At 70.0% G+C, this 57351-nt stretch carries 51 protein-coding genes, 1 tRNA gene, 1 pseudogene and 1 riboswitch (2 of these 54 cut by a window edge); of the genes and pseudogenes, 35 read left to right on the forward strand and 18 right to left on the reverse strand.

All coding sequences use genetic code 11. From position 1 onward, the window contains the following. Positions 1-370 carry the beginning of an ABC transporter ATP-binding protein gene (locus WI697_RS00560; protein WP_062770594.1) on the reverse strand. Its footprint begins 611 nt before the window's first position, so only the first 370 of its 981 coding nucleotides appear in the window; the start codon lies at positions 368-370; its stop codon lies off the left edge, out of view. Between the two features lie 228 nt (positions 371-598). On the opposite strand from WI697_RS00560, the gene WI697_RS00565 reads away from it, so the two are divergent. From WI697_RS00565 to WI697_RS00585, 5 genes are all read left to right on the forward strand, one after another. Further along, a complete protein-coding gene (locus tag WI697_RS00565) occupies positions 599-778 on the forward strand; it encodes a zinc-finger domain-containing protein (protein WP_014746725.1) in 180 nt (59 codons plus the stop codon). A gap of 219 nt (positions 779-997) precedes the next feature. Further along, a complete protein-coding gene (polA, locus tag WI697_RS00570; protein ID WP_345957047.1) occupies positions 998-3817 on the forward strand; it encodes a DNA polymerase I in 2820 nt (939 codons plus the stop codon). Positions 3818-3822: 5 nt separating this feature from the next. After that, on the forward strand, positions 3823-4806 hold the full coding sequence (locus WI697_RS00575) for a DNA-3-methyladenine glycosylase family protein (protein WP_345957048.1): 984 nt from the start codon (positions 3823-3825) through the stop codon (positions 4804-4806). Next, positions 4803-5279, forward strand: coding sequence for an OsmC family protein (locus tag WI697_RS00580; RefSeq protein ID WP_345957049.1), 477 nt, complete (start codon positions 4803-4805; stop codon positions 5277-5279). Before WI697_RS00575 ends, WI697_RS00580 begins: the two co-directional genes overlap by 4 nt. A gap of 31 nt (positions 5280-5310) precedes the next feature. Beyond that, the gene (locus WI697_RS00585; protein ID WP_345957050.1) at positions 5311-6726 is read left to right on the forward strand and encodes an SWIM zinc finger family protein; all 1416 of its coding nucleotides are present in this window, start codon (positions 5311-5313) and stop codon (positions 6724-6726) included. A gap of 6 nt (positions 6727-6732) precedes the next feature. Here WI697_RS00585 and WI697_RS00590 read toward each other — a convergent pair whose 3' ends face one another. The 5 genes from WI697_RS00590 to WI697_RS00610 all read right to left on the reverse strand — a co-directional run bounded on the left by WI697_RS00590 (position 6733) and on the right by WI697_RS00610 (position 9053). Beyond that, entirely contained in the window at positions 6733-7020 is a 288-nt protein-coding gene (locus WI697_RS00590) for a hypothetical protein (protein ID WP_062770579.1), read from the reverse strand. A gap of 200 nt (positions 7021-7220) precedes the next feature. Next, positions 7221-7487 (reverse strand): DUF1150 family protein, encoded by a 267-nt coding sequence (locus WI697_RS00595; RefSeq protein ID WP_014746731.1) that lies wholly within the window; start codon positions 7485-7487, stop codon positions 7221-7223. A 91-nt stretch (positions 7488-7578) separates the two neighbouring features. Further along, a complete protein-coding gene (locus WI697_RS00600; protein ID WP_014746732.1) occupies positions 7579-8037 on the reverse strand; it encodes an Hsp20 family protein in 459 nt (152 codons plus the stop codon). Between the two features lie 328 nt (positions 8038-8365). Then, positions 8366-8441 (reverse strand) — tRNA-Ala (locus tag WI697_RS00605). A 258-nt stretch (positions 8442-8699) separates the two neighbouring features. Next, positions 8700-9053 carry a TIGR02300 family protein gene (locus WI697_RS00610; protein ID WP_062770576.1) on the reverse strand — a complete coding sequence of 118 codons (354 nt, stop codon included), beginning with the start codon at positions 9051-9053 and terminating at the stop codon, positions 8700-8702. Positions 9054-9344: 291 nt separating this feature from the next. On the opposite strand from WI697_RS00610, the gene aroA reads away from it, so the two are divergent. The 5 genes from aroA (at position 9345) to WI697_RS00635 (ending at position 15832) form a co-directional block, all read left to right on the forward strand. After that, positions 9345-10712, forward strand: coding sequence for a 3-phosphoshikimate 1-carboxyvinyltransferase (aroA, locus tag WI697_RS00615; protein WP_345957051.1), 1368 nt, complete (start codon positions 9345-9347; stop codon positions 10710-10712). 24 nt (positions 10713-10736) lie between these two features. After that, entirely contained in the window at positions 10737-11381 is a 645-nt protein-coding gene (cmk, locus tag WI697_RS00620) for a (d)CMP kinase (protein WP_062770570.1), read from the forward strand. 395 nt (positions 11382-11776) lie between these two features. Further along, the gene (rpsA, locus tag WI697_RS00625; RefSeq protein WP_014746736.1) at positions 11777-13501 is read left to right on the forward strand and encodes a 30S ribosomal protein S1; all 1725 of its coding nucleotides are present in this window, start codon (positions 11777-11779) and stop codon (positions 13499-13501) included. 194 nt (positions 13502-13695) lie between these two features. After that, positions 13696-14271 (forward strand): phosphonate degradation HD-domain oxygenase, encoded by a 576-nt coding sequence (locus WI697_RS00630; RefSeq protein WP_062770567.1) that lies wholly within the window; start codon positions 13696-13698, stop codon positions 14269-14271. Between the two features lie 55 nt (positions 14272-14326). Further along, positions 14327-15832 carry an alkaline phosphatase family protein gene (locus tag WI697_RS00635; RefSeq protein ID WP_345957052.1) on the forward strand — a complete coding sequence of 502 codons (1506 nt, stop codon included), beginning with the start codon at positions 14327-14329 and terminating at the stop codon, positions 15830-15832. Positions 15833-15835: 3 nt separating this feature from the next. On the opposite strand, the gene WI697_RS00640 is transcribed toward WI697_RS00635, so the two are convergent. Then, complete coding sequence (locus tag WI697_RS00640) at positions 15836-16747, reverse strand: LysR substrate-binding domain-containing protein (protein ID WP_345957053.1); 912 nt, start codon at positions 16745-16747, stop codon at positions 15836-15838. A 150-nt stretch (positions 16748-16897) separates the two neighbouring features. Between WI697_RS00640 and WI697_RS00645 the strand changes: the two genes are divergently transcribed. From WI697_RS00645 to WI697_RS00705, 13 genes are all read left to right on the forward strand, one after another. Beyond that, entirely contained in the window at positions 16898-18220 is a 1323-nt protein-coding gene (locus WI697_RS00645; protein WP_345957054.1) for an extracellular solute-binding protein, read from the forward strand. A 77-nt stretch (positions 18221-18297) separates the two neighbouring features. Beyond that, entirely contained in the window at positions 18298-19203 is a 906-nt protein-coding gene (gene ugpA, locus WI697_RS00650; protein ID WP_345957055.1) for a sn-glycerol-3-phosphate ABC transporter permease UgpA, read from the forward strand. A gap of 25 nt (positions 19204-19228) precedes the next feature. Next, complete coding sequence (locus tag WI697_RS00655; RefSeq protein WP_345957056.1) at positions 19229-20107, forward strand: ABC transporter permease subunit; 879 nt, start codon at positions 19229-19231, stop codon at positions 20105-20107. Positions 20108-20215: 108 nt separating this feature from the next. Then, the gene (gene sppA, locus WI697_RS00660; RefSeq protein WP_062770551.1) at positions 20216-21172 is read left to right on the forward strand and encodes a signal peptide peptidase SppA; all 957 of its coding nucleotides are present in this window, start codon (positions 20216-20218) and stop codon (positions 21170-21172) included. A gap of 150 nt (positions 21173-21322) precedes the next feature. Next, complete coding sequence (gene ihfB / locus WI697_RS00665) at positions 21323-21604, forward strand: integration host factor subunit beta (RefSeq protein WP_014746745.1); 282 nt, start codon at positions 21323-21325, stop codon at positions 21602-21604. 141 nt (positions 21605-21745) lie between these two features. After that, entirely contained in the window at positions 21746-22120 is a 375-nt protein-coding gene (locus WI697_RS00670) for a lipopolysaccharide assembly protein LapA domain-containing protein (RefSeq protein WP_345957057.1), read from the forward strand. 205 nt (positions 22121-22325) lie between these two features. Continuing rightward, positions 22326-23087 (forward strand): orotidine-5'-phosphate decarboxylase, encoded by a 762-nt coding sequence (gene pyrF, locus WI697_RS00675; protein WP_062770548.1) that lies wholly within the window; start codon positions 22326-22328, stop codon positions 23085-23087. 3 nt (positions 23088-23090) lie between these two features. After that, positions 23091-23795 carry a phosphoribosylanthranilate isomerase gene (locus WI697_RS00680; protein ID WP_345957058.1) on the forward strand — a complete coding sequence of 235 codons (705 nt, stop codon included), beginning with the start codon at positions 23091-23093 and terminating at the stop codon, positions 23793-23795. A gap of 20 nt (positions 23796-23815) precedes the next feature. After that, on the forward strand, positions 23816-25030 hold the full coding sequence (gene trpB, locus WI697_RS00685) for a tryptophan synthase subunit beta (protein ID WP_062770542.1): 1215 nt from the start codon (positions 23816-23818) through the stop codon (positions 25028-25030). 5 nt (positions 25031-25035) lie between these two features. Further along, positions 25036-25899, forward strand: coding sequence for a tryptophan synthase subunit alpha (gene trpA, locus WI697_RS00690; RefSeq protein WP_062770539.1), 864 nt, complete (start codon positions 25036-25038; stop codon positions 25897-25899). Positions 25900-25954: 55 nt separating this feature from the next. Continuing rightward, positions 25955-26974: an acetyl-CoA carboxylase, carboxyltransferase subunit beta gene (accD, locus tag WI697_RS00695; RefSeq protein WP_345957059.1), complete on the forward strand. Its 1020-nt coding sequence runs from the start codon at positions 25955-25957 to the stop codon at positions 26972-26974. A 60-nt stretch (positions 26975-27034) separates the two neighbouring features. After that, positions 27035-28372, forward strand: coding sequence for a bifunctional folylpolyglutamate synthase/dihydrofolate synthase (locus tag WI697_RS00700; RefSeq protein WP_345957060.1), 1338 nt, complete (start codon positions 27035-27037; stop codon positions 28370-28372). A 33-nt stretch (positions 28373-28405) separates the two neighbouring features. Continuing rightward, positions 28406-29296 carry an alpha/beta fold hydrolase gene (locus WI697_RS00705; RefSeq protein ID WP_345957061.1) on the forward strand — a complete coding sequence of 297 codons (891 nt, stop codon included), beginning with the start codon at positions 28406-28408 and terminating at the stop codon, positions 29294-29296. On the opposite strand, the gene WI697_RS00710 is transcribed toward WI697_RS00705, so the two are convergent. The 8 genes from WI697_RS00710 to tsaE all read right to left on the reverse strand — a co-directional run bounded on the left by WI697_RS00710 (position 29297) and on the right by tsaE (position 42502). Beyond that, positions 29297-31642, reverse strand: coding sequence for an adenylate/guanylate cyclase domain-containing protein (locus WI697_RS00710; RefSeq protein ID WP_345957062.1), 2346 nt, complete (start codon positions 31640-31642; stop codon positions 29297-29299). Next, positions 31620-32942, reverse strand: a complete 1323-nt coding sequence (locus WI697_RS00715; RefSeq protein WP_345957063.1) for a folylpolyglutamate synthase/dihydrofolate synthase family protein — start codon at positions 32940-32942, stop codon at positions 31620-31622. The genes WI697_RS00710 and WI697_RS00715 overlap by 23 nt, the downstream gene beginning before the upstream one ends. A 71-nt stretch (positions 32943-33013) precedes the next feature. After that, on the reverse strand, positions 33014-33337 hold the full coding sequence (gene trxA / locus WI697_RS00720; RefSeq protein WP_014746756.1) for a thioredoxin TrxA: 324 nt from the start codon (positions 33335-33337) through the stop codon (positions 33014-33016). 164 nt (positions 33338-33501) lie between these two features. Continuing rightward, positions 33502-36993: a double-strand break repair helicase AddA gene (gene addA / locus WI697_RS00725; protein WP_345957064.1), complete on the reverse strand. Its 3492-nt coding sequence runs from the start codon at positions 36991-36993 to the stop codon at positions 33502-33504. Further along, entirely contained in the window at positions 36990-40085 is a 3096-nt protein-coding gene (addB, locus tag WI697_RS00730; RefSeq protein ID WP_345957065.1) for a double-strand break repair protein AddB, read from the reverse strand. The genes addA and addB overlap by 4 nt, the downstream gene beginning before the upstream one ends. Before the next feature lie 4 nt (positions 40086-40089). Next, positions 40090-40857, reverse strand: a complete 768-nt coding sequence (locus WI697_RS00735) for a nucleotidyltransferase family protein (protein WP_296712950.1) — start codon at positions 40855-40857, stop codon at positions 40090-40092. Continuing rightward, positions 40854-41933: an aminoglycoside phosphotransferase family protein gene (locus WI697_RS00740; protein WP_345957066.1), complete on the reverse strand. Its 1080-nt coding sequence runs from the start codon at positions 41931-41933 to the stop codon at positions 40854-40856. Before WI697_RS00740 ends, WI697_RS00735 begins: the two co-directional genes overlap by 4 nt. After that, entirely contained in the window at positions 41930-42502 is a 573-nt protein-coding gene (gene tsaE / locus WI697_RS00745) for a tRNA (adenosine(37)-N6)-threonylcarbamoyltransferase complex ATPase subunit type 1 TsaE (RefSeq protein WP_296712947.1), read from the reverse strand. The genes WI697_RS00740 and tsaE overlap by 4 nt, the downstream gene beginning before the upstream one ends. A 350-nt stretch (positions 42503-42852) precedes the next feature. Between tsaE and ffh the strand changes: the two genes are divergently transcribed. From ffh to thiC, 11 genes and pseudogenes are all read left to right on the forward strand, one after another. Continuing rightward, positions 42853-44208: a signal recognition particle protein gene (gene ffh, locus WI697_RS00750; protein WP_345957067.1), complete on the forward strand. Its 1356-nt coding sequence runs from the start codon at positions 42853-42855 to the stop codon at positions 44206-44208. A gap of 99 nt (positions 44209-44307) precedes the next feature. Continuing rightward, positions 44308-44673, forward strand: coding sequence for a 30S ribosomal protein S16 (gene rpsP / locus WI697_RS00755; protein ID WP_014746763.1), 366 nt, complete (start codon positions 44308-44310; stop codon positions 44671-44673). Positions 44674-44722: 49 nt separating this feature from the next. Next, the gene (gene rimM / locus WI697_RS00760; RefSeq protein ID WP_082828914.1) at positions 44723-45304 is read left to right on the forward strand and encodes a ribosome maturation factor RimM; all 582 of its coding nucleotides are present in this window, start codon (positions 44723-44725) and stop codon (positions 45302-45304) included. Further along, on the forward strand, positions 45301-46053 hold the full coding sequence (gene trmD / locus WI697_RS00765) for a tRNA (guanosine(37)-N1)-methyltransferase TrmD (protein ID WP_062770508.1): 753 nt from the start codon (positions 45301-45303) through the stop codon (positions 46051-46053). Before rimM ends, trmD begins: the two co-directional genes overlap by 4 nt. A 221-nt stretch (positions 46054-46274) precedes the next feature. After that, entirely contained in the window at positions 46275-46655 is a 381-nt protein-coding gene (gene rplS / locus WI697_RS00770; RefSeq protein ID WP_014746766.1) for a 50S ribosomal protein L19, read from the forward strand. A 338-nt stretch (positions 46656-46993) separates the two neighbouring features. Continuing rightward, complete coding sequence (leuC, locus tag WI697_RS00775; protein WP_345957068.1) at positions 46994-48397, forward strand: 3-isopropylmalate dehydratase large subunit; 1404 nt, start codon at positions 46994-46996, stop codon at positions 48395-48397. 38 nt (positions 48398-48435) lie between these two features. Then, complete coding sequence (gene leuD / locus WI697_RS00780; protein ID WP_345957069.1) at positions 48436-49053, forward strand: 3-isopropylmalate dehydratase small subunit; 618 nt, start codon at positions 48436-48438, stop codon at positions 49051-49053. A gap of 126 nt (positions 49054-49179) precedes the next feature. Beyond that, positions 49180-50289, forward strand: a complete 1110-nt coding sequence (gene leuB / locus WI697_RS00785) for a 3-isopropylmalate dehydrogenase (RefSeq protein WP_062770502.1) — start codon at positions 49180-49182, stop codon at positions 50287-50289. Between the two features lie 248 nt (positions 50290-50537). Continuing rightward, a complete protein-coding gene (locus tag WI697_RS00790) occupies positions 50538-51596 on the forward strand; it encodes an aspartate-semialdehyde dehydrogenase (RefSeq protein WP_062770500.1) in 1059 nt (352 codons plus the stop codon). A 13-nt stretch (positions 51597-51609) separates the two neighbouring features. Beyond that, the gene (locus tag WI697_RS00795; RefSeq protein WP_345957070.1) at positions 51610-52269 is read left to right on the forward strand and encodes a 2OG-Fe(II) oxygenase; all 660 of its coding nucleotides are present in this window, start codon (positions 51610-51612) and stop codon (positions 52267-52269) included. A gap of 51 nt (positions 52270-52320) precedes the next feature. After that, positions 52321-52451, forward strand: a riboswitch (TPP riboswitch). Positions 52452-52580: 129 nt separating this feature from the next. Continuing rightward, a pseudogene (thiC, locus tag WI697_RS00800) lies at positions 52581-54293 on the forward strand (phosphomethylpyrimidine synthase ThiC); the annotation flags it as partial. Here thiC and WI697_RS00805 read toward each other — a convergent pair. From WI697_RS00805 to WI697_RS00815, 3 genes are read right to left on the reverse strand one after another with little or no spacing between them, the layout of a single operon-like run. After that, entirely contained in the window at positions 54293-55543 is a 1251-nt protein-coding gene (locus WI697_RS00805) for an APC family permease (RefSeq protein WP_345957071.1), read from the reverse strand. The pseudogene thiC and the gene WI697_RS00805 sit on opposite strands and share 1 nt — an antisense overlap. Continuing rightward, positions 55540-55878 carry a cupin domain-containing protein gene (locus WI697_RS00810; protein WP_082828912.1) on the reverse strand — a complete coding sequence of 113 codons (339 nt, stop codon included), beginning with the start codon at positions 55876-55878 and terminating at the stop codon, positions 55540-55542. Before WI697_RS00810 ends, WI697_RS00805 begins: the two co-directional genes overlap by 4 nt. Before the next feature lie 3 nt (positions 55879-55881). After that, complete coding sequence (locus tag WI697_RS00815; protein WP_082828911.1) at positions 55882-56664, reverse strand: YqcI/YcgG family protein; 783 nt, start codon at positions 56662-56664, stop codon at positions 55882-55884. 218 nt (positions 56665-56882) lie between these two features. Here WI697_RS00815 and WI697_RS00820 point away from each other — a divergent pair, with 218 nt between their 5' ends. Beyond that, on the forward strand, positions 56883-57351 hold the 5' portion of the coding sequence (locus WI697_RS00820; protein WP_345957072.1) for an Lrp/AsnC family transcriptional regulator. Its footprint extends 23 nt past the window's final position; only the first 469 of its 492 coding nucleotides appear in the window; it begins with the start codon at positions 56883-56885; its stop codon lies off the right edge, out of view.

Below are 57351 nucleotides of genomic sequence, written 5' to 3' on the forward strand. Positions count from 1 at the left end.
GTTCGGATTTGGGAACGCCGTAAAACCCGGCCTGCAGCTCCAGCGCCTCGCGCGGGGTGAAGAAGGGGTCGAGCACCAGTTCCTGGGGCACGATGCCGATGGCCAGCCGGGCATCGCGCTGGCGGCGATCGAGATCGCGGCCCCAGATTTCCACCGTACCCGAGGTCTTGTGGACCATGCCCGCCAGAATGTTGATGAAGGTCGACTTGCCGGCGCCATTGGGGCCGAGCAGGGCGAACATCGATCCGCGCGGCACCTCGAGCGTCACCCCGTGCAGCGCGGTCTTGCCGCCGGCATAGGTCTTGCGCAGCTCGCGGGCCGAGATGGCGAGGTCGGGAGCGGTGGCAGAGGCGGTACGGGTCGGGGACATCGGCGGGGCTTTCCTGGCGGCGGTCACCGGCAGCCGGGCTTCAGGCCCGGCCGGAGGCCGCGGGACGCACTTGCGCATGGGCCGACCTTGGGTATCATCGGGCCACCGTCCGGTCAACGCCGGCCGGCCGGGCGGCGTCATCCGGGCGATGCGCGCGCCGGGCCAGGGCCCTGATCAGACCGGTCCCAAAACAGATATCGTGTTCAGGCGACATCCGAGGCGAGAAACATGGAACCCGTTGAGACCATCATCGTCGAGCAGACCCAGCTCGCATGCGACGGCGGCGTCGGCGCCCTCGGCCATCCGCGGGTCTTTCTGAACATGGAAGGCAAGGGCTATGTCGACTGCCCCTATTGCGGGCGTCACTATGTGCTGAAGCCCGGCGCCAAGGCCTCGCACGGCCACTGAGCCGGCACGGGCCCCGATTATCCGGGGCCCCCAGAGACATCCGGAACCCGGGTCGCCGCCGCGGCCCGGGTTCTTCGTGCTGGCGGCCATGGCCGGCAGGCCGGGGCCTTGTTCCGTGTCCGTTCGCGGATGGGTTCCGCGCGACTTTCGTGCCATACTGCCCGCCGCGATGACCGCGGCCTTCCTGTACCCAGACTTCCCGGAGCCGAGACGGTAGAGATGAGCGACCAGACCCCGAGCCCCCAGAGCCCCCTCTACCTCGTCGACGGATCGGGCTACATCTTCCGGGCCTTCCACGCCCTGCCGCCGCTGAACCGCCCCGACGGCACGCCGGTCAACGCGGTCTACGGCTTCTGTTCGATGCTGCTGAAGCTGATCGAGGATCTGAAGGCCGAACGGCTGGCGGTGATTTTCGATGCCGGCCGGCTGAGCTTCCGCAACGAGATCTACCCCGATTACAAGGCCCATCGCCCCGAGCCGCCGGAAGAGCTGGTCCCCCAGTTCCCGCTGATCCGCGACGCCACCCGCGCCTTCGCCCTGCCCTGCATCGAGCTGCCCGGCTTTGAGGCCGACGACCTGATCGCGAGCTATGCGAAAGCGGCGCGCGAGGCCGGCCAGGAGGTGGTGATCGTCTCGGCCGACAAGGACCTCATGCAGCTGATCCAGGACGGCGTGTCGCTGATGGATCCGATGAAGGCCAAGAAGATCGGCCTTGAAGAGGTGATGGCCAAATTCGGCGTCGCCCCCGACAAGGTGGTCGACGTTCAGGCGCTGGCGGGTGATTCCACCGACAACGTGCCGGGCGTGCCCGGCATCGGGGTCAAGACCGCCGCCCAGCTGATCGGCGAATATGGCGATCTGGACACGCTGCTCGCCCGCGCGGGTGAGATCAAGCAGCCCAAGCGTCGCCAGACCCTGATCGAAAATGCCGACAAGGCGCGGGTCTCTCGTGAGCTGGTCCGGCTGCGCGACGATGTCGACCTGCCCGATCCGCTGGACAGCCTGCATGTCGGCCAGATGAGCGCCGAGGTCGTGCTTTCCTTCCTGGAGCAGCAGGGCTTCACCTCGCTGGTGGCCAAGCTGCGGCCGCATCTGGGCGCCTCGAAACCCGCCCATGGCGGCAGCGCCGGCTCGGCTGCCGCGGCGGCGGCCGAGGATGTGCGTGCGGCGGTGCGCGATTACGAGCTGATCCAGGATGAACCCGCCCTCACCCGCTGGATCGAGATGGCGACCGAGGCGGGCATCGTCGGTTTCGACACCGAGACCACCAGCCTCGACGCCCATCGCGCCGTGCTGGTCGGCTTTTCGCTGGCGGTGGCGCCGGGCCGGGCCTGCTATGTGCCGCTTCGCCATGTGGCGCCCCGCAAGGCCCGGCAGGGTGCGCTCGATCTGGGGGCGGCCGGCGGCGAGGCCGGGGCGGATGAGGGGGCACCCGAGCAGATCCCGGTCGACCGGGCGATCACCCTGCTCCGCCCGCTGCTGGAAGCGCCGGGCGTGCTGAAGGTCGGCCAGAACATCAAATACGACATGATCGTCATGGCGCGCGAAGGCATCGAGATCGCGCCGATCGACGACACCATGGTCATGTCCTACGCGCTCGACGGCACCCGCCACGGCCATGGCATGGACGAACTGGCCCAGATCCATCTGGGGGTGACGCCGATTTCCTATGACGAGGTCACCGGCAAGGGCCGCGACCGGATCGGCTTCGACGAGGTGCCGCTGGACCGCGCCCGCGACTATGCCGCCGAGGACGCCGACGTCACGCTGAACCTGCACCGGCTGCTGAAACCCCGCCTCGGCCCCGAAGGCGTGCGGGCGCTGTACGAGCGCACCGACCGGGCGCTGGTGCCGGTGCTGGCGCGGATGGAACGGCGCGGCATCCGCATCGACCGCGACATGCTGGGCAAGGCCTCGCGGGAATTCGCCGACGGCATGGCGGCACTGGAAACGCGCATCCACGAACTGGCCGGCGAGAGTTTCAACGTCGGCAGCCCCAAGCAGCTGGGCGAGATTCTGTTCGACAAGCTGAGCCTGCCCGGGGGCAAGAAGGGCAAGACCGGCGCCTATGCCACCGGCGCCGACATCCTGCAGAAGCTGGCCGCCGACGGCCATGAACTGCCGGCAAAGGTGCTGGACTGGCGTCAGCTCGCCAAGCTCAAGAACACCTATGCCGATGCGCTGGCCGAGGCGGTGAACCCGGAAACCGGCCGCATCCACACCAGCTTCGCACTGACCGTCACCACCACCGGCCGGCTGTCGTCGAACGACCCCAATCTTCAGAACATTCCCGTGCGCACCGAGGAAGGCCGGCGGATCCGCCGCGCCTTCGTGCCCGAGGCGGGCCATGTGCTGATGTCGGCCGACTACAGCCAGATCGAGCTGCGCCTGCTGGCCGACATCGCCAACATCCAGGCCCTGCGCCAGGCCTTCCGCGAGGGCATCGACATCCATGCGCTGACCGCCTCTCAGGTCTTCGGCGTGCCGGTGCAGGGGATGGATCCGATCACCCGCCGGCGGGCCAAGGCGATCAATTTCGGCATCATCTACGGCATCAGCGCCTTCGGTCTGGCCCAGCAGCTGGACATCCCGCAATCCGAGGCCAAGCGCTATATCGAGGCCTATTTCGAGCGCTATCCCGGCATCCGCGACTATATGGAACGGGCCAAGGCCGATGCCCGCGCCCATGGCTTCGTGACCACGATCTTCGGCCGCAAATGCTGGACGCCCGACATCGCCGCCAAGAACCCGGCGCTCAGGGCCTTTGCCGAACGCGCCGCGATCAACGCGCCGCTTCAGGGGTCGGCCGCCGATATCGTCCGGCTCGCCATGGTGGCGCTGGATGAGGCGCTGGAGGCAAGCCCGCTCGGCGCGCGCATGCTGCTCCAGGTCCATGACGAAATCCTGCTGGAGGTGCCCGAGGCCGAGGTCGAAGAGACCGCCGCCCTGGTCAAGCGGGTGATGGAAGATGTGGTGTCGCGGCCGGTGCCCTATGTCGTCGAGGTCGGCACCGGGCTCGACTGGGATGCCGCACATTGACGGCGATGCCTGCAGACAGCGGAGCCGTCGAGGCGGTCGCCCCCGGCCGGATCCGGCTGCCGGCCGGCATCGATCTGGTCACCGCCTTCGCGGGCCTCGCAGCCCATGGCGATGACGGGCTGGTGCGGCTCGACGGTGACCGGCTCTATACGATCGAGCGGATCGAACGCGCGCCGGTGGCGGTGGAAACCATCCTCACCGCCGATGCCCGGGGCGATTTGCAGGTGACGGTGGAAACCGGCGCCGTCGACCTGCTGGAGATCGCGACCCGCGCCATGGCCGCCCGTCTGCATCTGCCGGGTGCGGCCTTCGCGGCGCTCGCCACCGAGGATCCGGTGATCGGCCGGATCGCCGCCGCCCAGGGGGTGCGCCCCACCCTGCTCTACCCCGAGCCGATGGTGGTGATGCTGCGCACGATCAGCGCCCAGCTGGTCAACCTCGCCTGGGCCGCGACCACCCGCCGTCGCCTGGCCGAGGCCTTCGGCATCCGCCGGCCGGTGGGCAGCGGCTGGGTGATCGATATCGATCCGGCCCGGATCGCGGCGATCGACCCCGACGACATCAAGGCCCTGCAGTTCACCGGCGCCAAGGCCCGGGCGATCGTGAGCGTGGCCCGGGCGATCGTCGACGGCCGGCTGGATGCAGCCGCCATGGCCGCGGCCGACACGCCGGAAATCCGCCGCCGGCTGACCGCCATCCCGGGCATCGGCGACTGGACCGCAGACTGGGTTCTGGCCCGCGGCCTGGGCCGGCCGGTGGTGGCGACCGGCGATCTGGGCGTGCGCAAGGCGGTGGCCCGCGCCTATCACGATGCCGAAATCATTTCCGCCGCCGAGGTCGCCCGCACCACCGCCCATTGGGGGGAAGCCGCCCTCGACGCCCAGACGCTGCTGCTCTCCACCCTGGGTGCCGCCGGGGCCGAGGGCGCCACCCCGCGGCTTGCCCGCAAGCGGGCCGCCGCCACCCCGCCGGAGGAGAAACGCCCATGAGCGGCCGCATCCACCGCTACACCGCCGAAACCGTCTGGACCGGCGATACCGGCCAGGGCACCGCCGGCTATCGCAGCTATTCCCGCGATCACGACCTCAAGATCGCGGGCAAGCCGGTCATCGCCGGCTCTTCGGACCCGGCCTTCCGCGGCGACACGACGCGCCACAACCCGGAAGACCTGCTGGTCGCCTCGGCCTCTGCCTGCCACATGCTCTGGTATCTGCATCTGGCCAGCACCCGGGGCATCGTCGTGCGCAGCTATACCGATACCGCCGAGGGCGAGATGACCGAACGCGCCGATGGCGGCGGCGCCTTCACCCGCATCCGGCTCAGGCCGCGGGTGACCATTTCCGCCGGCGATCCGGCCGTGGCGCAGTCCCTGCATGGCGAAGCGCATCATCTCTGCTTCATCGCCAACAGCCTCAACTGCCCGATCGAGATCGAGGATACGGTCGAGGTCGTCAGCGCCTGAGCACGAGCCGAGCCCTCTTGCGGAGCACGTCTTGAAGATCCGGATCGATATCGACAGTCTGCTCGACGAGATCGCCCCTTCGATCGTCAGCCGGGGTGAGCGCTACCACCACGATGGCCGCGTGACCATCCTCGACGCCGATCCGCACCGGGTGCTGGCCAGGGTGGAGGGCACGGAGCCCTACATCACCCGCCTGTTCATCGACCGGGATGGCCATGTCGATGGCGACTGCAGCTGCCCGGCCTATGAAAATTACGGGCCGTGCAAGCATATGGTCGCGGTGGGGCTGACCATCCTGAAGACGGGGCTTCAGCCCGATCCCGAGATCGCCCGGACCCGGGCGCGGATCCGCACCCATCTGAAAAGCCTGGACGTCGACACCCTGGTGGGAATCGTGCTCGACTGCGCGCTTACCGATCCGGAGCTTTATCGCAGGCTCGATCTGACCGCCTTGCCTGGCGATGAGAGTGACGACGACGCCTTCACGCGCCTCGCCAGGGCGATCGACGCTGCGCTGCCCGACGTGGAGGATGATGGCTGGCTCGATGCGGATATGGCCGAGGGCTGGACACTCTCGATCGACCCGATCCTGACCGCCCTGCTGACAATGATCGAGACCGGCCGCGCTGAGCTGGCCCGACGCCTGATCGATCATATCCGGGCCGCCGCCTGCCGGCTGATTATCGGCATGGATGGCGACAACACGCCGGTCATCGAGCTGTTCTCCAGGTTGGACCAGCTGCATCTGGCCGCCTGCCGGGCAGCACCGCCACCGCCCCTCACGCTGGCGGAGCGGCTTTTCGCACGCGATATCATCGCACCGGAAGAGATCGGCAGCCGTACGATCGCGGATTACACAGATCTCCTCGGACCCGAAGGCCTTGCGAGCTGGCGCCGGCTGGTCTTCGATGCCTGGGCTGCCGAACCGGTGATTGCACCCAGGCCTGATAGTGGCACGTTCCCGGAGGTATCGGCGCGGCGCCTCGCGCTGGCGCGGATCATGGACCAGATCGCGGAGGCTGATGGCGATGTCGAGGCCCGGATTGCCATCCGGGCCAGAACCCTGACCTCACCCGCCGACTATCGGAAACTGGTGGAGTTCTGCCTGGAAGCCGACCGGCCCGATGCTGCCCGGCACTGGCTGGACGAGGGGATCTGGCTGTTTGAGGGCAGGAAGCAACTGGTCCGGGATCTGATCATTCTCAAGACCAGGCTGGAGACGCCGGCCAAGGCGCCGTCCCCCCCTGCGGATACGGAGATCCGGGCACGTACGGATCGGATCGAAGCGCTGATCGCGACCGGGGGCAGGCCGGCCTATGAACAGGCCTGCCAGCTGCTGAAGCAGCTGGCAGCGCTGAGGAGTCCCGCCGCGCATGCAACGCATCTGGACGAGATCAGACGGCGCTATCGCAGCCGTCGGGTACTGATGAGCCTGCTCGACGCCTGAACCGCCTCAGCCGCCGTAGATCTGCCCCTGCGCGACAGAGATCCAGTCGATGCCGGCACCGCCGGTCACGCGCTCCAGTGCCGTGTCGTCGATCGCGCCGTCGGGGCCGACCGCATCCCGCGCCGCCTCGATCCGCGCCAGCACCTCGGGGGCCAGGGCAAAGCCGTGGGCATCGGCCGCCGCGGTCAGCAGGGCGTCGCGGGCGGCCGGCGTCGCCGCATCGGCCAGGGCCGCCGCAAGCCCCGGATCAGCGGCAAGCAGATCGACGAGAAGACGGGCGCTGTCATCGGACATGGGGGCGTTCCTGCAAGCTGGGTTGCGACCCGACGGGGCTGCCCGGCGGGGGCCGCCGGGGCATGGGCGTCGGCTGATGGCATCCTAGCATCATGCATGGCGCCCGGCCGCCAGACGCGACCGGCCGGTCGACATTCGTCAACCGGCCGGGAAAGCTCGTGGGGCAAAAGCTCGTGGGGCAGGATCGCAGGCGACGGCGATCAATGGATCGTCGCCGGCACCATCTCGTGCTGCAGGATGGCGCCGATCGCAGAGGCGCTGTCGGCCATCACGGCGACGCGTTCACCGCTTGCTGAAAATACGCCGAACATCACGCCGCCGGCAGTGGTCACCGGGCGAACATAGGCCACCTGCTCAAGCCCCAGCGCCGCGAAGGCTTCGGGGGTCATCCGGCGGATGGCGGCGCGGGCCGCCTCGGCCACATCGGCAGGGGAACGGGTCGTCTCTTCCAGGTTGAAGCGGGGCATGGGATCAGCCTCCTTCGTCCGCGGCCGTGCCGGGCACCGGATCGGTCGCCCTGTCGCCCGCGATGGGTCCACGTCTCTTGGGGATAAGCGGTCAGCGCTCGTCGAGCAGGCTGCCCGACTGGCGTCCGTCCGGCTGGGTCTTGCGGATCGAGATCGTCCGCACCGAGGATTGCGGCAGCGGTTGCTCCAGATCTATATGAAGCAGGCCGTTGTCCAGCGAGGCGTCCATCACCTGGATGCCGTCGGCGAGCAGGAAGGTGCGCTGGAACTGCCGGGCCGCGATGCCGCGATGGATGAACTCCCGGCCGTCATTGGCGTCGTCGTGCTGCCGCCCGCGGATCACCAGCTGGTTGTCTTCCAGCGTGACCGTCAGGTCGTCCATGGTGAAACCCGCAACCGCAAGCGTGATGCGCAGCCGCCGCTCGCCGAGTTTCTCGATGTTGTAGGGCGGGTATCCGTCGGAGCCGGTCTTGGCCAGACGGTCCAGCATGCGCTCCATGTGGTCGAAGCCCAGCATCATCGGGTGATTGAAAGCGGTGAACCGCGACATCCCTGACATCTCCTCCGCGACAGACGAGCGAGATCCGGATCCGGCTGCCGTGGCGGCGACCTCCTTGGGGAGCATCCACCGCGCCCGGCCGGCGCGCCGGCAGGTCCGTCCGACGGGTGGTCTCCGGTCGCTTTCTCCGCCCGCATTCCGGGCCGGAGACGGCGTTCACCGGCCGTTCCATCGGTTATCTGGAGATAGGGAAGCCGAGAGGTCCGTTCAAGACCGGGCAGGCCCGGCCCGGGGCAGGCGACACGCGCCCCCTGGGCAACAACCACCCCAGGGCAACAACGAAAAAGCCCGGTACCGAAGCACCGGGCTTTTTCGAAGATGGTGGAGCCAAGGGGAGTCGAACCCCTGACCTCTTGAATGCCATTCAAGCGCTCTCCCAACTGAGCTATGGCCCCGAAACCTGTCTGATGCCGTTGGCTGCGTGCGACCGGGATCCCGATTTCCGCTGCCCTGCGCCGTTTGGGGCGGCGCGCCGTGCGTCAGCGGAGCGGAACATAGTGGCCGCGGCCGGGCTTGGCAAGCGGTTTTTTTCACGCCACCGTCATCTTCGACGACGGCGGCAGGAACTGCGACGCAAGCCCCTGTTTTTATTCAAGAACTGTCGTCTGAAACCGAAACCGGCGCCCCTGGGTCGAGGGGCGCCGGTCGCGGGATCAGTTCTCGTCGTCCTCGTCGCCGAGACGGACGTCACCGACGTCGTCGTCTCCCAGCTCCGAGGCATCTTCGATGCCGACATCATCCTCGTCGTCATCGTCGAAGGCTTCGTCGAAGCCTTCCTCGTCGACATCCTCCACCTCTGCCGGCACGGCCTTGGCCTTGCGGGCCTGGGCCGCACGCTCACGGGCCAGCTCGTCGGCCTCCCGTGCAGCGCGGCGGGAACGGGTCTCTTCGATCTGCGGCTGCTCGGCACCGCATTTGGGGCATGTCACCGGCGTGCGGCGCATATCGTAGAAGCGCGCACCGCAGCTGCGGCAGGTGTGCTTCTGCCCCCACTCCTCCTTCGCCACGCGACCACCCTTGATAGCTGTTGGACGTGTACAGGAACGAATTCACGGGAACGGGTCGCCGGCACAAGGGGCCGGCCATGGTGATGACGCAATCCGGTGCGCCACCCCGTCGGCTGCGTTTGCCACGAAGCGCCGGGGCTGTCAAACCGCTAAATGCGTCCGGGCAGGGTTGCATCGCCGACATCGCCATTCCGTGGGGGGCCTGCGATGATGCACAGGGGCCCATGCTGTGATAGACCAGCCCCGAACCTTTCCCGCTTCCGCCCCGCCTTTCCGGACAAGGGCCCCGTCATGACCCATGCCGCGCCACATCCCGCCACCGCCCGCCTCTCCCGCGGGCTTTCGGGCGACGTCACCGTCCCCGGCGACAAGTCGATCTCGCATCGGGCGCTGATGCTGTCGGCGCTGGCGGTGGGGCGCTCCACCGTCGACGGCCTGCTGGAAGGCGAAGACGTGCTCGCGACCGCGGCCGCGATGCGCGCGCTCGGCGCCGGCATCACCCGCGAAGAGACCGCCGGTCCCGACGGCGCGCCGGCCATCCGCTGGGTGATCGACGGCGTGGGTGTCGGCGGCCTGGCCGAACCGGCCGATGTGCTCGACATGGGCAATTCGGGCACGGCGGCGCGGCTGCTGATGGGCCTGCTCGCCACCCATCCGCTGGTGGCGGTGATGACCGGCGATGCCAGTCTGCGCAAGCGGCCCATGGCCCGGGTCGCCACCCCGCTCGAAAAAATGGGCGCGAAGATCGTCACCCGCGCCGGCGGCCGTCTGCCGGCCACCGTCATCGGCACCCGCAGCCCGGTGCCGATCCGCTACCGCCTGCCGGTGCCCTCGGCCCAGGTGAAGTCGGCCATCCTGCTGGCCGGGCTCAACACCCCCGGCCGGACCGTGGTGGTGGAACCGGAAGCGACGCGCGACCACACCGAACGCATGCTGGGGGCCATGGGCGCCCGGATCACGGTCGAAACCGAAGCCGACGGCGCCCGGGTCATCACCCTCGACGGCCAGCCGGAGCTCAGCGCCCGCGACATGACGGTGCCGGGCGATCCGTCCTCGGCCGCCTTCCCGCTGGTCGCGGGGCTGATCACCGAAGGCTCGGCCGTCACCGTGCGCAATGTCTGCCTCAACCCCGGCCGGGACGGGCTGATCCGCACCCTGGCCGAGATGGGCGCCGATCTGACGGTCACCGATCCGCGTGATGTGGGCGGCGAGCCGGTGGGCGATCTGGTGGCGCGCTCTTCCGCGCTCAGGGCCGTGACCGTGCCGGCGGATCGCGCGCCGTCGATGATCGACGAATTCCCGGTGCTCGCCGCCGCCGCCGCCACTGCCCACGGCACCAGCCGTTTCGAGGGGCTGGCGGAACTCAGGGTGAAGGAAAGCGACCGGCTGCAGGCGGTGGCAGACGGCCTGGCCCGTGCCGGCGTCACCGTGCGCACCGGCGAGGACTGGCTGGAAGTAGACGGCTGCGGCGGCCCGGTTCCGGGCGGCACCGACGCGGTCGTCACGCATCTGGACCATCGCATCGCCATGGCCTTCCTGGTGCTGGGCCTGGCTGCACGCAACGGCATGGTGGTCGACGACGATCGGATGATCGCCACCAGCTTCCCCGGCTTCCGCGCCCTGATGACCGGGCTCGGTTGCGACATCACCGATCTCTGAGCCTGCCGGAGCCCGCCGCGCATCATGACCCAGACCCTCATCCATCCGCCGGTGATCGCCATCGACGGCCCGGCCGCAGCCGGCAAGGGCACGCTCGCCCGCAGGCTCGCCGCCGAACTGGGGCTGCGCCATCTCGACACCGGCATGATCTATCGGGCGGCGGCAAGCCGGCTGCTCGCCGGCGGCGGCGATCCGGACGACCCGGCCGCGGCCGCCCTGGCGGCACAGACCCTTGGTGCCGACGATCTCGTCCGCACCGATCTGCGGGCCGAGCGCACCGGCGAAACCGCGTCGAAAATCGCGGCACTCGGCCCCGTCCGTGCCGCCCTGCTCGACTTCCAGCGCAGCTTCGGCCGCACCGCTCCGGGCGCCGTGCTCGACGGCCGCGACATCGGCACCGTGGTCTTTCCCGACGCGCGCGCGAAGATCTTCGTGACCGCCTCGCCCGAAGCGCGTGCACTCAGGCGACACGAAGAGTTGCGGGGCAAGGGGGTTGCCAGTATATTCGCCGACGTTCTGGAAGAGATGCGGCTGCGAGACCGTCGCGACCGGGAACGAGCGGTGGCCCCGCTGCGTCCCGCGGACGACGCGGTCATCCTCGACACCACCGACATGTCGGCGGACGAGGTTTTCGCGGCAGCGCTCGCGCATGTCACCAGCCGGCTCTGACCGGCCGGGGCAGGGCACGGGCCGGATCGTCACCGGATCGAGGTTTCGCCGGTCGTCGCCCACCCCCACCCGGGGGAGGAGCGGCGTTTCGGCGCATTGACGACTGAAGCCCGCGGCGGCCGGACGGCCGGGCGTCGCGATCCTGTAAACCAGCAACCGGCGGGGATGCCCGCCGTATCCGAACCCCCGTCGGTCGGAACCCGCCCCACCCGGCAGCGCCGGTCAAGGAACCGCGGCGTTCAGACGTCCACGACGGCCCCGACCCGAAGCGGCAGGATCCGCAACGGCCGGAGCCTCGGCGGGTGCCGGAGCCTCTCCCCAGGCCAGCCACCGACGCCCGGATGGCCCTGGAGCCGAGGTTCCCCGGCAGGACGGGTGGAGAGGTAGGAGAACCCATGATCAACACCAGCCCCGCGCCCGAGAAGGACGTCATGTCGGACGAGAATTTCGAAGCCCTGCTGGCCGACAGCTTCATTGCCCAGGATGGCCTGGAGGGAAGCGTCGTTAAGGGTCGGATCACCGCCATCGAGGGCGACCAGGTCCTCATCGACGTCGGCCTGAAGTCCGACGGGCGCATCGCGCTCAAGGAATTCGCCCAGCCCGGTCAGGAGACCGAGCTTGCGGTCGGCGACGAGGTCGAGGTCTATATCGACCGGATGGAGAACGCCCAGGGCGAGGTCGTCATCAGCCGCGAGCGTGCGCGCCGCGAAGAGGCCTGGACCCAGCTCGAGCAGGCGTTCAAGAACGCCGAGCGCGTCAACGGCGTGATCTTCGGGCGCGTGAAGGGCGGCTGCACCGTCGACCTTCAGGGTGCCGTGGCCTTCCTGCCGGGCAGCCAGATCGACATCCGTCCGGTGCGTGACATCACGCCCCTGATCGGCACGACCCAGCCCTTCCAGATCCTCAAGATGGACAAGCGCCGCGGCAATATCGTCGTCTCGCGCCGTGCCGTCCTCGAGGAGAGCCGCGCCGAAGCCCGCAAGGAACTGATCGAGAACCTCAAGGAAGGTCAGATCCTGGAAGGCGTGGTCAAGAACATCACCGATTACGGTGCGTTCGTGGACCTGGGTGGCGTCGACGGCCTGCTGCACGTCACCGACATCTCCTGGCGCCGCATCAACCACCCGACCGAAGCCCTGACCATCGGTCAGTCGGTCCGCGTGGTGGTGACCCGCTTCAACCGCGAGACCCAGCGTATCAGCCTCGGCATGAAGCAGCTCGAGGCGGATCCGTGGGAAGGCGTCGAGGTGAAGTACCCGGTGGGCGTGAAGTTCGCCGGTCGCGTCACCAACATCACCGACTACGGTGCCTTCGTGGAGCTGGAGCCGGGCGTCGAGGGTCTGGTCCATGTCTCCGAGATGAGCTGGACCAAGAAGAACGTGCACCCGGGCAAGATCGTTTCGACCTCGCAGGAGATCGAAGTGATGGTGCTCGACGTCGACTCGCAGAAGCGCCGCATCAGCCTGGGCCTGAAGCAGGTTGCCGACAACCCGTGGGAGACCTTCCTGGATCGTCACCCGGTGGGTTCGGCGATCGAGGGCGAGGTCAAGAACATCACCGAGTTCGGTCTGTTCGTTGGTCTCGACGGCGACATCGACGGCCTGGTGCACCTGTCGGATCTCGACTGGAGCCGCCCCGGCGAAGAGGCGCTCAAGGACTTCCGCAAGGGCGACATGGTCAAGGCCGTGGTGCTGGATGTGGACGTCGAGAAGGAGCGCATCTCCCTCGGCATCAAGCAGCTCGACAAGGATCCCTTCACCGAGGCGACCCAGGACCTGCGTCGCGGCCAGACCGTCACCTGCACGGTCACCAAGGTCGTCGAGAATGGTCTGGAGATCTCCACGGCCGATGGCGCCAAGGGCTTCATCCGCAAGTCGGAAATCGCCCGTGACCGCCAGGATCAGCGTACCGACCGCTACAGCGAGGGCGACAAGTTCGACGCCCTGATCACCAACATCGACCGGTCGAGCCGCAAGCTCACCCTGTCGATCAAGGCGCTGGAGATGGCGGAAGAGAAGAAGGCCATGGCCGAGTTCGGTTCGTCCGACAGCGGCGCCAGCCTCGGCGACATCCTGGGTGCCGCGCTCCGCGAGCGCGAGCGGACCCAGGCGGACGATTGATCCGATCCCGCGCCCCGGGCATCTGCCCGGCGGATCGATGAGCGTCCTGCGGCCGGCCCGGAGCAATCCGGGCCGGCCGCAGCCGTTTCAGGGGGCAGATCTGTCGGCGACGACAGCTGCCGTCACAGGATTGACATCAATCCATATTATATAAGTCTCCACATCATTAATTTTCTCTATGTGGAGACAATCCCATGTCGGATCCCCGCCGCCCTCGTGATGCCGCCGCCCGACTGGACGAGATCTTCGGCATCTTCGCGGCCCGCGGCGACGACAGCTATGGCGAAGCGGTGAGCCAGATCGAGCATGCCGTCCAGTCCGCCGAGATTGCCGAGGCGCAGGGCGCCGCCGAGACGCTGATCGCCGCGGCCCTGCTGCATGACATCGGCCACATGATCCACCGCGATGCCGCAGCCGCCTTTCATGACGGCCGGGACGACGCCCATGAACGCCTGGCCGGCAAATATCTGGCCGGGCTGTTTCCGCCGGCGGTGATCCGGCCGATCGAGATGCATGTGGACGCCAAGCGCTGCCTGGTCACCACCGAACCCGCCTATGCCGCCGCCCTCTCCCCCGTCTCGCGCCGGACCCTGGAGCTGCAGGGCGGCCCGATGACCGGGGCCGAGGCCGCGGCTTTCCTGGCCGATCCTCATGCCGCCGACGCCATTGCGCTGCGGCGTATCGACGAAGCGGCCAAGATCGAGGGTGCCGGCCGCGACGGCGTCGCGCGTTTCCGGCCGCTGCTGGAACGGCTGGCCCTCGGCCTCTGACCCCATCCGGGCAACGCCCTGTCTCCGACCAATACCCTGTCCGGGAGCGACACCGATGGCCCGCAATGTTCTGCTGATCATGGTCGACCAGTGGCGCTGGGATCTCTCTCCCGGCCTCGGCAATCCGCTGGTCGCGACACCGGCGCTCGACCGGCTGGCCGCGCGCGGCGCGGTCTTCACCCGCCATTTCGCCCAGAGCGCGCCCTGCGGGCCGGCCCGGGCGAGTTTCGCCAGCGGCCAGTATGTCTTCAACCACCGGGTCTTCGCCAATCCGGTGCCGATGGCGGCGGGGCGCCGGCTGTTGCAGCACCATCTGCGCACCGCCGGCATCACCCCCTATATGATCGGCTACACCACGGCCGTGCCGGATCCACGCGGCCGCGATCCGCAGGAGCCGGTCTTCCACGGCCCCTCGGTCGCCGAAGGCTGGCAGATCCTGCGCGAGATGGACGAGGACAAGGCGCGCTATACCGCCTGGGCCCGCGGTCAGGGGGCCGATCTCGATCCCGACTATGATGCCGGCTTCGCGCATCATCTCCGCGCCGGTGCGCCGGTCGAAACCTCTCCCCAGCCCGACGGGCTGCATGACAGCCGCTGGCTGGCCGATGCGGCGATCGCGTTCCTCGATACCGCACCCGAGCGGCCCTGGCTGCTGCATCTGGGCTTCTACCGGCCGCATCCGCCGCTGGCGGCACTCGCCCGCCACCTGGCCCGGGTGCCCGACGCCCCGCCGCTGCCGCCGATCGACGCCGCCGCCGAGGATGCGATCCACCCCCTGGCCGCCCTGTTCCGCCGGGTGGTGCCGGCATCGATCGCCCATCCGGGCCTGGACGGCCCTGCATCCGCCCTGCCCGCCGCCACGGTCGCCGCCCTGCGCAAGGCCTATCTGGCCCTGCTGGCCGAAGTCGACGACGAGGTCGGCCGGGTGCTGGCGGCGCTGGAGCGGAGCGGGCGCGGCCAGGACACCCTGGTCGTGTTCATGTCCGATCATGGGGAGCAATGGGGCGAACATGGCCTGTTCGGCAAGCGCGCCATCCACCAGGCCTCGTTCCGGGTGCCGCTGATCATCGCCGACCCGCGGCCGAGCGCCGATCCGACCCGCGGCGGGCGGATCCACGCCATCACCGAACATGTCGACCTGCTGCCGACCCTGCTCGACTGGTTCGGCATCGCCGCCCCTCCGCAATGCGACGGCCGTTCGCTGCTGGGCCTGATCGCCGGCGGTCGCCCGTCGGACTGGCGGGATGCCGCGGTCTACGAGCATGACTTCCGCGACAAGCTGCCCGGCCCGGTTCCGGGCCTCGCCCGCTCGCCGCATGAGGCACAATTCACCGCCATCCAGGACGAGCGCTGGGCCTATCTGCACTTCCCCGATGCGGATCCCGTGCTCTTCGACCTTGAGGCAGACCCCGGCCAGACCCGCAATCTTGCCGCCGACCCCGCCTTCACCCCGGTCGTCCACCGCATGATGCGCCGCCTGCTCGACCACCGCATCCGCCACGCCGACCGCACCCTCTCCGAGGCCCGCGCGGCACCGGGCGGGATGATCGGGCGGTGGTAGCTATCAGGCGGTGCTAACGGGCCTCCCGGTCCGACGTAACACGCCCTCTGCGAGTGCCAGAAACGCCGCCACCACCCCGATCCCGGCAAGCTCGGGCAGGCAGGACAGGCGGACATCGGCTGCCAGAAGTTCGGCGGCCGGGCCGGCGGCGGTCAGGGGGCGGTGGGCCAGGCGGGGGTCGTGGCCGGTCTCGCCGTCGAAAACGATGCCATAGCCGAGGCCGGCGGCGGTCGCCTCGCGGATCATCTCGCGGCTGCCCAGGCTGGCCGCCAGGCGGGGGGACAGGCCGATCGCCTCGGCGGCGCGCAGGAAGACCTGACGGGTGACCGAACTCGGCTCGCGCAGCAGCACCGGCAGCCCCGCCAGGGCATCCAGCGGCAGCGGGTCGCCGGACCGGGCAAGAGGATCCGCCGCCGGCACCAGCAGCGCCAGGCGCTGGCGCCCCAGCACCACCCCCGCCAGCCGCGGATCGGGCTCGATATGGCTGGCGGCGATCAGGTCCACCCGGCAGGCCAGGACATCCTCGATCAGCTGACCGGTATTACCGGTGGACAGCCGAAGCTCCACCGCCGGATGGGCGTCGGCGAAGCGCTTGGCCAGCCCCATGATCGTCGCCGGCGTGCTGAGCCCCAGGCGCACCAGCCCGCCCGCCATGGCCGGATCAGAGGCGACCGCCGCCTCGGTGCGGTCCATCAGCAGCATCACCGCCCGGACATGGGCCAGCAGCCTTTCCCCCGCCTCGGTGGGCACGGCCCCCTGGCCGCGGCGCAGAAACAGGCGCACGCCCAACTCCGCCTCCAGCCCGCGGATCTGCACCGTCACCGCCGGCTGGGTCACCCCCAGCGATTTGGCCGCCGCCGAGAAACCGCCCTCCACCGCAACGGCGTGGAAGGCGCGCATCTGGTTGAAGTTCATGCTGCGGGCTCCGACTGCATACGTCCGAATCCATAAATCATCTTCATAAGCATGTCATAGGACATGCGTAGAGTTTATGACGAAGGCGGCATCCAGACCGCTCCGACCGGGCCGATCCCTTCCTTCCCGCCATCCCGAGGAACCAGCACCATGACCACCCTCCGTCTGCGCGCGGGCCTCGCCGGCCTTGTGGCGCTCACCGTCGCAGGTGTCGCTGCCCCGGCCATGGCCCGGGTCGAGTTCGACCTCTGGCATGCCCATTCCCCCGACATCACGCTCGGCAAGACCATCGCCCGCTATGCCGCAGAGTTCAACGCCGCACAGAGCGACTACCAGGTCAATGCGGTGTTCAAGGGCAGCTATGACGATGTGATCAACGGCGCCATCGCCGCCGCCCGGGCCGGCAAGGCGCCGGCGATCGTGCAGGTCCATGCGCCGGCAGCCCCCACCGTGATCTATTCCCGGGCGGCGAAGCCGGTCGACGAGGTGATGGCGGAAGCCGGTATCCGGGTCGACTGGAGCCGCTATATCCAGCCGGTCATCGCCGCCTATCAGGAAGGTGGCCACCAGATCGGCATGCCCTTCAACACCTCTACCCCGCTGATGTGGATGAACCGCGACCTGATGTCGAAGGCGGGGGTCGAGGCCGTGCCCACCACCTGGGACGAGCTGGAGGCCGCCGCCGTCAGGCTGAAGGCCGCCGGGGTGGACTGCCCGGTCGTGCCCTCCTGGCAGGAATGGACGCTGATCAAGAACTACGCCTTCATCCAGGACATCCCCGTCGCCACCCCGGCCAACGGCATGGAAGGACCGGGGGCACGCCTCACCGTCAACGACCCGCGCATGGTCGCCCATCTCGACCGGCTGCAACGCTGGGTGAAGGACGGGCTGATGAGCTATCAGGGCCGCCAGTGGACCGGCGCCCACGAAGCCTTCTACGCCCAGCGCTGCGCGATCATGCTGGAAAGCTCGGCCGGGTATGGCGGGATCTCGCAGAAGGCCAAATTCGATTTCGCCGCGGCCATGCTGCCGGTGGAGTCCGGGACCACGGATCCGAAAAACAGCTTCATCGGTGGTGCCGGGCTGTTCGTGATGAACGGCCAGACGCCCGAGGTCTACAGGGGTGTGGCCGCCTTCCTCGCCTTCCTGGCCGAGACCCCGCGCCAGGTGGACTGGCACAAGGTCTCGGGCTATGTCCCGATCACGCTGGATGCCTACGAGGCCGCCAAGGCCGAAGGCTATTACCAGAAATTCCCCCATCAGGAACTGGCCATCCTGCAGCTGACCCGCGGCACCCCCACGCCCAACACCCGCGGCATCCGCCTCGGCTATCTGGTTCAGATCGACGAGATCCTGAACGAGGAGCTGGAAAACATCTGGTCGATGAAGAAGACCTCCGGCCAGGCCATGGATGATGCGGTCCGCCGGGCCAACCCGCTGCTGGAGCGCTTCGAGCGCACCATCGGTCAGTAATACCACGGGGCTGCATGCCTTACTGGCCGGGCGGACTCCTGCGGGTCCGCCCGGCACTACTTATCCCCGGATTCCCCATGTCCATCCACACCCCGCCCGCCGGTGCGGTCTTCCGCGGCCGCATGCTGCCCTGGCTGCTGCTTGCCCCGCAGCTGGCCATCCTTGCCCTGTTCTTCTTCCGCCCGGCGGCGGAAGGGCTGCGGCAGGCCTTCCATCTGGCCGATCCCTTCACCGGCCGCGGCATCTATGTCGGGCTCGACAATTTCCGGGCGCTGTTCGCCGAACCGGAATACCTGGACAGCATCCGGGCAAGCCTGATCTTCGCCGGTCTGGTGGCCGGCATCGCCATGGCGCTGGCCTTCGTGCTGGCCGCTGCCGCCGACCGGCTGCTGGGGGAACGTCCGGCCCTGCGCTCGGCGATCATCTGGCCCTACGCGGTCGCCCCGGCGGTCGCGGGCGTGCTCTGGCTGTTCCTGCTGCACCCGTCTTTCGGCGTGATCGCGCGGCTGCTCCACGAGGCGGGGCTGGCCTGGAACCCGCTGCTGGACGGCACCGACGCCATGGCACTGATCGTGGCGGCGGCCGTGTGGAAGCAGGTCTCCTACAATTTCATCTTCTTCTTCGCCGCCATCCGCTCGGTGCCGAAATCGCTGATCGAGGCCGCCGCCATCGACGGGGCCGGCCCCCTGCGCCGGCTGCGCGACGTGGTCTGGCCGCTGGTCTCCCCCACCAGCTTTTTCCTGCTGGTGATGAACCTGATCTACGCCTTCTTCGACAGTTTCGGCATCGTCGACGCCATCACCGAAGGCGGCCCCGGCGGGGCCACCCGGCTGATGGTCTACAAGGCCTATCGCGACGGTTTTCAGGCCCAGGATCTGGGCGGGTCGGCGGCACAGTCGATCGTGCTGATGGCGCTGGTCGGCGTGCTGACGGTCATCCAGTTCGGCTGGATCGAGCGCAAGGTGTCCTATGCCCGCAGCTGATCCGAAAGCCGCATCCGCGGGCGGCATGGTCCGCCGCGACCCGGTCTTCCGGGCGGTCGCCGCCGGCGTCTTCCTGGCCGGCGCCCTGGTCATGCTGCTGCCGGTCTGGTATGCCCTGGCCATCACTTCGATGCCCGAAGACGGTCGCCTGTCGATCGGCAGCCTGCCGGGGCCCATGCTCATCGACACGCTCGCCGATGTGATCCTGGATCCGGTGATCCAGCGGCAGCTGTTCAACAGCCTGGTCATGGCGGCAGCGATCACCGCGGGCAAGATCGCGATTTCTCTGACGGCCGGCTTTGCGGTGGTCTATTTCCGCTTCCGCGGCCGGGCGCTGGCCTTCTGGGCGATTTTCCTGTCGCTGATGCTGCCGGTCGAAGTCCGGATCGTGCCGACCTATGCGGTCGCGGCCGATCCGCTGGCGCCCCTGATCGGAGGCTTGCGCCTGCTCGGCATCGAGATCGGGCTCTCGCCCTCGCTGCTCGACACCCATGCAGGCCTGGTGCTGCCGCTGATCGCCTCGGCCACCGCCACCTTCCTTTATCGCCAGGTCTTCCTGGCCGTACCGGCGGATCTGGTAGAGGCCGCCCGGATCGACGGCGCCGGCCCGCTGCGGTTCCTGCGCGACGTGGCCCTGCCTCTGGCGGCGCCGGCGACGGCGGCGCTGGCGGTCATCCTGTTCGTCTATGGCTGGAACCAGTATCTCTGGCCGCTGCTGATCACCACCGACGAACGGATGGCGACCGTGGTGATGGGGGTGGCGCGCACCCTGCCCACCGATAATGCCGAAACCCGCTGGGGGCTGACCATGGGGCGGGCGCTGGTCGCGATGGCGCCGCCGGTGATCCTGGTGCTGGTTCTGCAGCGCCGGCTTGTGGCCGGGCTGACCGATGTCGGCAAGTAGCGCCCCCGGCGCTTATCCCCTTGGCCGGCAAGGGTCCGAGCGGCTATAGATGTCGCCGAGGCGCCGCCGCCGGGCGGCGCGGGACCAAGCCGGAAGGAAGCCGACCCCATGTCTCCGTTCGATGCGTCTCCGTTCGACGCCGACCGTGCGGTCGATCGACGCCGCCTGAAGCGGGGTCTGACCTTCTGGCGCATCGCCGCCATCGTGCTGGCCGCCATTCTGGGCGGCATCATCTTCCGGGCCACGGATATCGACGGCAGCGGCGCGTTCAAGGGCGACCGCATCGCCGAACTCACCATCGACGGCTTCATCGCCCCGGATGACGAGCTGTACGACCGGCTGGACGAGGCCCGGGAGGATCCTGCGGTCAAGGCGCTGATCCTGCGCATCGACAGCGGCGGCGGCAGTTCGATCGGCGGCGAGCTGAATTACGAAAAACTCCGCGAGGTCGCCGCCGAAAAGCCGGTGGTGGCGGTGATGGAAGGCATTGCCGCCTCGGCCGCCTATATGACCGCCCTCGGTGCCGACCGGATCTATGCCCATGGCGAGACGCTGACCGGATCGATCGGTGTCTATCTTCAGGCGGTCGAGGCGACCGAACTGCTGCGCTCGATCGGCATCGAGGCCGATCTGATCAAAAGCTCGGTGATCAAGGGCCAGCCCAATCCGCTGGAAGCGCTGAGCGACGAAGCCCGTGCCGCCCTCGCCGACGTGGTCGCCGACAGCTACGGCTATTTCCGCGGCCTTGTGGCCGATCGTCGCAGCCTTGCGGGCGAAAAGCTCGATGCGGTGGCCGATGGCCGGGTCTTCACCGGCCGCCAGGCGCTTGCGGCGGGGCTGATCGACGGTCTGGGCGGCAAAAAGGCCGCGCTTGCCTGGCTTGAAGGCGAAAAGGGGCTGGACGCGGACCTCCCGATCGAGGATATCACCCCCCGTCCGGAAGACGGGCGTGGGCTGCTGGGTGCCGCGGCGGATGCCGCGGTCGAAGCCCTGCTCAAAAATACCGAACTGTCAGAACGGCTTAGAGTTGACGGACTGGTATCGGTTTGGCAACCTCGCCCCTGACTTGAACATGACGGATGCATGACCGCCGGCGGGCCCTGAATACGGCCCGCGAGGACGGTGGCGCAGTGCCGCCATTTCCGGCCGCCGATCCTGCGGCCCGCCCCAGGCGCGGCCCGCTTCACATGCCTTCACCAGGGACCATTTACCACCATGACCAAGTCGGAGCTGATTGCCCGCCTCGCTGCGAGCCATCCCCATCTCTATCAGCGCGACGTCGAGCAGATCGTGAGCACCGTCTTCGACGAGATCTCCGAAGCGCTGGCGCGAGGCGACCGGGTCGAGCTGCGCGGTTTCGGGGCGTTCTCGGTGAAGCACCGCCGCTCGCGCACCGGCCGCAACCCGCGCACCGGCGATACGGTCAATGTGCCGTCGAAGTTCGTGCCCTTCTTCAAGACCGGCAAGGAACTGCGCGACCGCCTGAACGGCGAGTGACCCCGCGGCCGGTCCACGCAGAGACGACGACGCGCGCCACAGGCGCGCGTTTTCGGTTATGATCGGTCCGGTGCGGACCTGGCCCCCGGTCTCCGTCCGCCGGTTTTTGCCCGTTCGCTCATCCGGAGGATGTAAGGCCCCATGCTGCGCGCCCTGAAACTCGCCCTGCTCGCCCTGATCGCGATCATCGTTGCCGCCTTCGCGATCGGCAATCGGGATGGCGTGGTGCTGTCGCTGTGGCCCTTCGGTCTGGAACTGGCCCTGCCGCTGTTCCTGGCGCTGGAGGCGACCCTGCTGATCGGCCTGGTGCTGGGCGGGCTGGTGGCCTGGCTCCGCGCCGGCCGCCACCGGACCCGCGCCCGCCGCCTGGCCCGCCGGGTGGAAGAGCTGGAGGGAGAGCTGCACCGCCTGCGTTCTGGCGCTGCCCGTCCGGCCGCTCCGACGGCACCGGCCGGGCCCGCCCTCAACACGGCAGAGGCCGCTCCGCGGCTTGCCAGCAGCCGCGACGCCGCCTGATCCGCACCCGATGCATGGCCGACATCCGGCCTGCATCGACCGGCCCGTATCGACACGGGCACCCTTGCCCCGCCCCTGCACCGGCCCCATGTGACGCTGCGACCCGCAGCCGTTGCGCCCGGAATGCCCGTGCGCCCGGAATGGTATAGGAAGCGGGCTTCGGCCTCTGGTATAAGCCCGGAGGTTCGCGACATACCGGAAGACCATGAGCAAGATCACGCCTCCCCGTTTCGACAATCCGCTCTTCGTCGCCATCGACACGACCGATGCCGGCCGCGCCGCGGCGCTGGCCCGTGCGGTCGCCTCGTCCGCCGGCGGCATCAAGCTCGGGCTCGAATTCTTCATGGCCAACGGGGCCGGGGGCGTGCACGCGGTGCGGGCGGCTGCCCCCGATCTGCCGCTGTTCCTGGACCTGAAGTTCCACGACATTCCGAATACGGTCGCAGGTGCCGTGCGCGCCGTGGCGCCGCTGGCCCCGGCCCTGCTCACCATCCATGCCTCGGGCGGACCGGCCATGATCCGCGCCGCGCGCGAGGCGGCGGCGGAAGCCGCCGACCGGCTGGGCATCGCCACGCCGCCGGCCGTGGTGGCCGTCACCGTGCTCACCAGCCTGGACGACACCGACCTCATGTCGGTCGGCCAGCGCGGTCCTTCCGGCGATCAGGTGCTGCGGCTGACCGATACGGCGCTGGCGCATGGGGCGGCGGGCGTGGTCTGTGCGCCCACGGAACTCGTCCGGCTGCGTGGGCGTTTCGGCGCTCAGCCGCTGATGGTGGTGCCCGGCATCCGGCCGGCCGATGCCGCCCGCGGCGACCAGAAGCGGGTGATGACCCCGGCCGAGGCCCGCAGTGCCGGTGCCGACGTGCTGGTGGTCGGACGCCCGATCACCGGTGCCGACGATCCGGCGGACGCCGCCGCCCGGATCGCCCACGAGATTGCGGCGGCCGAACTGACGGGAGCTGCCTGACCGATGACCGCGCCGGCCGGCCCTTCATCCACCTCGTCCCCCGCGATCAAGATCTGCGGCCTCAACCGGCCCGACATGATCCGGACGGCGATCGAGGCCGGCGCCACTCATCTGGGTTTCGTGCATTTCGCGCCCTCGCCGCGCCATGTCGATCATGCCGATCTGGCGCGGCTGGCGGCGGGCCTGCCCGCAGGCGGCCCGGCCAAGGTGCTGCTGACGGTCGATGCCGACTGGCCGGTGCTGGATGCCGCGGTCGATGCGCTGGCCCCCGACCTGCTGCAGCTGCACGGCCACGAGACGCCCGAGCGGATCGATGCGGTGCGCAGCCGCTATCGCCTGCCGGTGATCAAGGCGGCCGGCATCGCCGATGCCGCCGATGTCGCGGCGCTGAAGCCTTTGGCCGCCGCCGCCGACCTGCTGCTGCTGGATGCCCGCCCGCCGCGCGATGCCACCCGCCCCGGCGGGCTCGGCCAGGCCTTCGACTGGCGCCTGCTTTCAGGTGCGGAGTTCGCGGCAGCCGTCGGCCACACCCCCTGGTGGCTGGCCGGCGGTCTGACCCCGGCGACGGTGACGGACGCGATCACCCGGACCCGTCCCCAGGGTGTCGACGTCTCATCGGGCGTGGAAAGCGCCCCCGGGGTCAAGGATCCCGCAGCGATCCGGGCCTTCGTTTCCGCGGCGCGCGCCGCCTTCGACCTCAAGACCTGACAGTCAGGAACAGCCGGTTCATGTCGCATACACCCAACACCTACCGCTCCGGGCCGGACGAGCACGGCCGTTTCGGACTGTTCGGCGGCCGTTTCGTCGCCGAGACCCTGATGCCGCTGATCCTGGAGCTTGAGCGGGCCTACGAGGCGGCGCGGCAGGATCCCGGATTTGCCGCCGAGATGGCCCTGTTTCAGCGCGACTATGTCGGCCGGCCGAGCCCGCTCTATCTGGCCGAACGGCTGACTGAGCATCTGGGCGGCGCGAAGATCTACTTCAAGCGCGACGAGCTGAACCATACCGGCGCGCACAAGATCAACAACGTGCTGGGCCAGCTGCTGGTCGCGAAGCGCATGGGCAAGAAGCGGATCATCGCCGAGACCGGTGCCGGTCAGCATGGCGTCGCCACCGCCACCATGTGCGCGCGCCTCGGCATGGACTGCGTCGTCTATATGGGCGAAACCGACATCGTCCGCCAGAAGCCCAACGTCTTCCGCATGCGCCTGCTCGGCGCCGAGGTGCGCGGCGTGTCGTCGGGCACCGCGACCCTCAAGGATGCGATGAACGAAGCCCTGCGGGACTGGGTGTCGAATGTCGACGACACCTTCTACTGCATCGGCACCGCGGCCGGCCCGCACCCCTATCCGATGATGGTCCGCGATTTCCAGTCGATCATCGGCGAGGAGACGAAGGCCCAGGTTCTGGAGCGCGAAGGCCGGCTGCCCGACATGCTGGTCGCCTGCATCGGCGGCGGTTCCAACGCCATCGGCCTGTTCCATCCCTTCCTCGACGACGACGGGGTGCGGATGATCGGCGTCGAGGCGGCGGGCCACGGCATCGAGACCGGCGAGCATGCCGCCTCGCTGGCCGGCGGCCGTCCGGGCGTGCTGCACGGCAACCGCACCTATCTGCTGCAGGATGCCGACGGGCAGATCCTGAACGCCCATTCGATCTCGGCCGGCCTGGACTATCCCGGCATCGGCCCCGAACATTCCTGGCTGCGCGATATCGGCCGGGTGGAATATGCGGCCGTCACCGACCGCGAGGCGCTCGACGCCTTCCAGCTCTGCGCGCGCCTTGAAGGCATTCTGCCGGCGCTGGAACCCGCCCATGCGGTGGCGCAGGTGGTCAAGACCGCCCCCACCCTGCCCCGCGACGCCATTCTGGTGATGAACATGTGCGGCCGCGGCGACAAGGACGTCTTCACCGTCGCCGAAGCCCTGGGAGTGGACCTGTGAGCGCCATGGCTGAGACCATCGACCGTTCCGCCGTGCCGGGCGGCACCGCCCGCATCGATCGCCGTTTCGCGGCGCTGAAGGCCGAAGGCCGGGCCGGGCTGGTCACCTTCGTGACCGCGGGCGACCCCGATCTCGACACCGGCGCCCGGGTGCTGGCCGCGCTGGCCGAAGCGGGTGCCGACGTGATCGAGCTGGGCGTGCCCTTCACCGACCCGATGGCGGACGGTCCGGCGATCCAGCGCGCGGGGCTGCGTGCCCTCGCCGCCGGGGTCACCATGATCAAGGTGCTGGACATGGTCCGCGCCTTCCGGGCGACCGATACCGACACCCCCGTCATCCTGATGGGCTATTACAATCCGATCTACGCCTATGGTGCCGAGCGCTTCGCCGCCGATGCGATCGCCGCCGGCGTCGACGGACTGATCGTGGTCGATCTGCCGGCCGAGGAAGAGGAGGAGCTGGTCCGCTTCACCGATCCCGCGGGTCTTGCCCTGGTCCGCCTGGTCGCCCCCACCACATCGGTTGAGCGTCTGCCCTCGGTGGTCGGCCGGGCGAGCGGCTTCCTCTACTATGTCTCGATCACCGGCATCACCGGCACCGCCTCGGCAGACATCTCCAGGGTGGCGCCGTCGGTCGCCCGGATTCGCGCGGCGAGCGAATTGCCGGTAGCGATCGGTTTCGGTATAAAGACTCCCGAACAGGCAGCCGCCTTCGCGGCGATCGGTGATGCCGTCGTGGTCGGCTCGGCGATCGTGCAGGAGGTCGAACAGGCGGTGGCCGACGGCGCGCCTGAAACCGCGCCGGACCGGGTCCGCGATCTGGTCAGCCGGCTGGCAGGCGGTGTGCAGAGCGCTGCCGCCCGCGCCTGACGGCGACGCCCGTGACCCGCCCCGCCCCAGGCATCCGAACGGAGACCCCAACCGCATGAGCTGGCTGTCGAACTTCGTCCGTCCGAAGATCCAGGCCCTGGTCCGCAAGCCCGACGCGACGCCGGACAATCTCTGGCACAAGTGCCCGTCCTGCGAGCAGATGATCTTCCACCGCGATCTGGTGGAAAATCTGCATGTCTGCACCAATTGCGGACATCACATGCGCCTGCCGGCGAAGCAGCGGCTCGCCATGCTGTTCGACGACGGCGCCTATGACCGGATCGACACCCCCAAGGTGACGGCCGATCCGCTGCGCTTCCGCGACCGCAAGCGCTATACCGACCGTCTGCGCGAGGCCCAGGCCAAGACCGACGAGACCGACGCCATCCAGGTGGGCGAGGGCCGCATCGGCGGCGTGCCGGCCGTGGTTGCGGTGTTCGATTTCGATTTCCTGGGCGGATCGATGGGCATGGGCGTGGGCGAAGGCCTGGTCAAGGCCGCCGCCGTCGCCGTGCAGAAGAAGCGTCCGCTGATCGTCTTCCCGGCCTCGGGCGGTGCCCGCATGCAGGAAGGCGCGCTGTCGCTGATGCAGATGGCCCGCACCACGGTCGCCGTCGACCGGGTGAAGGAAGCCGGCCTGCCCTATGTCGTGGTGTTCACCGACCCGACCACCGGCGGCGTCACCGCCTCCTTCGCCATGATCGGCGACATCCACATCTCCGAACCCGGGGCCCTGATCGGCTTTGCCGGCCAGCGGGTGATCGAGACCACCATCCGCGAGGCCCTGCCCGAGGGCTTCCAGCGCGCCGAGTACCTGATGGAACATGGCATGCTCGACATGGTGGTGCCGCGCAACGCGCTGAAGGAGACGCTGGCCCGGACGCTGAAGCTGCTGCTGAAGCTGCCGCCGGTGGCGGCCCCCAAGCCCGGCACCGCGCTTGCAGAGCCAGTGACCAACACCGTCACCCCGCCGCGCAAACCCGCCGGCAATGCCACGGCCAAGCCCGCCGAGGCGACACCGCGTGCCGAGCCCGCCCTGGGCACGGCTGCGACCGACGAGCCGCGCAAGGCCTGATACTGTGCGCCCGGGCCCCGAAGGCCCGGGTGCCATCCGACGTGAAGGGGCTGCCGGCCCATGGATGACAGCGCCACCATCCTCGACCGGCTGGGCCGGCTGCACGCGACCGAGATCGAACTCGGTTTCGACCGGATCCTGCGTCTGCTCGCCGATCTCGGCAATCCGCAGGACCGGTTGCCGCCGGTCATCCATCTGGCCGGCACCAACGGCAAGGGCTCGGTGGTGGCTTGCCTCGGGGCGATCGCCCGTGCCGCCGGCCTTTGCGCCCATGCCTATACCTCGCCGCATCTGGTCCGCTTCCACGAACGCATCGCCCTTGGCGGCCGGCCGATTGCCGAACCGGTGCTGGCCCGGCTGCTGGCCCGGATCGAAGAGGTCAATGCCGGCCGCCCGATCACCTTCTTCGAAATCACCACCGCGGCCGCCTTCCTGGCCTTCGCCGAAACCCCGGCCGATCTGGTGATCCTGGAAACCGGTCTCGGCGGGCGACTGGACGCCACCAACCTGGTCGCCCGGCCGGCCGCGGTCGGCATCACCCGCATTGCGCTCGACCACATGGAATTCCTGGGCGACACCCCGGCGCTGATCGCGGCGGAAAAGGCGGCGATCATCAAGCAGGGTCGCCCCGCCGCCACCGTCGCCCAGACGCCCGATGCCGCCGCCGTCATCCGTGCCGCCGCCCTGCGCATGCAGGCCCCCTTTACCGAAGGCGGCCGCGACTGGCAGGCCTCGCTCGACGCGGGCCGGCTGGTGATCAGCGGCGGCCCGGCTGCGGGCGCCTGGCCGCTGCCGGCCCTGATCGGCGACCACCAGGCCTGGAATGCCGCTCTCGCCCTCACCCTCGCCCGGCTTGCCGCCGCGGACATACCGGCACTGGCGCCGCTCGGTCGGGCCGACGCCCTGGCCGAGGGGCTGCACACCACCCGTCATCCCGGCCGGCTGCAGCCGGTGACGGCAGAGATCGCCCGGGCGCTGCCGGCGCTCGATCCGGCCGGTCGGCACGAGATCTGGATCGATGGCGGCCACAATCCCGATGCGGTGGAGGCGCTCGTCCGCCACAGTCTCGGCCCCTGGTCGGACCGGCCGCTGCAACTGGTGCTGGGCCTGCTCGCCCGCAAGGATGCCGCAGCCGTGATCGCGGGGCTCGCGCCGCTCGCCGGCCGGGTCCGGCTCACGACCATCGCCATACCCGGTCATCCCTCGCACGACCCGGACATGCTGGCCGGTCTCGCCCGCAGGGCGGGGATCGACGCCGCCCCCGCCGCAGGCTGGCAGGCCGCGATCGCCGCCGCCGATCCCGACATCGCCCACCGCATCCTGATCTTCGGCTCGCTCTATCTGGTCGGCGATGTCCTCGCCGCCGTGGAAACCGCCGATGCCGAGGCTGCCGCCTGACCCGTGCCCGATCTCCGTTCAGGATCTGCATCCATGACCGCCATACCCGCCTTTTCCGTCGCCGATCTCGGTCATGTCGCCATCGCCCATGCCCTGCTGCCGGCAACCCGGCCCGGCGGGCTGCCGGTGGTGTTCGTCCACGGGCTGTCGATGCAGGGGCCCGAATGGCCTGCGGCCTTCCTGGACGAGCTTGGGGCAGACCATCCGATCCTGCTGCTCGACAATCGCGATGCCGGGCTCTCTTCCGCCTTCGGACCGGTGGTGCTGGGAGAGCCGGACGCCCCGCCGCCCCAGGCCTATGACCTGTTCGACATGGCCCGCGACGTCGTGGCCCTGCTCGACCGACTGGGCCTTGATCGGGTACATCTGGTCGGCTATTCGATGGGCGGGCGGATCACCCAGATCATCGCCGCCACCGAGCCGGCCCGCGTGGCCTCGCTCACCTGCCTGTCCTCGACCGGCGGCCGCCGGCAGGTGGAAGCGAAGGCCGATGTCCGCGACGCCCTGGGTGCCGCCCGGGCGGAACGCCTGCTCCATGCCCCCGATATCGAGCTGTTCGTCGCCCAGTCCCGCCTGCTCGACGGCACGGCCCTTCAGGCGTCCGACGACGAGCACCGGCGGCGGATCACGCAGGCCGTCACCCGCAGCTACCGGCCGCTCGGCACCGGCCGCCAGATGGCGGCGATCGAGAGCACGATGGATCGCCGCGAACTGCTGGGCCGCATCACCTGCCCCACCCTGTTCATTCACGGCACCGCCGACCCGGTGGTGGCGCTGGACCGGGCGCGGGAAGGTGTGGAGCGGATCCCGAATGCCCGCCTGCACATCATCGACGGGCTGGGGCATCTGATCACCGAGGCGGCGACGCCGCTGTTCCTCGCCCCGCTCTCAGCCCATATCCGGGCTGCAGAAGCGACCGGTTGATCACGAGAAGCTGTCCTCGGGCAGTTTCAGCTCGGCCGGAGACTGCCCCAGGATCCAGCCCTCCACGGTCGTGACCGGCGCCAGCCGCGGCTCTCCCGTGGGCCTGGCCCCGGCCAGAACCTGCAGCATGCCCATCAGCCCGACCACGGCATCGAACTGGTCCTCGCCGCGGGCACCATTGCCGAAGCCGTCGCCCAGTTCGGCAACCAGCGGCATGTCGATGACGAAATCCAGCCGGCGGGCCGCTTCCATCAGGGTCGCGGCATTGGCGGCACGATCGTTGCGGTTGCGCTTGCTGCCCCGGCCATTGGCGGCCTGACGGCCCAGCCGCACCCCCAGATGGCGATGGAAGGCCGCCGGATAGGCCTCGACCACGGTAACGGCATGGCGGGCGACCAGCTCGCCCAGCCGGCCGTCGAAGGGCCAGAGCCCCAGATCCAGCCCCGCGCGGCGGGCCGGGATCAGCAGATGCCGCCAGACATGGGCGGCCGCACGGCCGACCTGGGCGGGGCCCATGGTCCAGAACAGCGGAGCCGCCGCCCGACGGGCGATGGTCGCATGCTCGCAGATCCGCCGCAGATCGTCGGGCCCGTCCAGCCCCAGCCGGCGGGCAAGCTCGGCCGGGCCGCCCTGCCCCTGCCCCGGGCGGCGCGGAAAGAACGGCCGCTCGGGCGAAATCTCCTCGGGCCGGTCCGCCGGCTCAAGCCCTTCGGGCGCGGCCGCGAACCGGTCGAGCGCGTCGGAGAAGCGTTCGGCCCTGAGCAGCCCGGCATAGGCCGCCGGCAGGCCCAGCACCACGTCCAGCCCCAGCAGCACCCGCCCTCCCCCGCTACGCCCACCCCGGGCGCGCTCGATCAGCCGGGTGATCAGGCTGTCGACCGGCCCCACCGGTTCCGGGACACCCGCGGCATAGCGGCCATCCTCCATCCGCGTCGCCACCGCCATCCAGCGCTTGCGGGCATCGACGCTCCAATCGGCATGAACCACCAGATCGGGCGGCACGGGGCAGGGTGGCCCGCCCGCATCGGTGCCGGCAGCCAGGGCCAGACGATTGGCGGCCGGCGCCGGGGTGAACACCTCCTGTTCCCGCGCCGAGCCGCGCAGCTGCACCCGGCCCAGCGATCGCCAGGCAGCGGTGGCCCTGGCGGCAAAGGTGCCGCTGGCGATGATCCGGTGGCCCAGGGTCTTGCTCAGATCTTCCAGCCGCGCCGCCTCGTTGATCGACCGGTCGATGGCGGTGAACTGCAGCCGTTCGGCGGTGCCGATATTGCCGAACATCACCCGCCCCAGATGCAGGCCGATGCCGAAATCGACCCGCGGCTCGCCCTCGGCCGCGCGTTCGCGGTTCCACAGTTCCAGCCGGCGTTCGGCATCACGCGCCGCGGCCAGGGCCGCATCGCAGGCCGCCTCCACCTCGTCGCCATAGACCGCCAGCGGGAAGATCGCGAGCACGCTGTCGCCCATCAGCGACAGCACCTCGCCCCCCGCCCCCAGCACCGGTTCGGCCGCGCATTCGAAATAGCGGTTCACCAGTTCCATGAACCGGCCGACGCCCAGCCGCTCGGCCATGGCGGTGGAACCGCGCAGATCCGACAGAAAGATCGCCGCCGGGATCAACTCGCCGTCGCCGCGGCGGATCTGGCCCGACAACACCCGCCGGCCGGCATGCTGGCCCAGATAGGTCATCGCCACCGTATCCGAAACCTGGGCCGTGAAGGCCAGCCGGCAGGCCGCCGCCAGATGCACCTGCAAGGCCGAGAGGATCGCCAGATCGCGATCACTGAACCCGTCGGGGGCGTCTGCGGTCCACGAGGCGAGCACGCCGTTGCCGCCAAGCCCGCTGCCGAAGGCGGTGGCGGTGGCGACATAGTCGGTCATGCCCTCGGCGACCAGATCCTCGAACAGCGCGAATTCCCGGCTCGCCTCGGGGCCGGTCAGCCGGCGGCGCATCCAGTGCATGTCGTGGGTCAGCATGTAGTTGAGCGGCGACCGCTGCCAGGCCTCGGACACGCCGACAAGGCCGTGGGCCATCACCATCCGCTCCACCGGCTGGCCCGCCTGCCAGAGAAACGACACCGCCGCGATCAGCGGGTGCAGGGTGCGGAAGGCCAGATAGACCCGCCCCACCGGAACCCCGGCCTCGACCAGGCTGCGATTCATACCGTCGAAAACCCGTTCGAAACTGCCGGCCTGGATCAGTTCGCCCGCCATCCGTCCCGCGACCGTTGCGACCACCGTCGCCGCCTCGGCATCCAGCGGCATGGCCGCGGGCGGCGGCAGCTGCAGGCGGCCCAGCACGTCGTCGCGGCTGCGGGGGGCGACGTCACGGCGACTGCGATCGGGCATCGGCTCCGGTCCTGATGGCGGCGCGCACAAGGCGCAGGAAGGTCTGGGTGCCGACCGCAAGCACGGGGGCCGCATCGGCACCGCCGGTATCGTACAGCAGCCGGACCATGGCCGGCACGTCGTCATGATCGATGGGCCCGTAAAGCGGCGCGTCCAGCCCCTGTCCCAGCCGGGCCGCCAGCCGGCGATGCACGCCCGGGCCATGAACCAGCGGCCCGCGCCGCCCCTGAAGCACCACGCCATGGGCAGGCAGCCCCGCCGCGCCCAGCGCATCGATCAGCCCGTCGACATCCTTGTCGTCGGTAACCGACAGCAGCACCCGCCAGCCAGCCCGTCCCAGCCGGGCAAGGCGTCCGGCATCCAGGCTCGCCGCCTGCACGGCCGCCTCCCAGCCGATCTCGCGCCCGTCTGCGGTTGCGGCCCGCCCCCAGGACGGCACCGAAGCCGCCATCCGGTCCAGCGCCTCGGCGACCACGGCTGCCATGGGGTCGATCCCGTCGGCCACAAGTGCCGCACGGGCCAGCGCCAGATCCTGGCGCAGCCAGCCCGGCCGGTCATCGGCCGCATCGACGGGCGGCGCCCCGACGACCAGGGCATGGGCAAGACGGATCCCCGCCTCGCGGCCGGTCCTGGCGGCGGCGGCGGTCAGAATGGTCCGGCCGCACCGCCCATGGATGTCGAGCTTCTCGGCCGCGACATCGGCGAGTGTCGGCCCCAGCCGGTCCAGATGTTCGGGCAGGATCGCGGTCACCACGCCGATCCGCGCCCGAAGCCGGCCGGCCTCGTCATGGGCGGCGCCCCGGCCGGTTTCGATCACCAGCCGGTCGGCCCCGACCTCCCGCGCATGGGACAGGGCGATGGCCAGAAACTGGCCGAAGGGCGACAAGGCCTCGCCCGCCGGCAGACCGGCGGCCAGGACCCCGAATTGCGGGGCGAGCGCTGCATGGTGGCGCAGGAAATCCTCGGCCCCGATCACCGCGCCATCCAGGCGGATGCGGTCGAGCGCGGTGGTCTCTTCGGGCGAGGTGAACAGCAGGGTCCGGCGGCCGGCGGCCGTCTCCCCCGCCGCGATCAACCGGGCGGTGCTGCCCTTGCCCTTCGATCCCGTCACCAGGATCACCCGGTCCGGATCGGGCATCAGCCCGGCGGCGGCGATCAGCCCCAGCAGCCGGTCCGGCCGGCGCAGATCCCGGTCGAAGCCCGGTCTGGCCGGACGTGCCGCCATGGCACCGGCATAGATCGCATCCAGCGCGCATCCCGTCGCGGCATCGGCGTCGGGTGCCGCAGGACCGTCGGACAAAGCGAGGCCCGCACCGTCCCCGGGGACGATGCGGGCCTCGACAGCGGTTCCGGCAGGGCCGGAAGCGGGGGTCAGCCGACGACCGACTTGATCCACTTCGCCAGATCGCTCTTCTGCATCGCGCCGACCTTGGTCGCCGCGATCTGGCCGCCCTTGAAGACCATCAGGGTCGGGATGCCGCGCACACCGTATTTCGACGGGGTCTGCGGGTTGTGGTCGATGTTCAGCTTGGCGATGGTGACCTTGCCGTCGAATTCCTTCGACAGGTCTTCCAGCGCCGGAGCGATCATCCGGCAGGGGCCGCACCACTCGGCCCAATAGTCGACCAGGACGGGCGTTTCAGACTTCAGCACATCCTGCTCGAACGAGCTGTCGGTGACGGTGGCGATGGCCATGGGAGTTGTCCCCTCAAATCGTGAGCGGCCGCGGAGGCCGGCGGAAGCCGGCATGACGAGGCCGGCGGGCACGCTTGGCTCAATGTAGAAAGCCGCGCGAAGACGGTCAAGCACACCGACCTTTGCGTCGGATGCACGGCGGCAATCCGTGGATCGGGTGCAATTCAACCCGGGCGTTCCAGCGGATCGCCGGGATCCGGATCCGGGGCCCAGCGGTCCAGCAGGCGGTCCGGCAGGTGCATCAACGACGGCCCGTCGGTCCAGACCAGCGCCGTCTCCACCTGCCGGCCGGGATAGATCCGGCGCAGCACCGCACGATAGGCGGCCATCTGGCGCAGGTAGTGCAGGGCCACCCGGTCCGGATCTGATGGCGGCGGCCGGTCGGTCTTGTAGTCCACCACCAGCACGCGGTCGGCCGAAATCAGCAGCCGGTCGACCGCGCCGGAAACCACGCGGGATCCGATCACGGCACCCAGCGGCACCTCGGCGCGCGAGCCCGGCCCGAAGATCGGCGCGAAATCCGGGTGCATCAGCACCGCCTCCACCTCCGCCGCCAGCGGCGCGACCTCGTCGGGTGCCAGGCCATGGGCGGGGGCGGCCAGGAAGCGGCGGGCGGCCTCGGCGCGGGCTTCCGGGTCCAGATCCGGCAGAACCTGCAGCAGGCGATGCACCAGCCGGCCGCGCCGGAAATGGCGCACGCCGGCATCGCCCAGCGGCGATCGGGCGGGCGGCGGGTCGTCATCGGGTCGCGACGGCGCCAGCGGCCGCGACGGCACCGGTTCGGGCGGCAGCCCCCGATCGGGATGCAGGGCCGCCGGCAGGCCGGCCGGCACGACGTCGGGTTCCGCCATCTCGGCGGCTGTGCGTGCAACAGCGCCGTCCTGCGGGCAGGTGAGCCGCCAGCCGGGGCCGGCAATACCGCCCGGCAGCGCCATCTCCGCCGGCGCTGCCATCCCCGCCAGCGCCCCCTGAACCAGGGCATACCAGCTGTCCGCGGGCGCCTCGGGCTTGCCGTGCCAGCCGCAGACATACAGCCGGTCGGCCGCCCGGGTCATGGCGACATAAAGCAACCGGCGGTATTCCTGCCGGTCTTCCACCGCCGTCGTCGCCTGGGCATCGCGCACCGTGTCGGAGACATCCGCCGATCCGGGCGAGATCAGCAGCATCGGCGCCGGGTCCTCCAGCCAGACCGGCCCTGCCGGCGGGCGGGGCAGGCGGATCGTGTCGGGCAGGAACACCACCGGCGCCTGCAGCCCCTTGGCGCCGTGCACCGTCATGATCCGGACCTCGTCGCGGCCCTGCTCGAGGTCGCGCTTGACCTCCACGGCACTGCGCCCCACCCAGGCGAGGAAGCCTTCCAGGCTCGGCGGCTCGGTCTGCTCGAAGGCAAGCGCCAGGTTCAGGAACTCGTCGATCGCATCCTCGGCCTCGGGACCGAGCCGCGCCACCAGCCGCTGTCGCCCGCCCTTTGCCGCCAGCAGATCGGCATAGAAATCATAAGGCCCCATCCGGTCGGCCGCGCGGGCCAGCGTCGACAGGGTCTCGGCCGCGGCGCGAAGCTCGTCATCCCCGCGGGCTCGCTCCCGCAGGGCCCGGATCAGCGGCATCCGTCCCTCAGGCGTGCGGCGATCCACCGCCGCCCGATACAGCGCCGCCTCGTCCAGGCCGATGATCGGCCCCTTGAGCACCGCGGCCAGGGTCAGGTCATCCTCGGGCAGCAGCAGGGCACGCCCCAGCGCCACCAGATCGGCCACGGCGATCTGGTCGATCAGCGCCATGCGGTCGACACCCGCCACCGGCACGCCCGCCATCTTCAGCGCCCGGGCCATCCGGCCGACGAAGGCGTTGCGGCGCTGGACCAGAATCAGCACATCGCCCGCCCGGATCGGCCGGCCCTGCGCCTCCAGCATCTCGCCCTCGTCCAGCCATCGGCGGAGCGTGCCGGCGATGGCATCGGCCACCCGGCCCATCGGGTCGTCCTGGGGTTCGCGCACCACCGGCGCCACCCAGGCATCGTCCGGGTCCAGCTTTTCGGCCACGGCCAGCGGCCAGACTTCCACCACCCCGGCCTGACCGATACGGGCCGCCTCGTGCCTGAGGGTCCGGCCGGGTTCGACCACGCCGTCGGCCGCCGGCTGGCGGGCAAAGACCGCATCCACCGCATCCAGCACCGCGCGGACCGACCGGAAGGACTGGCGGAGTTCGACCGGCCGCCACCCGCGCGCGGCCCCGGTCACCCGGGCCTCGAAAAAGGCCTGCATGCGCTTGAAGCCGGCCGGATCCGCGCGCTGGAAGCGGTAGATCGACTGTTTCGGATCGCCGACGGCAAAGACGGTGCGGGCCAGCGGCAGGCCGTCCGCATCGCTGCCCGCCTGCTCGTGGACCGCACCGTCGCCGGCGAAGAACTCTTCGGTCAGCCGCTCGACGACCTTCCACTGTTCGGGGCTGGTGTCCTGGGCCTCGTCGAGCAGCAGATGCATGATGCCGCCGTCGAGCTTGTAGAGCACCCAGGGCGCGATGCCGGGCGTGTCCAGCAACCGCCCTGCCCCCAGGATCAGATCGTCATAATCCAGCCGCGCCCGGATGCGCTTCTGCCCGTCATACAGTTCCGCCAGCCGGTGCCCCACCCGGAGCAGCGCCACCGAGGCCGCGACCGTCGCAGCCGCGCGGCGCTGATCCTCCAGCTCCACCATCCGGTCCTGTTCGCGGCGGAGCGCCGCAAAGGCCGCCGGCGCCGCTTCCTGGGTCGCCTTCACCATCAGCCGGGCACGCGGTTTGCGCTCGGCGGTCATGGTGGCGCCCAGCCGGTCCTCAAAGCGGGTGACGCGCTCCGCCTCGCCGGCCGCCAGCCAGCCGGCCAGCGCCCGGCCGCGCACCACATCGTCCTTGCCGGACGACGCGACCAGGGCCTCGGCTGCGGCCTTCAGCCCCGCCTCGTCGAAGCCGCCCGGGGCGCAGGCGGCCGCCAGCTCGCTTTCGGGCGTCGCCCGCAGATCGAGGTCATGGGCCGCCGCCACAAGCCGGCAGGCGGCCTCCAGCGATCCCGCTGCGGCCACGATCCGGCCCAGCCGGTGGCGTTCGCCGATCACCGTGGTCATCAGCCCGGCGAAGGCCTCGGCATCGAACAGGGTCGCCAGCCGGTCGACCGCCGCCCCCAGCCCGGCATCGCCCGCTGCCTCGGCGAAGAGCCGCTCGCGGGCGCCGGCGATCAGCTCGGCGGCATCGCGCTCGTCCATCAGTTCGAAATGCGGCGGCAGCCCGGCTTCCAGCGGGAAGCGCCGCAGCAGCGACTGGCAAAGCGAATGAATGGTCTGGATGTTCATGCCGCCCGGTGTGTCGAGCAGCCGCGCGAACAGCCGCCGCGCCGTGGCGAGTTCGGCCACGACAGGTCTCCGCCCCAGCAGCGCGAACAGTTCGTCGGTCAGCAGCCCGGCATCCGCCGTCGCCCAGCGCGCCAGGCGGCCCGACAGGCGGAGCGCCATCTCCGCCGCCGCAGCCTTGGTGAAGGTGATGCACAGGATCCGTTCGGGTGCCGCCCCGGCCAGCATCAGCCGCAGCACCCGGTCGGTCAGCACCTTGGTTTTGCCGGTGCCGGCCGAGGCACCCACCCAGACCGACAGGGCCGGATCGGCCGCGATCGCCTGTTCCCGGCTCATGCCTCGTCCTCCCCGGCCTGCCATTCCTGGACGCGGGCGAGATGGACGTAATCCGAATAGCGCGGGGCCGCCCAGGCACGCGGTCGGGCATGGTAGGGCTGGTCGGGCCGGTCGAAGGCGGTGATCAGCCGCACCAGCCCCGCCGCCGCATCATCGATCAGCGCCCGGGCATCCCCGCCGGGCTTGAGCACGAAGCGCTGCTCCCCGGCCGGCCGCCGGCCCGACAGCCGCCAGAAGGCCAGTTCCGACACGGTCGCACCGGGCACGCCGGCAAACCCGCCGCGATCCAGAATGGCCGCCTCCAGCGGCAGCTGCGGCGCCAGCCCGCGCTGCACCTCCCTGGTCGACGGCGGTGCGCCGGTCTTGTAATCGATGATCGCAAAGGACCCGTCGGGCAGCCGGTCGATCCGGTCGGCGATCGCCGACAGCACGAACCGCCCGCCCGGCGCCTGGAAGACCAGCTCGCCGCGGATCTCGGTCAGGGTGGCGGAAATATGGGCGCGACGGGCGCGTTCGATGCCGGCGAACCAGGCAGCGATGCGCTCGAAGCGCGGCCACCAGAAGGCCAGCACCGCAGGCGGCAGGCGCAGCTCGTCCGTGACCCGCCGCCCCAGCGTCAACAGACGCTCAACCGCATCCTCGGGCAGGGGGGCCGGGGCCGGCGCCTGTTCGCGCAGGAACCGGTCCAGCACCGCGTGGATGAACCGGCCGCGCTCGGCCGCACCCGGGTCGGCATCCACCGGATCCAGCGCCTCCAGCCCCAGCACATGGCGGGCATAGACCGCGTAAGGGTCGCGCATCAGGGTCTCGATCTGGGTGACCGACAGCCGGCGCGGCCGCCGGTCGACCGGCGGCACCGGCGCCGGGGGGCCGGGGCGGGGGCCCGGCGCCACCATGTCCAGCGCCCGCGCCCAGCCGATCAGCGGTATGGCCGCCCGCGCCGCCGCCTCGGCCCGGGCCAGACCGGCACCGGCAATCACCGCATCCAGCCTGAGCAGCCAGCGCGAGGGCACGGTCGGCGTGCCGTCGACCTTGGCCGAGCGGGTCACCATCACATTGGGGCTCGACAGCAGGGCCCAGGCGTCATGCGCCGACAGGCCGATCCGCCGTTCGGCCGGCGGGAAGCCCGCCTGCCGGCGCATGGCCGGGCTGAGCCACGGGTCGGGCCCCGGATCACGCGGCCAGTCGCCCTCGTTCATCGCCCCCAGAATGACCAGATCGGCCGCCAGCAGCCGCGCTTCCAGCGGGCCCAGCACCTGTAGCCGGGGATGGCTGCGCCAGCGCGGCCTGAGCGTGCGTTCGGCCAGCAGGGCCGACAGCAGGGCGGGATAGCGCGCGGTCGGCACATCGCCCAGAACCCCCGCCTCGTCGCGCAGCTCCGCCAGCGCCTGCATCAGCGCCTCGCCGGCCTCGCCGCGCCACAGCCGTTCGGCACCGGTTTCGGGCAGGGCGGCGGTGCCGCCCGCGGCCATCGCCTCGGCAAGATCGGCGGCCGCCACCTCTGCCAGCGCCTCGGCCGCGGCGACATGGGCGTCGAGCAGGGCATCGAACGGCGCCTCACCGGCCGTCATCGCCGCGGCGAAATCGCCGAGACAGGCCTCCAGCCGGTCGATCCAGGGCCCGAGTTCCGCGGCAGCACGGCGGATGCGTCCGGCCTCGCGCGCCTCCCCGTCCGCCAGCGCGCCGTCGAGCGCCGCGCGCAGCCCGGCGATGTCGGCCGCAGGCCGCGGCCCGCGCAGCAGGCTGCGTTCCAGCAGCCGCCCACCCGCCCGGAACCGCCCCGGCGCCAGGCCGCCGCCGGCCAGCGGATGCTTCACCAGGGCCAGCAGCGGCACCGGCGCCATGCGCTCGGCGGCCGCACGCGCGATCAGGTCCAGAAACACCGCCGGTCCCGACGACATCAGCGGCCGGCCGGCACTGTCGTCGATATCCAGCCCCCAGCGGCGGAGTTCCCCGGTCACCCGGCGGGCGAGGCGGCGGTCGGGGGTAACGAGCATCGCCGTCCGCCCCGGCACCTCCAGCGTCTCGCGCAGGGCGAGTGCGATGGCCGTCGCCTCGGTGCGGGGATCCGGTGCCTCCAGCCGGGTCAACCCCTCCAGCGCCGCCGCCCGGACATGGGAGAGGTCGGCCCAGCGGTCTGTGGTCTCCGCCGGGCGGAAGGCCTCGGCCAGCAGCACCCGCCGGTCGCGGCCGGCCCGCATTGCCGCCGCCGGCACACCGGGCCAGACCGGTATGGCCGCGGGCCTCAGGCCCAGCTCGTCGAGCAGGCGGGTCAGGCCATGCTGGGGATGGGTCGGATCCTGGCGGATCGCGGCACGGGTATCCTCGTCCGGGGTTTCGTCCAGCGCCGGCAGCACCACCGCGCCGTTGGGCAGGCGGGCGATCACCCGGATCAGCGCCCGCGTCGCCGCCTGGCTGCCGGTCGATCCGGCGACGATGACGGGGTCGGCGGGCGGCATGGCCTCCAGCCGCGCCGCCTCGGCCCGGATCAACCGGTTGCGGCGGTCGATGGCGTCGATCGCGCCCGATTCGGCCAGGATCTCGGGCCAGAAGCGGCGGACGATGTCGACGAAGGCCAGCACCTCCTGCCAGTGCTTCGCATAGGCTTCGGGCACCAGCCGGTCCAGGCAGGCCAGATCCACATCCTCGACCAGCGCCTCGTCGAGCAGGCGCGCCAATGCATCGGCCAGCCGCGCGGCTTCATCCAGCGTCAGGGCCTGACCGTGGTCGCGGGCGCTCCAGCGCTCGATCAGCCGCGCCAGCCGCAGCCGGCGGGCCAGCGGCGACATGGCCGGCGGCAGGTCCAGGATATCGGCGGCGCTGCCGGGATCGCCCGCCTCGGCCAGCATCAGCTCTTCGGCCTCGACATCGCCGAGCGGCTTCAGCCGCGGCAGCAAGGCCGCCTCGCCGTCGGCCGCGATCAGAAAGGCCCGGGCCAGTTCGTCGATCGCGCGCCGGGTCGGCAGCAGCACGGTCATCCGCCCCAGCCGGTCCGGATCACCATCGGCCGCGGCGATCAGCCCCCGGGCCAGCGCATCCAGAAAGCCGGTCCCGGCCGGGATGCGCCAGACCCCTTGCGGCCAGCGGGCCATGGCCTCAGCCGATCCGGTCGTACCGGCCGCGGACCACCCGGTCGGCCAGTCTGACCGCGTCGGGCGTGCCCACCGCGACGAAGGCGCCGTCATGGACCACGCCGTAAAGCCGCTCGCGCTCGATCGCCCGATCGAACAGCAGGTTCAGCGAGAATTTGCCGGCGGGTGCGTCCTCGAACAGCGCCGGGCTCAGGATCTGCAGGCCGGAATAGAGGAAGGGGGCGACCTCGCGTTCCCGCCGACGGCGCAGGCGGCCGGTCTGGTCCATGACGAAATCGCCGGTGCCGCCGACGCTCAGCGCATAGGGCATCGGCACCAGCAGCAGCAGCGCATCCATCCGCCCGGCATCGAAGGCGCGGGCCAGCACCTCGGCCGCGGGCGTCGGACCGTTCAGAAGCAGCTGGTCGGCATTGCTGACGAAGAAAGGCGCATCGCCGAGCCACGGCAGCGCCTTCGCCACGCCGCCGCCGGTCTCCAGCAGATCCTCTTCATGGCTTTCCAGCAGCTCCACCCCGGCCGGCAGCCGCGGGCGCACCGCGTCCAGATGGGCGCGCATCTGTTCGGCATGATGGTGGGTATTGACCACGATCCGGCGGACACCCGTTTCGGTCAGCCGGTCCAGCGTCCAGTCGATCAGCGGCCGGTCGGCCACCTCGACCAGCGGCTTGGGGCGGGTCTCGGTCAGGGGCCGCATGCGGGTGCCGAGCCCTGCCGCCAGCACCATGGCCGTCCGGGGCGCACCGGCAAAGCGGATGGGGTCGGTCCTGGTCATGCGGGATCTCCTTCAGTCGTCGTCGTGCCGGCCGCGTCCGGATCGCGCGGCCGGGTGCAGCCGCGGGCATCCCAGGGCAGGGTTTCGTCCAGCCAGTCGGCCAGCGCATGCAGGGCGGGATGCACCAGGTCGCGTTCGATCAGCCCCCAGACCCGCGGCTGGTAGTTCAGGTAGCGCGGCTTGCCGTCGCGCAGATGCAGCCGGGCGAAGATGCCGGCGATCTTCATGTTGCGCTGGGCCCCCAGGATCGCCAGCGCCGTGCGGAAGGTCTCGCCGTCCAGGGCATCGCGCCTGCGCCGCAGATAGCGCTCCACCATCGCCTCGGCCAGATCCGGCGCCACGTCGCGGCGGGCATCCTCCAGCAGCGAGACCAGATCATAGCCGGGATGGCCGATCAGCGCGTCCTGGAAGTCGATCAGCCCCACCCGCGACAACCCGCGCCGGGCCGGCATCCACAGCAGATTTTCGGCATGATAGTCGCGCAGCACCAGCACCTCGGGCCGCGCCACCTGGTCGATCAGCGGTCTCAGCCGGTCGAGGAAGCCTGCGCGCTCGGCCGCGGTCGCCGCGCGGCCGAGCGCAAGCGGCCAGTACCAGTCGATCAGCAGCAGGGCCTCGCGTTCAAGCGTCGCCGCATCATAGACCGGCACATCCAGCGCCGCCGCCCCCGGCCGGTCGTGCAGATCGGCCAGCAGGTCGACCGCCGCCGCATAAATCGCGGTCTCGAGCGTCGGGTCGCGGTCCAGCACCACCCGCACCAGATCGTCGCCCAGATCCTCCTGCAGCACGAAGCCGGTCTCGGGGTCGGCCGCCAGAATGGTGGGTGCGGCATAGCCCATCGCCTTCAGATGGGCCGCCACCTTCAGGAAGGGGCGCACATCTTCATGCGGCGGTGGCGCATCCATCAGCACGGCGGTCTGGCGATCGAGCTTCAGCCGGTCATAGCGCCGGAACGAGGCATCGCCCGCCAGCACCGTACGTTCGGCACCGCGCCAGCCGGCACGGGCGACGAAGCGGGCGCGATCGAGATCGCGGGCATCGGTCGGGACCGGGGCTGCGGAAGGGGTATCGGTCATGAGCATGTCCGTGGCGGTGAACCGGGCGCTGCCGGGTTCCCAGAGGTAAGATGGCCAAGCCGCGCCGTCCAGTCGCCGGACGGGTGGAGCGTGACCAGCCGTGCGCCGTCGGGCGCGATGGTGATCGACAGGCGCAGCGCCCCCGGATCGAGCCGGCCGCCGGCACGATCCGGCCATTCGATCAGCGCCAGCCCGTCTTCCGCGGCCTCCCACAGCCCCAGCTCGTCGATCTCGTCCGGATCCTCGATCCGATAAAGATCGGCATGAACGACCGGAAGATCCGGCAGATCATACAGCTGGACCAGGGTGAAGGTCGGGCTCGGCACCTCGATCGCGGCGCCCGCAAGCGCCCGGATCAGCGCGCGCGAGAACGCCGTCTTGCCGGCCCCCAGATCGCCGTCGAGCAGGACCATGCCGCCGGCGGCCATCACCGGCGCCAGGCGCTGTGCAAAGGCCTCCGTCTCCGCCTCGCTCGCGAGGCGGACCACCGGCGCCGGGGCACCGGTTCCGCCGGTTTCGGGGGCCCGACAGAGACGGGATCCCGGGCCGGCGCCATGGCGGATCGTCATGCACATCCGCGGGTTCTAGCCTGTCGGCGCGGCCGCGGCAATGGCCGCCTTGCGGCAACGGCCCGACAAGGGGCACCGGGCTCTTGACAAAGACGGTCCGACTGAGTCACAAGCCTGTCTTCGCGCGAGGGCGGGCGACATCCGCCGCCATCACCCTTGTGCGGAACGTCACGCCGATCGATCTTCAGCATCACCACCCTGGAACGGGGGCCGATGCCGGGGGCCGGCCGGCGCCCGCCCGGTCGGGCGATACGGACCTTCGGCGACGAAGGCATGTGTCCCCGCCGATGGGAGCATCAGAGGCCGGCGATCGTCGCAGGCCCGCTCCGAGCGAGACGGAAACCGATACGATGTTCGAGAATCTGACCGGCCGGCTCGGCGAGGTCTTCGACCGCCTGAAGCGCCGTGGTGCGCTGACCGAAGCCGACGTGACCGCGGCGCTGCGCGAAGTGCGCATCGCGCTGCTGGAAGCCGACGTCGCCCTCCCCGTCGTCAAGGACTTCATCTCCGCCGTGCGCGAACGCGCCGTCGGCCAGGAGGTGCTGCGTGGCATCAACCCCGCGCAGATGGTCATCAAGATCGTCCACGATCACCTGACGGACATGCTGGGCGGCGACGCGGTCGAGGTCGACCTGAACGCGCCGGCCCCGGTCGCGATCATGATGGTCGGCCTGCAGGGCTCGGGCAAGACCACCACCTCCGCCAAGCTCGCCCGCCGTTTCCGCCTGCGCGACAAGAAGCGCGTCCTGCTCGCCTCGCTCGACGTCTATCGTCCGGCGGCGCAGCAGCAGCTGGAAGTTCTGGCGAAGCAGGCCGAGGTCGGCAGCCTGCCGATCGTCTTCGGCGAAAAGCCGGTGGCGATCGCCGAGCGCGCGATGAAGATCGCGGCCCGCGAAGGCTATGACGTCGTCATCCTCGACACCGCCGGCCGGCTGCATATCGACGACGTGCTGATGGACGAGGTCGCGGCGGTCAAGTCGAAGGCCCGCCCGCACGAAACCATCCTGGTCGCCGACGCCATGACCGGCCAGGACGCGGTGACCATCGCCAAGACGTTCCAGGACCGTGTCGGCCTGACCGGCATCGCGCTGACCCGCGTCGACGGCGACGCCCGCGGCGGTGCGGCGCTGGCCATGCGTTCGGTCACCGGCAAGCCGATCAAGCTGCTGGGTCAGGGCGAAAAGCTCGACCAGCTGGAGACCTTCCACCCCGAGCGCATCGCCTCGCGCATTCTCGGCATGGGTGACGTGGTCTCGCTGGTGGAGAAGGCGGCCGAGACCATCGACCGCGAAGAGGCCGAAAAGCTCGCCGCCAAGATCCAGAAGGGCACGGGCTTCGATCTCGACGACATGGCCAAGCAGCTGCGCCAGCTGCGCAAGATGGGCGGCATGAAGGGCATGCTCGGCATGCTGCCGGGTGTCGCCAAGATGAAGGCGCAGCTGAACGAGGCCAAGCTGGACGAGAAGATCCTGGTTCGTCAGGAGGCGATCATCATGTCGATGACGCCGAAGGAACGCCGCAATCCCGAGATCATCAAGGCCTCGCGCAAGAAGCGCATCGCCGCCGGCTCGGGCAGCAGCGTCCAGGACGTGAACAAGCTGCTCAAGCAGCACCAGGACATGGCCAAGATGATGAAACAGGTCGGCAAGCTCGGCAAGAAGGGCATGATGCGCGGCGGCCTGCAGAACCTGTTGCCGCGCATGTGACAAGAGGGCCCGACCGGCCCCCCGCTCCGCGCGCACGCTTCCCCAAGATCCCCGTCTTTCCAAAGAAGACACCACCTCCGATACAGGACCCTCCATCCGATGTCCGTGAAGATCCGCCTGACCCGCCTGGGTGCGAAGAAGAGCCCCGTCTACCGCATCGTCGTCGCCAATTCGCGCAACGCCCGCGACGGCGCCTATATCGAGAAGATCGGCACCTACAACCCGCTGGCGGCCAAGGACGATCCGAACCGGATCGTGCTGAACACCGAGCGCGCCCAGTACTGGGTCGGCGTCGGCGCCCAGCCGACCGATCGCGTCGCCCGCTTCCTGGCCGCCGCCGGCATCATCGCCAAGGTCGACCGCAGCAACCCGAGCAAGGGCAAGCCGAAGGCGAAGGCGCAGGAGCGCATGAAGGAAGCGGCCGCCGCCGCTGCCGCCGCCGAAGCCGCTGCCGCCGAGGCCTGATCCGGGCCAAGGCTTCCGGCCCGATCCATAGAGGGAACACCGTTCGTCCATGTCCCGCCCCGGACGTCCCGCCGGCCCCGCCGGGGGCCGGGCTGCCCCGCCGCAGCCCGCCCCGGTCGATCCGGCAGAACTGGTCTGCATTGCCGAGTTTGCCGCCCCCCAGGGGGTGCGCGGGCTGGTGCGTCTGCGCCCGTTCACCGAGGATCCCGAGGCGGTGGCCGATTACGGCCCCCTCTATGACCGCACCGGCACCCGCGCCTTCCGCATCCGCATCACCGGCCCCCACAAGGTGGGGCTGGTGGTGAAGGTGGACGGCGTGGACGACCGCGACGCCGCCGCCGCCCTCACCGGCACCCGGCTCCACGTCCCCCGCTCCGCCCTGCCGGCGATCGAGGATGACGAAGAGACCTGGTATCAGGCCGATCTGATCGGCCTCGAGGTGGTGGATCAGGCGGGCGCCGTGGTGGGCCGCGTGCGGGCCGTCCACGATTTCGGCGCGGGCGACATTCTGGAGATCGACCGGCCGGGCGACAGGGCATCGATGATGCTGCCCTTCACCCGCGCCTATGTTCCCGAAGTGTCGGTCGCAGCCGGACGGATGGTGATCGATCCGCCGGAGGGGCTCGAATGAGCACCTCCGGGCCGGAAACCGGGACCGGGCATCCCTGGTCTGCCGAGATCCTGACCCTTTATCCGGAGATGTTTCCCGGGCCGCTGGGGCATTCCCTGGCGGGGCGGGCGCTCGACCGCGGGCTTTGGAAGCTCGGCGTCACGCAGCTGCGCGATTACGGTCTCGGCCGGCATCGCGCGGTCGACGATACGCCGTCCGGGGGCGGTCCCGGCATGGTCATGAGGGCCGATGTCCTGGCCCCCGCGATCGATGCCGCGATCGAAAAATGCCCCGGCCACGCCTTGATTTACTTGACTCCGCGCGGGCAACCGCTTACCCAATCGCGGATCAGACGTCTGGCCGCCGGGCCCGGCGTCATCGTCCTGTGCGGCCGGTTCGAAGGCGTGGATCAACGCCTTCTCGACGCCCGGCCGTTCGAGGAGATCTGCCTCGGTGATTTCATCCTCTCCGGTGGGGAACTCGCAGCGTTGGTCATGATCGACGCTTGCGTGCGCCTGTTGCCGGGTGTCATGGGGGCCCATGCCTCCCAGGCAGAGGAAAGCTTCGAGGACGACCTGCTCGAATACCCGCACTACACCCGTCCCGATGTCTGGGAAGGGCGCGCGGTGCCGGAGGTTCTGACCTCGGGCCACCACGAGCGGATCCGGGCCTGGAGACAGGACCGGGCAGAGGCGGTGACGCGGGAGCGACGGCCCGATCTGTGGGCGCGGCGTGAGGCGCGCCGCCGCGGCAGCGGCGGCGGGACCTGACGCCGCGCAACCTTGCCGGCCCCGGTTTTTCGTCCGGGCATCGTCAGGGTCGCCGGAAGAAGCTGAAGACCGAAGAAGCTGAAGACCAAAGACCTGGAAGACCCCCGGATTATCCGGGAAAGCATTGACTTGAAACTGGCCTGCGCCCGGGGCGCGGCCCCCAACATGGCGAAGGCAGGCGGCCCGGTCCGCCCGCCGGATGTCGAAAGAGGTAGGGTGCGATGAACATCATCCAGCAGCTCGAACAGGAGCAGATCGCGCAGCTGACCGCCGCCCGCGCCGTGCCGGATTTCGAGCCGGGCGACACGGTGCGCGTGAACCTGCGCGTCGTCGAGGGCAACCGCGAGCGCGTGCAGGCCTATGAGGGCGTGTGCATCGCCCGCAAGGGCGGCTCGCTGAACGCCTCGTTCACCGTCCGCAAGATCTCGTATGGCGAGGGCGTCGAGCGCGTGTTCCCGCTCTACAGCCCGCTGATCGAGAGCATCGACGTGGTCCGCCGCGGCCGCGTGCGTCGCGCGAAGCTCTACTATCTGCGTGGCCGGACCGGCAAGGCCGCCCGCATCGCCGAGCGTCGCGACACCCGCGGCCAGGCCGCCGGCTGATCCCGCAAGGGGCCAGCAGCCGCAGGGCTTCGAACCGCCGGCCGTCCTTCGGGATGGCCGGCGGTTTTCGTTTGGGGGGCGCCGCCGCGTCGCCTTCCCGCAGGGCATCGCCCCCCGCCGGCGGGGGCAGGACGGGCAGCCGGAATGCCCAATTGGTATACCAAAATGGGGCCCCACCTGTTAACTCATTGAATTTGAACATTTCTTTCCGCTTCCCAAGGACACGGCGACATATTATTCTTGCCCTCGAAGCAGCCGATGCGACGCAATCTGTCGCGCAGCGGAAATCGCCGCCGTCAAGACGGCCCGCTGACCGCCCAAGCGTGAACGAGGAACCGATGTCCGCCCCACGTACCCTGTACGACAAGATCTGGGAGAGCCACCTGGTCGAGAGCCGTGAGGACGGTTCGGCCCTGATCTATGTCGACCGCATGCTCATCCACGAGGTCACGAGCCCGCAGGCCTTCGAGGGTCTGCGTGTCGCCGGCCGCAAGCCGCGGCGCCTCGACGCGCTTCTGGCGGTGGCCGACCACAACGTGCCGACCGTGCAGCGGGCCCAGGGCATCGCGGATCCGGTCTCGCGCACCCAGGTCGAGACGCTGGAAGAGAACTGCGCCCATTTCGACGTGCCCTATTTCCCGATCATGGATGACCGTCAGGGCATCGTGCACGTGATCGGGCCCGAGCAGGGCTTCACCCTGCCCGGCACGGTGATCGTCTGCGGCGACAGCCACACCTCGACCCATGGTGCCTTCGGCGCCCTGGCCTTCGGCATCGGCACCTCCGAGGTCGAGCATGTGATGGCGACCCAGACCCTGGTTCAGTCGCCGTCGAAGACCATGCGGATCAATGTCGAGGGTGAGTTGCCGCAGGGTGTGGGCCCCAAGGACATCGTGCTCGCGATCATCGGCCGCATCGGCACCGGCGGCGCCACCGGCCGCGTGGTCGAATATGCCGGCTCGGCGATGCGCAGCCTGTCGATGGAAGGCCGGATGACGGTCTGCAACATGTCGATCGAAGCCGGCGCCCGTGCCGGCCTGGTCGCCGTCGACGAGAAGACCATCGACTATCTGCGCGACCGCCCGATGTCGCCCAAGGGCGAGATGTTCGAGCAGGCCGCCGCCTATTGGCGGACGCTGGTCTCCGACGAAGGTGCGGTGTTCGACGACGAGATCACCATCGATGCCGCCAGCATCGTGCCGCAGGTGACCTGGGGCACCAGCCCGCAGGATGTGGCGCCGATCACCGGCAGCGTGCCGAACCCGGCCGAGATCGCCGACCCCATGCGCCGCGCGGCCATGGAGCGGGCGCTGACCTATATGGGCCTCGAACCCGGCACCCCGCTCGCCGCCGTGCCGGTGCAGAAGGTCTTCATCGGCTCGTGCACCAACGGCCGGATCGAGGATCTGCGCGAGGCGGCCGCCATCGCCCGGGGCCGCAAGGTCGCAGAGGGCGTGCAGGCGCTGGTCGTGCCCGGCTCGGGCCTGGTCAAGAAGCAGGCCGAGGCCGAGGGTCTGGACAAGATCTTCGTCGAGGCCGGTTTCGAATGGCGCGAGGCGGGCTGCTCGATGTGTCTTGCCATGAATGCCGACCGGCTGGGCGAGGGCGAGCGTTGCGCCTCCACCTCGAACCGCAATTTCGAGGGCCGGCAGGGCCGCGGTGGCCGCACCCATCTGATGAGCCCGTCGATGGCCGCTGCCGCCGCCATCTCCGGCACGCTCGCCGATGTGCGCGCCCTCTGAGCCCCGCTCTCTGAACTTCCGGCCGAAAGCCTGATCCCATGGACAAGTTCACGACCCTGACCGGCATCGCCGCGTCCTTCCCGCGGGTCAATATCGACACCGACCTGATCATCCCGAAACAGTATCTGACCACCATCAAGCGCACCGGCCTGGGGGTCGGCCTGTTCTCGGACGTCCGCTATGATCGCGACGGCAACGAGACCGGCGATTTCGTGCTGAACAAGGCGCCCTGGCGCGAGGCGAAGATCCTGCTCGCCGGCGACAATTTCGGCTGCGGCTCCAGCCGCGAGCATGCCCCCTGGGCGCTGCTCGATTTCGGCATCCGCTGCATCATCGCACCCAGCTTCGCCGACATCTTCTACAACAACTGCTTCAAGAACGGCATCCTGCCGGTCAAGCTGGACGAGGCCCTGGTGCAGAGCCTGATGCCGCTGGCCGAGAACCCCGAGACCGCGGTGATGACCGTGGATCTGGCGGCGCAGGAGATCCGCGCCCAGGGCCGCGAGCCGATCCGTTTCGAGATCGACGGTTTCCGCCGTCACTGCCTGCTCGAAGGCCTCGACGACATCGGCATCACGCTGACCTCGGAAGACCGGATCACCGCCTTCGAGGCGAAGCAGAAGGCCGCCCAGCCCTGGCTCTACGCCGCCGGCTGAACGACCGATCCGACCCTTGAGGAGGGCCGCGGCGGGGAGGCAAGACCCGGCCGCGGCCGTCTTCGATGCGACGACCGCTCCCCGGACGATCGCCCCCCATTCGAGACAGAAAGACGGACGCGACACATGGCCGCCAACAAGAAGCTGCTGATCCTGCCGGGTGACGGCATCGGCCCCGAGGTGATGGGCGAGGTTCGCCGCATCATCGGCTGGTTCGAAAAGGCCCGCGGGCTCTCCTTCGATATCGCGGAAGATCTCGTCGGCGGTGCCGCCATCGACGCCTACGGCACGCCGCTGGCGGACAAGACCCTGGACCTCGCCATGGGCGCCGATGCGGTGCTGCTGGGCGCGGTCGGCGGCCCGAAATGGGAGCCGCTGCCCTTCGAGATCCGGCCCGAGCGTGGCCTGCTGAAGCTGCGCAAGGAAATGCAGCTCTACGCCAATCTGCGCCCGGCGATCGTGTTCGACGAGCTGGCCGATGCCTCGACGCTGAAGCGCGAAGTGGTGGCCGGCCTCGACATCCTGATCATCCGCGAGCTGACCGGCGACCTCTATTTCGGCACGCCGCGCGGTGTGGAGACCCTGCCCGACGGCACCCGCCGCGGCATCAACACCATGGTCTACACCTCGCCGGAAGTCCGCCGCGTTGCGAAGATCGCCTTCGATCTGGCCCGCAAGCGCGGCTCGAAGGTCTGCTCGGTCGACAAGGCCAATGTGGTCGAGACCACCGAGATGTGGCGCGAAGAGGTCATCAAGCTCCATGGCGAGGGCTATGAGGACATCCAGCTCAGCCACATGTATGTCGACAACGCCGCCATGCAGCTGGTCCGCAATCCGAAGCAGTTCGACGTGATCGTCACCGGCAACATCTTCGGCGACATCCTGTCGGACGAGGCCGCGATGCTGACCGGCTCGCTCGGCATGCTGCCCTCGGCCTCGCTGGGCGATCCCGACGAGACCGGCCGCCGCCGCGCCCTTTACGAGCCGGTGCACGGCTCGGCCCCCGACATCGCCGGCCAGGGCATCGCCAACCCGCTCGCCACCGTGCTCAGCTTCGCCATGATGCTGCGCTATTCCTTCGACCTCGACGAGGCGGCGAACCAGGTCGAGCAGTCGGTCCGCAACGTGCTGGCGCGCGGCCTGCGCACCGGCGACATCATGCAGCCCGGCATGACCCGGGTCTCGACCCAGGCCATGGGCGAGGCGATCGTCGAGGAGCTGGCGAAGCTGGGCTGAGGCATCACGCCCCGGCCCCCAGCCGATCTTTACGACGACAGAACGGCGAAGCCCTTCCATCGGCAGGGCTCCGCCCCTATCTTGCGCCCGCAAGGCATCGGCGAGTTTCGCCGCTGCCCGGCGGGCGCAATGCCGTTCCGGAGCCCCTCCTCCCGGTAGCCTCCTCCCGGTAGCCTCCTCCCGGTAACGGGCCGGGGCCTCCCCGACGGCGCTTCCGCCCTTTTCAGACGAGATCGAAGGAAGACGTCATGGCCGATGTGATCGCGGTGATCGGTGCCGCCGGTGCCGCCGGACGCGAAGTGCTGCAGGTTCTAGCGGCCCGCGGAACCGGTGTCGAACGGGTCCGCGCGCTGGAGACCGAGGTTCAGCGCGGCGACGCCCTCACCTATGGCGACGACCACGAAGTGCCGCTCGTGAAGCTTGCCGATTTCGATTTCGCGGGCGTTGCGATCGCGATCTTCGCCGGCCTGCCGGCCATCGCCAGGGTGCACGGCCCCCGCGCCGCCGCCGCGGGTGCGGTGGTGGTCGACATGACCGGCGCCTATCGCAGCATCGACGGCGTGCCCCAGGCCCTGGTGCCGGTGAACCCGCGCGCGCTCAGGGCCTGGAGCCGCCACCGTGCCGTCGCCTGCCCGCCGGCTGCCGCCGTCGCGATCGCCATGGCGCTGAAGCCGCTGCATGCCCTGGTCCCCGTGACCGCCCTCTCCGCCACCGTGCTGCAATCCGTTTCGGGCGCCGGCAAGGCGGCGATGGACGAGCTGTTCGACCAGACCAAGGACATCTTCATCGGCAACCGCCGCGATCCCGAGCAGTTTCCGAAGCAGATCGCCTTCAACGTGATCGGCGCCGAGGCCGACGATGCCGCCACCGGCCGCACGCGGGAAGAGCACGAGATCGCCGGTGCCATCGGCGCCCTGCTCGGCCCCGCCATCGCCGCCCGGATCATCACCGCACAGGTGCCGGTGTTCATCGGCGACAGCATCGCGCTCTCCGTCACCTTCGAGCGCGCGATCGACCCGGCCGCGGCCTGGGCGGCGCTGCATGACGATCGCGATCTGGCGGTCACCGCCCCGGTGCCGGGCGGCGAGGCCGACCAGGATGCCGCCACCACCCCGGTCGAGATCGTCGGCGAGGCGCCGGTCTATGTCTCGCGCCTGCTGTCGGACCGGAGCGATGCGCGCACGCTCGATCTCTGGATCGTCGCCGACAACCTGCATCGCGGCCAGGCGCTGACCGCGGTCGAGATTGCGGAGACCCTGCTCCGCGACCACCTCACCCCCCGCCTGGGGAGCACCCCCGAGGCCTGATCCGGAGATCCATATGGGGCCGGCCGACCGTCTTGATCTTCCTGTGCCGGCCTTCCGCCCGGCCCCGCTCCGCGACGAGGCGGTCTATCCGGCAAGCGGCCTGCGCCCTGCCGGATTCGCGGCCCTCGACGGCGTCTTCGACGACGCGCTCTGCGATGCGTTGATCGCCGCCTTCGATGCCGTAGGCGGCCATACCGCCTCTCTGGTCAAGGGGGTGCAGTCGGCCGGAATCCGGCGGTCGCGGGTGCTGTGGTTCGATGCCGACAGCAGCCCCGACCCCGACCTCACCGCCGCGGTCGACCGGCGGATGGCCGAGGTGACGGCCCTGCTCAACCGCACCCGCTTCGGCTTCGCCCTCGACGGCTTCGACGAAGCCTTCCAGATCGCCCGATACGATGCCGAGATCGCCGGCGGCTATATCCGCCATGTCGACCGCGGCGAAGGCCCGCGCGCCCGGCGCCGCAAGCTCGGCATCTCGATCCAGCTCTCGGCGCCTAAGACCTATGACGGCGGCGATCTGATCCTGGAACCCCAGGCCGTGCCGATCACCGGCCCGCGCCGCCGGGGCACCGCCATCGCCTTTCCGTCCTATGTCGTCCACGAGGTCACGCCCGTCACCCGCGGCTGCCGCTACAGCTTCGTGGCCTGGGTGCACGGGCCCGGCTTCGTCTGATCCACGTCGACCTCCGTGGTTGACGAACCCACGCCTTGTTGAACTAATAGAGGCCTTCACCCGGGGAGTCCCGACAAGGGGCTGAGAGTCTGCTGGCGAAGGTTTCGAGACCTTGGCAGCGCAGAGACCCGCCGAACCTGATCCAGTTCATACTGGCGTAGGGATGGTGCACGCGTCTCGGCAGAGCTGCCGCAAGCCAGGCGTCTCAATCTATGCCCGGCTACGCTCCTTTGCCCGACCGCGTTCCGGAGCAATCTCCACCCGTCCGTCCGCGAACTGGGTCTCCACGCCGATGATGTGGAGCCTCGCTCATGCCGTCGACCGACCGGCCTGATGTCACGACCGACCCGACCGACACCCCCCTGGTGACCATGGGTCCCCTGCCCGCCTCGACGAAACGCCTGGTGCCGGGCCGCCTTCATCCCGAGATCCGGGTGCCCCTGCGCGAGGTTCACCTCGATCCCGCGTCCGGAGAGCCGCCGCTGCCGCTCTATGACGCCTCGGGCCCCTATACCGACCCCACGCGGACGCCCCGTCTGGAAGAGGGGCTGCCCCGGATCCGAACCCCCTGGATCCTGGCCCGCGGCGATGTCGAAGAGATCGACGGCGCCCCCCGGCCCACCCCCGATGCCCCCTCGCCCGGCCGCTGCCGGATGCCGGCCTTCCCGATCCGCCACCGGCCGCTTCGCGCCAGAGCGGGAGCGGCGGCCACCCAGCTCGCCTATGCCCGTGCCGGCATCGTGACGCCCGAGATGGAGTTCGTCGCCATCCGGGAAAACCTCGGCCGCGAGGATGGCCATATCACCCCGGATTTCGTGCGGGACGAAGTCGCATCGGGCCGCGCGATCATTCCCGCCAACGTCAACCATCCCGAAATCGAGCCGATGATCATCGGCCGGAACTTCCTGGTGAAGGTGAACGCCAATATCGGCAATTCCGCCGTCACCTCGTCGATGGCCGACGAGGTCGAGAAGATGGTCTGGGCCACACGCTGGGGCGCCGATACGGTCATGGATCTGTCGACCGGCCGCGACATTCACGGCATCCGGGAATGGATCCTGCGCAACAGCCCGGTGCCGATCGGAACGGTTCCGCTCTATCAGGCGCTGGAAAAGGTGGGCGGCATCGCCGAGGCGCTCGACTGGCCGGTCTATCGCGACACGCTGATCGAACAGGCCGAACAGGGGGTGGACTATTTCACCATCCATGCCGGGGTACGGGCCGCCCATATCCCGCTCACCGCCGGCCGGGTGACCGGCATCGTCAGCCGCGGCGGGTCGATCATGGCCCGCTGGTGCCAGTACCACCGGGCGGAAAACTTCCTCTACAGCCATTTCGACGAGATCTGCGACATCGCCCGGGCCTATGACGTGTCGTTCTCTTTGGGCGACGGGCTGCGGCCGGGATCGGTGGCCGACGCCAACGACGCCGCCCAGTTCGCCGAACTCGAAACCCTGGGCGAGCTTACCCGCATCGCCCGCGCCCGCGACTGCCAGGTGATGGTCGAAGGGCCCGGCCATGTCCCCATGCACAGGATCCGCGAGAATGTGGAACGGCAGGCGGCGCTCTGTGGCGATGCCCCCTTCTACACCCTGGGCCCGCTGGTCACCGACATCGCCCCCGGCTACGACCACATCACATCCGGCATCGGCGCCGCGATGATCGGCTGGTTCGGCACGGCCATGCTCTGCTATGTGACGCCGAAAGAGCATCTGGGCCTGCCCGACCGCGAAGACGTGCGCACCGGCGTGGTGACCTATCGCATCGCCGCCCATGCCGCCGATCTGGCCAAGGGCCATCCGGCCGCCCGGCTGCGCGACGACGCCCTGTCCCGCGCCCGGTTCGATTTCCGCTGGGAGGACCAGTTCAACCTGGCACTCGACCCCGACACCGCCCGGCGCCTGCATGACGAAACCCTGCCGGCCGCCGCCCATAAATCGGCCCGGTTCTGTTCGATGTGCGGGCCGACATTCTGTTCGATGCGCATCTCCCACGACATCCGCGCGGCTGCCCAGGCGGAAGGCTAGGCCGCGTGCAGGGCCCGGCGGCGATGGACGGCCAGCCCCAGCGCCGCCAGCACCAGCGGATAGATCACCGATCCGCCCTGGGCCAGGGCGAGGCCGGCCACCAGAACCACGCAGGCGGCGGCGAGCAGCCGGGTGCCCGGGCCTTCCGACAGCCGGAACAGCGCCGCCGCCGCAACCCCGTACAGGATCAGGAAATTCTGCCCGGCGATGCCGAGCAGGACATCGACCCGGCTGAAGCCGGCCGCGTCGGCGGCGATCACCGCCAGCAGCACCATGACCAGCACACCGGCCGCCCTGACCGGCTGGTCGCCCCGCAGGCCGGCCAGCGCCGACGGCAGGGTGCCGGCGCGGGCGAGGGCGAAAATCATCCGCGACACGCCCCAGATGGCGGCGGCCAGATTGGCCAGGATCATCACGGTCACGACCGCCGCCACCGCCCGGCCGCCGACAGCCCCGAACCGGCCATCCATGATCGCCGCGAACGGGGTCTCGAACCGGCCGTCCAGATCGCGGGTCTGGGCGATCCAGGCCATGACCAGGTAAAGCACCACCGCCACCACGAAAGACAGCGCCATCGCCCGCGGGAAATCCCGGGCCGGGTCGCGGAACTCCTCCGACAGGTTGGACGCGATCTCCCAGCCCGTGAAGGCGAAGAAGATCATCATGAACGGCGCCAGCGCCAGGGCCCAGTCGATCCGGTCGGGCAGCAGGGGCAGGGGTTGGGCGGCTTCCGGCACCAGCACCGCGCCGGCCACCGCAATTGCCCCCAGCAGCACCAGCAGCACGGCCGCCATCGCCTGGTTCACCCTGGCCGCCCCCGCGGCGGACAGCAGGTTCACCGCAAACCCCGCCGTCACCAGCCCCGCCGCCCAGGCATGCGGGCTGCCGCCCACCGCGCCCGCGGCATAATACCCGCCGGTCAGCGCGATCGAGGGCAGGCCGATCGCCACCGCCCCCAGCAGGATGAAGGACGAGGCCGGCGCCCAGGCGGGGCCGAAGGCGCGGGCGGCGAAATGGCCGATGCCGCCCGCATCCGGAAACCGCCGCCCCAGGATCACGAACACCGCAAGCAGTGGCAGGGCGGCGAGCGCACAGATGCCCCAGGCCAGCAGGGCATGATCGCCCGCCTGCCGCACCGCCAGGCCCGGCAGGATCAGCAGCCCTGCCCCCAGCACGATGTTCAGCATCACCGCCGCCCCTTTAAGCGGGCCCAGATTGCGTGCGAGTTCGCGGCCGTCCTCGCTCATGCCGTCCCTCCTCCTCCCAGCTCCACGATGCGGGGCGCGATCAGATAGACCACGCCCCCCTCCAGCGCTACCGAACCGTGGCGGATACCGGCCGGCAGCCGGATCACATCGCCCCGGCGGCAGACGGTCTCGGTGTTGCCGGACGCGTCCGCCCAATAGAATCGCAGGCTCCCCTCCAGGATCACCAGGGTCTCGTCCACCGGATGGGCATGCCAGGCATGTTCCTTGCCCGGCTGGTCACGCTGCACCTCGACCGCCCCCTGTTCCGGCATCAGCGTCCGGATCAGGTCAGGCAGGGCCGGCGGGGTCAGGTGGCGGGTCAGGATCTCGACCATGGCTCAGACCACCTCCGCATCGGTATCCCTGAGCCGCGCGAACGGGCAGGCGGGTGCCGGCCGGTTGGCGTCGTCCAGGAAATACTGGCGATGCTCGCGGGTCTCGGGTGCGCCATAGCGGCCGAGATCGGGCGAGGCCGGCAGCATGTCGAAAGCGACCAGCCGCCGCCGCACCTTGGCGAACGACGTCGCGGCGGCCTGTTCCGTCCCCAGGATTTTGTCGAACACCCAGCGCGGCTGGAAGGTCAGCATGAAGGTGCTGGACCGCCGGCTCTGGCGGGCGATATGGGCGGGGGTGTTGCAGACCACGAAGACCGGCTCGCCCGCGAAGCAGAACTCCCAGAGCGGTTCATCGGTGCCGGCCGGAATCTCCGCCGGCCAGGGCGCCGCATCGCGTCGGGCCAGCGCCGCCAGCAGCCCCCACATCCGCGCCCGGTATTCCTCGATCCCCGCCACGCGGCCGGGGCGGAAGAAGGCGACCAGAGAGGCATGGGGCCCGAAGCTGCGGGCCTCGGCCACGAAACGGCCCAGCGCCGCGGCCAGCCGGTCGGCCGCCGGCCCGTCGGGATCCGCGGCCTCGTCGTCGATGAACAGATAGCGCAGCTGGTCGGTCTCGAAGCCCTTCACCCCGAAGACGCAGGGGAAAGGCCGGACCGGACTGGAGATGGTGGCGGCGAATTCGTCATACACCACCCGCTGCCAGCTGCCTGCAGGCAGCCGGCCGGCAAGATCGTCGCGCGACAGATAGGGCGCGGGTGCAGCGGACATCGGTCCCGTGTCGAACATGATGTCTTCCCATGACTGGCGATGGCGGGGGTGCGGCCGCAGGCCCCGCAAATCGACGTCCCCACATCGATTTGGAAGCTACAAGTTGCGACCGCAGTCACCGCACACTTAACCGTTGCATTGCTCGCCAGACCAGAGTTCAAATTGAACACTTCATACCATAATGAAACCCCTGGGCAATAACCAGGGGGCACGCATCCGCACCGGAACCCATGATCATGTCTCAGGACCAGGCCTCACCCGGCCGGCGCCGCGACGCGCCGGAGCCGTCCCTGAGCGAGACCGATCTGCAGCTGATCGACCTGCTGCGCGAGGATGCCCGCCGCAGCATCAGCACGCTGGCCGCCCTGATCGGCACCTCGCGTCCCGCCATCCGCCGCCGGATCGATCGCCTGCAGGCGCAGGGGGTTATCCGCCGCTTCACGGTCGAAACCACCCTGCCGGCAGCCACCACCGCAGATCGCGGCATCGACGCCCTGTTCTCGATCGTCGCCCGCACCGGCAGCCATCGCGGCCTGCTCGCCACCATCCGTCAGCGCCCGGAATGCCGCGCCGCCTGGGCGGTGACCGGCACGCCCGACCTGATCATCATCGTCCACTGCCTGTCGGTCGCAGCCCTCGACGGCCTGCGCGACCACCTGGCCCGGCACACCGCGGTCAAGTCGGTCTCGACCGCGGTGATCCTGG

It is taken from the genome of Tistrella mobilis (genome assembly GCF_039634785.1).
Lineage (GTDB): Bacteria > Pseudomonadota > Alphaproteobacteria > Tistrellales > Tistrellaceae > Tistrella > Tistrella mobilis.

Bases quoted from the DNA above. Each gene is read 5' to 3' on its own strand.
- WI697_RS00565 (WP_014746725.1), top strand. From the start codon at position 599: ATGGAACCCGTTGAGACCATCATCGTCGAGCAGACCCAGCTCGCATGC.
- polA (WP_345957047.1), top strand. From the start codon at position 998: ATGAGCGACCAGACCCCGAGCCCCCAGAGCCCCCTCTACCTCGTCGAC.
- WI697_RS00575 (WP_345957048.1), top strand. From the start codon at position 3,823: ATGCCTGCAGACAGCGGAGCCGTCGAGGCGGTCGCCCCCGGCCGGATC.
- WI697_RS00580 (WP_345957049.1), top strand. From the start codon at position 4,803: ATGAGCGGCCGCATCCACCGCTACACCGCCGAAACCGTCTGGACCGGC.
- WI697_RS00590 (WP_062770579.1), bottom strand. From the start codon at position 7,020: ATGTCCGATGACAGCGCCCGTCTTCTCGTCGATCTGCTTGCCGCTGAT.
- WI697_RS00595 (WP_014746731.1), bottom strand. From the start codon at position 7,487: ATGCCCCGCTTCAACCTGGAAGAGACGACCCGTTCCCCTGCCGATGTG.
- WI697_RS00600 (WP_014746732.1), bottom strand. From the start codon at position 8,037: ATGTCGCGGTTCACCGCTTTCAATCACCCGATGATGCTGGGCTTCGAC.
- aroA (WP_345957051.1), top strand. From the start codon at position 9,345: ATGACCCATGCCGCGCCACATCCCGCCACCGCCCGCCTCTCCCGCGGG.
- cmk (WP_062770570.1), top strand. From the start codon at position 10,737: ATGACCCAGACCCTCATCCATCCGCCGGTGATCGCCATCGACGGCCCG.
- rpsA (WP_014746736.1), top strand. From the start codon at position 11,777: ATGATCAACACCAGCCCCGCGCCCGAGAAGGACGTCATGTCGGACGAG.
- WI697_RS00630 (WP_062770567.1), top strand. From the start codon at position 13,696: ATGTCGGATCCCCGCCGCCCTCGTGATGCCGCCGCCCGACTGGACGAG.
- WI697_RS00635 (WP_345957052.1), top strand. From the start codon at position 14,327: ATGGCCCGCAATGTTCTGCTGATCATGGTCGACCAGTGGCGCTGGGAT.
- WI697_RS00640 (WP_345957053.1), bottom strand. From the start codon at position 16,747: ATGAACTTCAACCAGATGCGCGCCTTCCACGCCGTTGCGGTGGAGGGC.
- WI697_RS00645 (WP_345957054.1), top strand. From the start codon at position 16,898: ATGACCACCCTCCGTCTGCGCGCGGGCCTCGCCGGCCTTGTGGCGCTC.
- ugpA (WP_345957055.1), top strand. From the start codon at position 18,298: ATGTCCATCCACACCCCGCCCGCCGGTGCGGTCTTCCGCGGCCGCATG.
- WI697_RS00655 (WP_345957056.1), top strand. From the start codon at position 19,229: ATGGTCCGCCGCGACCCGGTCTTCCGGGCGGTCGCCGCCGGCGTCTTC.
- sppA (WP_062770551.1), top strand. From the start codon at position 20,216: ATGTCTCCGTTCGATGCGTCTCCGTTCGACGCCGACCGTGCGGTCGAT.
- ihfB (WP_014746745.1), top strand. From the start codon at position 21,323: ATGACCAAGTCGGAGCTGATTGCCCGCCTCGCTGCGAGCCATCCCCAT.
- WI697_RS00670 (WP_345957057.1), top strand. From the start codon at position 21,746: ATGCTGCGCGCCCTGAAACTCGCCCTGCTCGCCCTGATCGCGATCATC.
- pyrF (WP_062770548.1), top strand. From the start codon at position 22,326: ATGAGCAAGATCACGCCTCCCCGTTTCGACAATCCGCTCTTCGTCGCC.
- WI697_RS00680 (WP_345957058.1), top strand. From the start codon at position 23,091: ATGACCGCGCCGGCCGGCCCTTCATCCACCTCGTCCCCCGCGATCAAG.
- trpB (WP_062770542.1), top strand. From the start codon at position 23,816: ATGTCGCATACACCCAACACCTACCGCTCCGGGCCGGACGAGCACGGC.
- trpA (WP_062770539.1), top strand. From the start codon at position 25,036: ATGGCTGAGACCATCGACCGTTCCGCCGTGCCGGGCGGCACCGCCCGC.
- accD (WP_345957059.1), top strand. From the start codon at position 25,955: ATGAGCTGGCTGTCGAACTTCGTCCGTCCGAAGATCCAGGCCCTGGTC.
- WI697_RS00700 (WP_345957060.1), top strand. From the start codon at position 27,035: ATGGATGACAGCGCCACCATCCTCGACCGGCTGGGCCGGCTGCACGCG.
- WI697_RS00705 (WP_345957061.1), top strand. From the start codon at position 28,406: ATGACCGCCATACCCGCCTTTTCCGTCGCCGATCTCGGTCATGTCGCC.
- WI697_RS00710 (WP_345957062.1), bottom strand. From the start codon at position 31,642: ATGCCCGATCGCAGTCGCCGTGACGTCGCCCCCCGCAGCCGCGACGAC.
- trxA (WP_014746756.1), bottom strand. From the start codon at position 33,337: ATGGCCATCGCCACCGTCACCGACAGCTCGTTCGAGCAGGATGTGCTG.
- addA (WP_345957064.1), bottom strand. From the start codon at position 36,993: ATGAGCCGGGAACAGGCGATCGCGGCCGATCCGGCCCTGTCGGTCTGG.
- addB (WP_345957065.1), bottom strand. From the start codon at position 40,085: ATGGCCCGCTGGCCGCAAGGGGTCTGGCGCATCCCGGCCGGGACCGGC.
- WI697_RS00735 (WP_296712950.1), bottom strand. From the start codon at position 40,857: ATGACCAGGACCGACCCCATCCGCTTTGCCGGTGCGCCCCGGACGGCC.
- WI697_RS00740 (WP_345957066.1), bottom strand. From the start codon at position 41,933: ATGACCGATACCCCTTCCGCAGCCCCGGTCCCGACCGATGCCCGCGAT.
- tsaE (WP_296712947.1), bottom strand. From the start codon at position 42,502: ATGACGATCCGCCATGGCGCCGGCCCGGGATCCCGTCTCTGTCGGGCC.
- ffh (WP_345957067.1), top strand. From the start codon at position 42,853: ATGTTCGAGAATCTGACCGGCCGGCTCGGCGAGGTCTTCGACCGCCTG.
- rpsP (WP_014746763.1), top strand. From the start codon at position 44,308: ATGTCCGTGAAGATCCGCCTGACCCGCCTGGGTGCGAAGAAGAGCCCC.
- rimM (WP_082828914.1), top strand. From the start codon at position 44,723: ATGTCCCGCCCCGGACGTCCCGCCGGCCCCGCCGGGGGCCGGGCTGCC.
- trmD (WP_062770508.1), top strand. From the start codon at position 45,301: ATGAGCACCTCCGGGCCGGAAACCGGGACCGGGCATCCCTGGTCTGCC.
- rplS (WP_014746766.1), top strand. From the start codon at position 46,275: ATGAACATCATCCAGCAGCTCGAACAGGAGCAGATCGCGCAGCTGACC.
- leuC (WP_345957068.1), top strand. From the start codon at position 46,994: ATGTCCGCCCCACGTACCCTGTACGACAAGATCTGGGAGAGCCACCTG.
- leuD (WP_345957069.1), top strand. From the start codon at position 48,436: ATGGACAAGTTCACGACCCTGACCGGCATCGCCGCGTCCTTCCCGCGG.
- leuB (WP_062770502.1), top strand. From the start codon at position 49,180: ATGGCCGCCAACAAGAAGCTGCTGATCCTGCCGGGTGACGGCATCGGC.
- WI697_RS00790 (WP_062770500.1), top strand. From the start codon at position 50,538: ATGGCCGATGTGATCGCGGTGATCGGTGCCGCCGGTGCCGCCGGACGC.
- WI697_RS00795 (WP_345957070.1), top strand. From the start codon at position 51,610: ATGGGGCCGGCCGACCGTCTTGATCTTCCTGTGCCGGCCTTCCGCCCG.
- WI697_RS00805 (WP_345957071.1), bottom strand. From the start codon at position 55,543: ATGAGCGAGGACGGCCGCGAACTCGCACGCAATCTGGGCCCGCTTAAA.
- WI697_RS00810 (WP_082828912.1), bottom strand. From the start codon at position 55,878: ATGGTCGAGATCCTGACCCGCCACCTGACCCCGCCGGCCCTGCCTGAC.
- WI697_RS00815 (WP_082828911.1), bottom strand. From the start codon at position 56,664: ATGTTCGACACGGGACCGATGTCCGCTGCACCCGCGCCCTATCTGTCG.